The 57671-nt window shown below is 56.4% G+C and carries 42 protein-coding genes and 1 tRNA gene (2 of these 43 cut by a window edge); 23 read left to right on the forward strand and 20 right to left on the reverse strand.

Features of this window, described 5'->3' with window-relative positions; all coding sequences use genetic code 11:
* From addB to trxA, 3 genes are all read left to right on the forward strand, one after another.
* Positions 1-1348, forward strand: the 3' portion of a protein-coding gene (gene addB / locus EUU23_RS02955; RefSeq protein ID WP_160352623.1) for a double-strand break repair protein AddB. Its footprint begins 1628 nt before the window's first position; only the last 1348 of its 2976 coding nucleotides appear in the window; the start codon falls outside the window, past its left edge; its stop codon occupies positions 1346-1348.
* Positions 1345-4776 (forward strand): double-strand break repair helicase AddA, encoded by a 3432-nt coding sequence (addA, locus tag EUU23_RS02960; protein WP_160352624.1) that lies wholly within the window; start codon positions 1345-1347, stop codon positions 4774-4776. Before addB ends, addA begins: the two co-directional genes overlap by 4 nt.
* Positions 4777-4852: 76 nt before the next feature.
* Positions 4853-5173, forward strand: coding sequence for a thioredoxin (trxA, locus tag EUU23_RS02965; protein WP_160352625.1), 321 nt, complete (start codon positions 4853-4855; stop codon positions 5171-5173).
* A 57-nt stretch (positions 5174-5230) separates the two neighbouring features.
* Here trxA and argJ read toward each other — a convergent pair whose 3' ends face one another.
* On the reverse strand, positions 5231-6454 hold the full coding sequence (argJ, locus tag EUU23_RS02970) for a bifunctional glutamate N-acetyltransferase/amino-acid acetyltransferase ArgJ (protein WP_246156051.1): 1224 nt from the start codon (positions 6452-6454) through the stop codon (positions 5231-5233).
* 214 nt (positions 6455-6668) lie between these two features.
* Here argJ and EUU23_RS14025 point away from each other — a divergent pair, with 214 nt between their 5' ends.
* The 4 genes from EUU23_RS14025 to EUU23_RS02990 all read left to right on the forward strand — a co-directional run bounded on the left by EUU23_RS14025 (position 6669) and on the right by EUU23_RS02990 (position 11425).
* The gene (locus tag EUU23_RS14025; RefSeq protein ID WP_218939489.1) at positions 6669-6950 is read left to right on the forward strand and encodes a hypothetical protein; all 282 of its coding nucleotides are present in this window, start codon (positions 6669-6671) and stop codon (positions 6948-6950) included.
* A gap of 101 nt (positions 6951-7051) precedes the next feature.
* Positions 7052-9781 carry a preprotein translocase subunit SecA gene (secA, locus tag EUU23_RS02980; protein ID WP_160352627.1) on the forward strand — a complete coding sequence of 910 codons (2730 nt, stop codon included), beginning with the start codon at positions 7052-7054 and terminating at the stop codon, positions 9779-9781.
* A 32-nt stretch (positions 9782-9813) separates the two neighbouring features.
* Positions 9814-10653, forward strand: coding sequence for a sulfite exporter TauE/SafE family protein (locus tag EUU23_RS02985; protein ID WP_246156053.1), 840 nt, complete (start codon positions 9814-9816; stop codon positions 10651-10653).
* Between the two features lie 331 nt (positions 10654-10984).
* Positions 10985-11425, forward strand: a complete 441-nt coding sequence (locus EUU23_RS02990) for a hypothetical protein (RefSeq protein WP_160352628.1) — start codon at positions 10985-10987, stop codon at positions 11423-11425.
* 208 nt (positions 11426-11633) lie between these two features.
* On the opposite strand, the gene EUU23_RS02995 is transcribed toward EUU23_RS02990, so the two are convergent.
* Both EUU23_RS02995 and tadA read right to left on the reverse strand, forming a co-directional pair.
* Complete coding sequence (locus EUU23_RS02995; RefSeq protein ID WP_160352629.1) at positions 11634-12731, reverse strand: MBL fold metallo-hydrolase; 1098 nt, start codon at positions 12729-12731, stop codon at positions 11634-11636.
* A gap of 465 nt (positions 12732-13196) precedes the next feature.
* Complete coding sequence (gene tadA / locus EUU23_RS03000; protein ID WP_160352630.1) at positions 13197-13652, reverse strand: tRNA adenosine(34) deaminase TadA; 456 nt, start codon at positions 13650-13652, stop codon at positions 13197-13199.
* 132 nt (positions 13653-13784) lie between these two features.
* Between tadA and rpmB the strand changes: the two genes are divergently transcribed.
* Positions 13785-14075 carry a 50S ribosomal protein L28 gene (gene rpmB, locus EUU23_RS03005; RefSeq protein WP_160352631.1) on the forward strand — a complete coding sequence of 97 codons (291 nt, stop codon included), beginning with the start codon at positions 13785-13787 and terminating at the stop codon, positions 14073-14075.
* Between the two features lie 21 nt (positions 14076-14096).
* On the opposite strand, the gene EUU23_RS03010 is transcribed toward rpmB, so the two are convergent.
* Positions 14097-15128, reverse strand: coding sequence for an esterase-like activity of phytase family protein (locus EUU23_RS03010; RefSeq protein WP_160352632.1), 1032 nt, complete (start codon positions 15126-15128; stop codon positions 14097-14099).
* A 163-nt stretch (positions 15129-15291) separates the two neighbouring features.
* On the opposite strand from EUU23_RS03010, the gene EUU23_RS03015 reads away from it, so the two are divergent.
* Together EUU23_RS03015 and EUU23_RS03020 are read left to right on the forward strand one after the other, a co-directional pair.
* Positions 15292-15657: a glycine zipper 2TM domain-containing protein gene (locus EUU23_RS03015; RefSeq protein ID WP_160352633.1), complete on the forward strand. Its 366-nt coding sequence runs from the start codon at positions 15292-15294 to the stop codon at positions 15655-15657.
* A gap of 155 nt (positions 15658-15812) precedes the next feature.
* Positions 15813-18782, forward strand: a complete 2970-nt coding sequence (locus EUU23_RS03020; protein WP_160352634.1) for an L-glutamate gamma-semialdehyde dehydrogenase — start codon at positions 15813-15815, stop codon at positions 18780-18782.
* Positions 18783-19059: 277 nt separating this feature from the next.
* Here EUU23_RS03020 and EUU23_RS03025 read toward each other — a convergent pair whose 3' ends face one another.
* Positions 19060-19269, reverse strand: a complete 210-nt coding sequence (locus EUU23_RS03025) for a hypothetical protein (RefSeq protein ID WP_143776010.1) — start codon at positions 19267-19269, stop codon at positions 19060-19062.
* A gap of 178 nt (positions 19270-19447) precedes the next feature.
* Between EUU23_RS03025 and EUU23_RS03030 the strand changes: the two genes are divergently transcribed.
* Positions 19448-19630, forward strand: a complete 183-nt coding sequence (locus tag EUU23_RS03030) for a glycine zipper domain-containing protein (protein WP_160352635.1) — start codon at positions 19448-19450, stop codon at positions 19628-19630.
* Between the two features lie 13 nt (positions 19631-19643).
* Positions 19644-20966: a PQQ-dependent sugar dehydrogenase gene (locus tag EUU23_RS03035; protein ID WP_160352636.1), complete on the forward strand. Its 1323-nt coding sequence runs from the start codon at positions 19644-19646 to the stop codon at positions 20964-20966.
* A 229-nt stretch (positions 20967-21195) separates the two neighbouring features.
* On the opposite strand, the gene EUU23_RS03040 is transcribed toward EUU23_RS03035, so the two are convergent.
* Positions 21196-22011, reverse strand: coding sequence for an ATP-binding protein (locus EUU23_RS03040; protein ID WP_160352637.1), 816 nt, complete (start codon positions 22009-22011; stop codon positions 21196-21198).
* On the reverse strand, positions 22008-23744 hold the full coding sequence (locus EUU23_RS03045) for an acyl-CoA dehydrogenase (protein WP_160352638.1): 1737 nt from the start codon (positions 23742-23744) through the stop codon (positions 22008-22010). The genes EUU23_RS03040 and EUU23_RS03045 overlap by 4 nt, the downstream gene beginning before the upstream one ends.
* 54 nt (positions 23745-23798) lie before the next feature.
* Here EUU23_RS03045 and EUU23_RS03050 point away from each other — a divergent pair, with 54 nt between their 5' ends.
* From EUU23_RS03050 to galU, 6 genes are all read left to right on the forward strand, one after another.
* Positions 23799-24755, forward strand: coding sequence for an L-threonylcarbamoyladenylate synthase (locus EUU23_RS03050; RefSeq protein WP_160352639.1), 957 nt, complete (start codon positions 23799-23801; stop codon positions 24753-24755).
* A 68-nt stretch (positions 24756-24823) separates the two neighbouring features.
* A complete protein-coding gene (locus tag EUU23_RS03055; protein ID WP_218939490.1) occupies positions 24824-25717 on the forward strand; it encodes a M48 family metalloprotease in 894 nt (297 codons plus the stop codon).
* Positions 25718-25806: 89 nt separating this feature from the next.
* On the forward strand, positions 25807-26859 hold the full coding sequence (locus EUU23_RS03060) for an efflux RND transporter periplasmic adaptor subunit (RefSeq protein ID WP_160352641.1): 1053 nt from the start codon (positions 25807-25809) through the stop codon (positions 26857-26859).
* A gap of 3 nt (positions 26860-26862) precedes the next feature.
* Positions 26863-29949, forward strand: a complete 3087-nt coding sequence (locus EUU23_RS03065; protein ID WP_160352642.1) for an efflux RND transporter permease subunit — start codon at positions 26863-26865, stop codon at positions 29947-29949.
* A complete protein-coding gene (gene msrA, locus EUU23_RS03070) occupies positions 29939-30472 on the forward strand; it encodes a peptide-methionine (S)-S-oxide reductase MsrA (RefSeq protein ID WP_160352643.1) in 534 nt (177 codons plus the stop codon). The genes EUU23_RS03065 and msrA overlap by 11 nt, the downstream gene beginning before the upstream one ends.
* 75 nt (positions 30473-30547) lie before the next feature.
* Entirely contained in the window at positions 30548-31417 is an 870-nt protein-coding gene (gene galU / locus EUU23_RS03075) for a UTP--glucose-1-phosphate uridylyltransferase GalU (RefSeq protein ID WP_179956503.1), read from the forward strand.
* Between the two features lie 85 nt (positions 31418-31502).
* Here the strand turns inward: galU and EUU23_RS14335 are convergent, their stop codons facing one another.
* Positions 31503-31904 carry a hypothetical protein gene (locus EUU23_RS14335; protein WP_160352644.1) on the reverse strand — a complete coding sequence of 134 codons (402 nt, stop codon included), beginning with the start codon at positions 31902-31904 and terminating at the stop codon, positions 31503-31505.
* An 89-nt stretch (positions 31905-31993) separates the two neighbouring features.
* Between EUU23_RS14335 and EUU23_RS03085 the strand changes: the two genes are divergently transcribed.
* Positions 31994-34108: a TonB-dependent receptor gene (locus EUU23_RS03085; protein ID WP_160352645.1), complete on the forward strand. Its 2115-nt coding sequence runs from the start codon at positions 31994-31996 to the stop codon at positions 34106-34108.
* A 46-nt stretch (positions 34109-34154) separates the two neighbouring features.
* Here EUU23_RS03085 and rpoC read toward each other — a convergent pair whose 3' ends face one another.
* The 5 genes from rpoC to moaA all read right to left on the reverse strand — a co-directional run bounded on the left by rpoC (position 34155) and on the right by moaA (position 45114).
* Positions 34155-38441 (reverse strand): DNA-directed RNA polymerase subunit beta', encoded by a 4287-nt coding sequence (rpoC, locus tag EUU23_RS03090; RefSeq protein WP_160352646.1) that lies wholly within the window; start codon positions 38439-38441, stop codon positions 34155-34157.
* Between the two features lie 120 nt (positions 38442-38561).
* Positions 38562-42719, reverse strand: coding sequence for a DNA-directed RNA polymerase subunit beta (gene rpoB, locus EUU23_RS03095; protein ID WP_160352647.1), 4158 nt, complete (start codon positions 42717-42719; stop codon positions 38562-38564).
* A 478-nt stretch (positions 42720-43197) separates the two neighbouring features.
* A tRNA-Asn gene (locus EUU23_RS03100) sits at positions 43198-43272 on the reverse strand.
* Positions 43273-43345: 73 nt separating this feature from the next.
* The gene (locus EUU23_RS03105) at positions 43346-44122 is read right to left on the reverse strand and encodes an NAD kinase (protein WP_160352648.1); all 777 of its coding nucleotides are present in this window, start codon (positions 44120-44122) and stop codon (positions 43346-43348) included.
* Positions 44119-45114 carry a GTP 3',8-cyclase MoaA gene (moaA, locus tag EUU23_RS03110; RefSeq protein WP_160352649.1) on the reverse strand — a complete coding sequence of 332 codons (996 nt, stop codon included), beginning with the start codon at positions 45112-45114 and terminating at the stop codon, positions 44119-44121. The genes EUU23_RS03105 and moaA overlap by 4 nt, the downstream gene beginning before the upstream one ends.
* 81 nt (positions 45115-45195) lie before the next feature.
* Here moaA and EUU23_RS03115 point away from each other — a divergent pair, with 81 nt between their 5' ends.
* A complete protein-coding gene (locus EUU23_RS03115) occupies positions 45196-46476 on the forward strand; it encodes a GGDEF domain-containing phosphodiesterase (protein WP_160352650.1) in 1281 nt (426 codons plus the stop codon).
* 228 nt (positions 46477-46704) lie between these two features.
* On the opposite strand, the gene mfd is transcribed toward EUU23_RS03115, so the two are convergent.
* From mfd to EUU23_RS03130, 3 genes are read right to left on the reverse strand one after another with little or no spacing between them, the layout of a single operon-like run.
* On the reverse strand, positions 46705-50262 hold the full coding sequence (gene mfd / locus EUU23_RS03120) for a transcription-repair coupling factor (protein ID WP_160352651.1): 3558 nt from the start codon (positions 50260-50262) through the stop codon (positions 46705-46707).
* Between the two features lie 6 nt (positions 50263-50268).
* Complete coding sequence (locus EUU23_RS03125) at positions 50269-50535, reverse strand: hypothetical protein (RefSeq protein WP_160352652.1); 267 nt, start codon at positions 50533-50535, stop codon at positions 50269-50271.
* The gene (locus tag EUU23_RS03130; RefSeq protein ID WP_160352653.1) at positions 50532-50810 is read right to left on the reverse strand and encodes an FAD assembly factor SdhE; all 279 of its coding nucleotides are present in this window, start codon (positions 50808-50810) and stop codon (positions 50532-50534) included. Before EUU23_RS03130 ends, EUU23_RS03125 begins: the two co-directional genes overlap by 4 nt.
* A 60-nt stretch (positions 50811-50870) precedes the next feature.
* Here EUU23_RS03130 and recG point away from each other — a divergent pair, with 60 nt between their 5' ends.
* Positions 50871-52931 carry an ATP-dependent DNA helicase RecG gene (gene recG / locus EUU23_RS03135; protein WP_160352654.1) on the forward strand — a complete coding sequence of 687 codons (2061 nt, stop codon included), beginning with the start codon at positions 50871-50873 and terminating at the stop codon, positions 52929-52931.
* A gap of 1 nt (position 52932) precedes the next feature.
* Here recG and EUU23_RS03140 read toward each other — a convergent pair whose 3' ends face one another.
* Together EUU23_RS03140 and tyrS are read right to left on the reverse strand one after the other, a co-directional pair.
* Positions 52933-53256: a PilZ domain-containing protein gene (locus tag EUU23_RS03140; RefSeq protein WP_160352655.1), complete on the reverse strand. Its 324-nt coding sequence runs from the start codon at positions 53254-53256 to the stop codon at positions 52933-52935.
* Positions 53257-53353: 97 nt separating this feature from the next.
* The gene (tyrS, locus tag EUU23_RS03145) at positions 53354-54580 is read right to left on the reverse strand and encodes a tyrosine--tRNA ligase (protein WP_160352656.1); all 1227 of its coding nucleotides are present in this window, start codon (positions 54578-54580) and stop codon (positions 53354-53356) included.
* Between the two features lie 32 nt (positions 54581-54612).
* On the opposite strand from tyrS, the gene EUU23_RS03150 reads away from it, so the two are divergent.
* Together EUU23_RS03150 and EUU23_RS03155 are read left to right on the forward strand one after the other, a co-directional pair.
* The gene (locus EUU23_RS03150; RefSeq protein WP_160352657.1) at positions 54613-55173 is read left to right on the forward strand and encodes a DOMON-like domain-containing protein; all 561 of its coding nucleotides are present in this window, start codon (positions 54613-54615) and stop codon (positions 55171-55173) included.
* Positions 55170-56369 carry an exo-beta-N-acetylmuramidase NamZ family protein gene (locus EUU23_RS03155; protein ID WP_160352658.1) on the forward strand — a complete coding sequence of 400 codons (1200 nt, stop codon included), beginning with the start codon at positions 55170-55172 and terminating at the stop codon, positions 56367-56369. Before EUU23_RS03150 ends, EUU23_RS03155 begins: the two co-directional genes overlap by 4 nt.
* 60 nt (positions 56370-56429) lie before the next feature.
* Here EUU23_RS03155 and EUU23_RS03160 read toward each other — a convergent pair whose 3' ends face one another.
* Together EUU23_RS03160 and EUU23_RS03165 are read right to left on the reverse strand one after the other, a co-directional pair.
* Entirely contained in the window at positions 56430-56816 is a 387-nt protein-coding gene (locus EUU23_RS03160) for a GxxExxY protein (RefSeq protein ID WP_160352659.1), read from the reverse strand.
* Positions 56817-56979: 163 nt separating this feature from the next.
* A protein-coding gene (locus EUU23_RS03165; protein WP_160352660.1) for a VWA domain-containing protein crosses the window boundary here: on the reverse strand, positions 56980-57671 show its 3' portion. The gene runs 493 nt beyond the window's last position; only the last 692 of its 1185 coding nucleotides appear in the window; its start codon lies off the right edge, out of view; its stop codon occupies positions 56980-56982.

The following is a 57671-nucleotide window of genomic DNA, read 5'->3' on the forward strand; positions in this document are numbered from 1 at the left end:
GTCCGCCATTCCCATGGACGACAGCAGCGCGTTGCCCGCAATTATAACCGAACTGCTTTCCGGTGCTGTCGTTCGTCCGCCTTATGGTGGCCATCCACGGGTCGCCATATACGGTTTGCTGGAGGCCCGCTTGCAAAAGGCGGATCTTGTCATCTGTGCAGGCCTCAATGAAACAGTCTGGCCGCAAATTGCGCAGCCGGACCCTTGGCTGGCCCCGGCGATCCGTCGGCATTTGGGTCTGGCGACGCTTGATCGCAATGTCGGTCTTTCGGCGCATGATTTGGCGACGGCGCTCGGCGCAAAAGATGTGGTGCTCACGCGGGCGCGTCGTGATCGTGGCGGGCCAAGTGTGGCTTCGCGCTTTCTGCTGCGGATGCGTGCCTATCTTGGCGATGCGTTGCAGCAGGATGAAACCACGCCGCAACTGGCCGCACTATTGGACGATGTGCGTGAAAAGCTGCAATTCGCACCCCGGCCCAAACCGATGCCGACGGCGGAGCAGCGGCGCGTGGGCATTTCGGTAACCGATTTCGACCAGCTCAAGTCGGACCCTTATTCCTTTTACGCCAAGCGCGTTTTGCGGTTGCGTCCCATGGATCCGGTCGATGCCGAACCCGACCACAAATGGCGCGGCATCCTTGTGCACGACATATTGGAAAAATGGTTCCGCGACGACAAATGCGCCCCGGAAAAGTTGATTGCGCGAGCGGACGCCTTGCTGACCAACGGCGCGCTTGATCCCATTCTTCGGACGCTGTGGCAGCCCCGTATTGCCGAAGGTCTGCGCTGGATTGCCGACCAAACACAAAAGCTGCGGGACGAAGATGGGCGGCAGTTGCTGGTTGCCGAAGAGAAAGGCAAATTTGACTTGTGCGGTATCACCATTACCGGCCGCGCCGACCGTATTGATGCTGCCGCCGATGGCAGTCTGATCATCATGGATTATAAGACCGGCGGATCGCCCAAGCCCAAGCAGATTAATGCGGGTTTTGCGTTGCAGTTGGGGCTGATCGGTTTGATGGCCGAACGCGGCGCGATAAAGGGCGTAAGCGGCGACGCGCTGGGATTTGAATATTGGAGTTTAGGTAAAGACCAGAAGCGAGGTGCTTTTGGATATATCGCCCATGCTACGGCAACAAAGGCCAGCGACAAAAAGAAAGCGGCCGACGAATTTGTGGCCTTCATCACGCGTCAGGCCGAAGACGCGTTGAACCTGTGGATATTGGGTGAAGCTCCTTTTACGGCGAAACTGCACCCCGAATACTCAAACTATGCCGACTATGACCATTTGATGCGCCTGCAGGAATGGGACGGTCGCCAGTCGATTGCCGAGGCGGACGGCGCATGAGCGACGAAAAGGAACCCAAGCCGCTCTATCCGCTCATCCCCGCGCAGTTGGCGGCGGTCCAGCCAGAGGAGAATATCTGGCTCAGCGCCTCGGCTGGCACCGGCAAGACGCAGGTATTGACCGCGCGCGTCATCCGGTTGTTGCTGGAGGAAGGAGTCGAACCCGAAAATCTGTTGTGCATCACCTTTACCAAGGCGGGAGCTGCGGAAATGGCGGAACGTATCAATCAACGGCTCGCATCCTGGGTGCAGTTGGAAGACACCGCGCTGTTCCAAGATATGGAGGCAATCGGGGCCAAGTCGGGCCCGGAATACCGCCAGCGCGCCAGCGAATTGTTCGCCAAAGTGTTGGATGCACCGGGTGGCGGGTTGCAGATTTTGACCATCCACAGTTTCTGCCAGTCGCTTTTGGGAAGCTTTCCCGAAGAGGCAGGTCTGGTCCCGGGATTCAAGCCGATCGAAGGGGCCGAGCAGCAGGCGCTGCTGCGCGAGGCGCTGGCCAGCATGGTCATCGCGGCTGAAGAGGCACATGATCACGACTTGATCCGAAGCCTGCAAAAGCTGAGCCTTGCTATGGGCGAAGAGGCGGCGGCGAAATTCCTCGCCAAATGTGCGGCGGTTCCGGATGTTATGGAGGCTATTCCCGAAGGGGCGGGGGCTATTGTTTGGGCGCGGCGCTTGGCGGGGGTTACATTTGAAGAGCCCCTGGACGATTGGATTGCATTGGCACTGTCCGATGATGCGATAGATCGCAGTGCGCTAGAAACCGTCGCAGCATTGAACAAAGTTTGGGGAACCGCGACCGGTCTGAAGCGTGCTGCTACCATATCGGAATGGCTGGAATCCGATGTGACGCAACGTGGGGCAACCCTCGAAAAGTTGCATTTCTGCTGGTGGAACAAGTCGAAAGACGAACCGCAGACACAAACAAAGGGTCAGGTTCCTCAAGTCGATGAGTATCCTGAATTAGCTCTCGACCTCGCAAACTGGACCAAACCGCTGTTGGAGACTCTGACACGCGCCGACTATGCCGAACGGCTCGCCAGCGCCTTGCTCGTCGGCAAGAGGCTGGCCCAATTTTACACCCACGCCAAGCATGCACGGGGTGTGATCGACTTTGACGATATGATCCGGCGTACCGCCGCGCTGCTCAACAGCGGCGCAATGGCGCAATGGGTGCGCTTCAAGCTGGACAAGCAGATCGACCATATTCTCGTCGACGAAGCGCAAGATACAAATCAGGCGCAATGGGACATTGTGGCCGCGCTCGCGTCCGACTTTTTCAGCGGCTTTGGCCAGAATGCCGATACCATCCGGACCATATTCTCCGTCGGCGATTTCAAGCAGGCCATTTACGGGTTTCAGGGCACCGCACCCGAACGCTACGAAGAGGCAGGAAAGAAATTCGGCGAGGATATTGCGGGGGCAGGGGGAGAACTCGCCCGCCTGACCCTGTCGCAAAGTTTCCGGTCAACGACACCGGTCTTGCAATTCGTCAATGCGCTGATCGATGAAGTGGGGCACGCGAATTTCGGTATCTCGGACGAGGTTCCCGACCATTATAGCCGGATGCCGGCCGAGGTCGGGATGGTCGAACTCCTGACACCTGTATCACCGAAGTCCGCCGACGAAGAGGGGGACGATGACGAGGAAAGCTGGGTCCCCAATCAAAAGCGCGACCTTGCCGAAAGGCTGGCGGATTATGCGAAGGAACTGATCGACCAGAAGCCGTGGCTTGCGACGCAAAAGCGGCCGTTGGAGCCGAAGGATATCATGTTCCTTCTTCGCAATCGGAGCGATGTTGCTTCGCTGCTCGTCGCGCAATTGCATGAGCGTGGTGTTCCGGTGGCCGGTGTCGACCGCCTGCGGCTTGCCCAGCCGCTGGTGGTGCAGGACCTGCTGGCGGTCATCCGCTTCGTGTTGCAGCCGCTCGACGACCTCAGCCTTGCGTGCATCATGGTGTCGCCGATTATCGGTTGGACACAGGAAAAGCTACTCGAATTTTGCTATCGTGGGGAGCGGAAGGTCAGCCTGTGGCAGCATCTGCGCGGGCAGGACGCGATTGCCGATGAGCTGGAGCCGCTGCGCGCCATGCTGGACGCGGCGGATTTTGTGACCGTCTATGATTTCCTCGAACAGATATTGTCCGGACCCATCGGCGCGCGGCGGAAATTCGTGGCGCGGTTGGGGACCGAAGCGTTGGTGCCGATGGAGGAAATGCTGAACACTGCGCTGCTGTTCCAGCAACAGCAAGGCGGCGGGCTGCAGAGCTTTCTGCACTGGTTTGAAAAGGGCGAGAATATCATCAAGCGCGAAGGCGCGGGTGGTGCGAACGAGGTGCGGGTGATGACGGTGCATGGGTCCAAGGGCCTGCAGGCGCCCGTCGTCATTCTCGCCGACGCCACCTCCGATCCGCGCAAGAAACCCGACCGGACGTCGGCGCTCGTCATGGATGAAGGCAAGAATGTGCCGCTGCTCGCCATCCGCAGCGCTGAAAAGTCGGGGCGATTGCAGGAGATTGTAGAGCTGCAGGAGACCCGCGAACTGCAGGAACATCGCCGCCTCCTCTACGTCGCGGTCACGCGCGCCGAGGAGCGGCTGATCATGGGCGGGGCGTTGAGCGGGCAGAATAAGGGCGTTCCTCCAGCGGACAGCTGGTTCGCGATGATGGAAGGCGCGATGCGCGCCCTCGGCCATGAATGGGAGGATGACGTGCGCTGGGGCCAGGTCATGCGGCATGTGGGTGCAGATGGCGTATCGGCCGCGCCGCCCGCCACCCGCGATCAAAGCGCAAAGGACAACCCCGCTCCGTTGGAAGCACCTGCATGGCTCTTTGCCCCCGCACCGCAGGAATCCCGCCCGCCAAGGCCTCTGGTACCATCACGGCTTGAGGATGACGACTATGGCGACGCCCCGCCCAGCCTCGCGATGCAGGCGGCGGCGACGCGGGGGAAATTGTTGCACGCGCTGTTCGAGCGGATCACGGACGAGGCGTCCCTCGATGCCGCCGCCAAATGGCTGGACATTACCGTGCGCGACGCCGCTATCGACAAGCGCCAGATCCTCGACGCCGTAACGGCGGTCGTTCGCAACCCCGAATGGGCGGATTTCTTCAAGGCCGATGCCCGGGCAGAGGTGCCTTTGGCGGCGCTGGTAGGTGAAACGGTGATCACCGGACGGATCGACAGGATGATCGTCGAGCCGGGACGCGTAAGGATCATCGACTTCAAGACCGGCCGCTCCGTCCCCCAAGATGAACAGAGCGTTATCACGCCGTATCTTAGGCAAATGGCGCATTATGTCGCGGCATTCGAGACGATATTCCCAGACTCCGTGGTGGAGGCATCACTGCTCTTCACCCACGCCCCGCGCCTTGTCCGCTTGCCGGATAGCGTTTTGCAGCCCCACAAACCTGCCTCTACCGTTTAAAAGCAATTCTATCGTGTCGCTGCCTTGTCAGTCCGCCCTGCAGCGCATAGATTGCGGGTCAACAAAGGAGATTATTATGGCTACCAAATCCGTAGGCGATAGCGATTTCAGCGCGCAAGTACTGCAATCCGAACGTCCCGTTCTCGTCGATTTCTGGGCAGAATGGTGCGGCCCGTGTAAAATGATCGGCCCCAGCCTCGAAGAAATCAGCGAAGAACTGGGCGGACAGGTCGATATTGTGAAGCTGAATATCGACGACCATCCCGACACCCCCGCCAAATATGGCGTGCGCGGCATTCCGACGATGATCCTGTTCAAGGGCGGCGAAATCGCCGACACCAAGGTTGGTGCCGCACCCAAAGCGCAGATCAAAGGCTGGCTTGAAGCCGCACTTTAAAGAAATTTGCGGCATCGCGGGGTCACCCTTTCGATGCCGTCATATAGGGTTTCGACCCTAACTTCGATAATCGGCGTTGATGCTGATATAGCCGTGGGTGAGGTCGCACGTCCACACGCTCGCCCGGCCAGTGCCGAGTCCCAGATCAACGCCGATTTCGATTTCCTGGCCCTTCAGATGTACCGCAACAGGGGTCTCATCATAACCGTCCACCGGTAAACCGTGCCGCGCGACCTGGGTTGAACCAAAGCTGATCGACAGCAAGTCACGATCCGCAGGTTCCCCCGCTTTTCCGACTGCCATCACGACGCGCCCCCAATTGGCATCCTCACCGGCAATCGCTGTTTTAACGAGCGGCGAATTGGCGATAGCCAAACCCACGCGCCGGGCGCTGTCGTCATTTACGGCACCGCTCACATGAATCGCGATAAATTTCTGCGCGCCTTCGCCATCGCGGACGACCAAATGGGCAAGTTGCAAGCAAGTGTCGCGCAATGCGGCGGCGAAGGCATCTGCACCGGCATCGGCAAAGGAGCCAAGCGTCGCGTTTCCGGCCTTGCCGGTTGCAAAGGCGAGCACCGTGTCGCTGGTCGACGTGTCGCTATCCACCGTGATGCAGCTAAAGCTACCGCTATTTGCTTCGGACAAGAGCTGCTGAAGAAAGGGTGCCTCGACGGAAGCATCGGTAAAGATATAGCCCAGCATGGTAGCCATGTCGGGCGCGATCATGCCCGACCCTTTGATGATCCCCACAAGATTCACCTTGACCCCGTCAATCATGGCGCTGGCCGTGGCACCTTTCGCAAAGGTATCTGTCGTTCCAATGGTGTTGGCCGCATCTTCCCATGAACAGGGTTCGGCGTTGAATATGGCGTCGAGACCGGCTTCGGCTTTATCTTTGGGCAGGGGGACGCCGATGACGCCCGTGGACGACACAAACACAGTGTCTTGGGCACAGCTTAGATGCGCCGCGACTTTGGAGGTAATGGCTTCGACCGCTGCCAGCCCGCGCCGCCCCGTAAAGGCGTTGCTGTTACCTGCATTGACGACAAGCGCGCGAGCCTGTCCGCCTTTGATATTCTGCCGGCATAGTTCGACTTCGGACGAACAGCATATGTTCTGCGTGGTGACTCCAGCGACTGTCGTGCCCTCATCGAGTTCGACAAATGTCAAATCGCACCGCCCCCAATCCTTGTACCCCGCCCGCGCAATGCGCGGCGTTGCCCCTGCAATCGATGGCATGGCAGGAAAGGGCAGGGCGAGGGGCGATTTTGCTGACAAATTGAGAGTCTTTCGTTCAAAAACGGCGATGAGGGTGCGCCGGTACAGAAGTCTTATATCCTTGTGAGGGGCTAGCAGTAAATTTCGTCGAAACAAATGTTGAAACGGTGTCGGCAATGATTGCAACTTCTTCCAAAAAAAGCATTGCTGCGTTCGGGATAGACTTAAGTGGACGGCATGCCTATATGCCCCGAAGCACTAAACAGGGCCTACCATGCGTTTGCTGATTTATCTCTTGGCGATGATGACCGGATTTTCCGCAGCAGAAGCCGCGCGACCAATGTCGGCTACGCCTGCTACTTTGGGTTCTGCCATGTCTTCAGCGGCGAGTGTTGCCGCGTCAGTCGCGCTTGTCCAGCGACGGGATATGCCGCCCTCTATCCTTGTCAGTATCAAGAGGGCTGCGCCTTCGCGCACGATCTCGCCCCGCACATTTGATGCGAAAATTTTTATCGCGCCAACGCCGGTGATGGCGCACGACGTTTCTCTACAATAGAGAATTGTGGCGCGTCTTCGCACGCACCAAATTGTTGAGCCCCTTTTTATCGCCGCCAGCCTATGGCGCTTTCATATATAAATACATCAAAGGAAACCCCCATGCTTGGTGGAGTAGCAAAAGCTATATTCGGTTCTTCGAACGACCGTTACGTCAAATCGATCATGAAGATCGTACAAAAAATCAATGCGTTAGAAGATGAAATATCGGCAATGGCGGATGAACGCCTGACTCAACAGACGCAGATATTTCGCGATCGCCTGAATTCAGGCGAAACTCTTGACGATATACTGCCAGAGGCATTTGCAACGGTGCGCGAAGCGTCCAAGCGCGTGATGGGTATGCGGCATTTCGACGTGCAAATGGTTGGCGGGATCGTGCTTCACCGTGGTGAGATCGCAGAAATGCGGACCGGCGAGGGAAAGACGCTTACAGAAACGCTGGCCTGTTATCTCAACGCTCTTGAGGGCAAAGGCGTCCATGTCGTTACCGTTAATGACTATCTGGCCCGCCGCGATGCCGAGTGGATGGGGCGCATATACGGATTTCTTGGTTTGACGACCGGTGTCGTTGTTCCCAGCGTTTCCGAACATGAACGGCGGGCCGCCTACAATAGCGACATAACCTATGCGACAAATAACGAACTCGGATTTGATTATCTGCGCGATAATATGAAATATGAGCGCGCACAAATGGTCCAGCGGCCATTTAATTTCGCCATAGTTGATGAAGTGGACTCGATCCTCGTTGATGAAGCCCGAACTCCATTGATTATTTCGGGGCCAACCGACGACAAATCGGAACTCTACATGCAAGTCCACGCGGTCGTGCTGCAACTTGACGATGGCGATTATGAAAAGGACGAAAAAAGCCGCAATCTCACTTTGACGGAGGATGGGACCGAAAAAGCGGAGCGGTTGCTGGAAGATGCCGGTTTGTTAACTGGTTCAAATCTTTATGATTATGAAAATACATTGGTCGTGCATCACCTCGACCAGGCGCTCAAAGCAAATGTCATGTTTAAGCGCGATACTGATTACATCGTAAAGGACGGCAAAGTCATCATCATCGACGAATTTACCGGTCGGATGATGGACGGGCGTCGTTGGTCCAATGGTTTGCATCAGGCGGTTGAGGCCAAAGAAGGCGTTCAGATCGAACCCGAAAATCAGACATTGGCAACCATAACTTTCCAAAACTATTTCCGCATGTATCCAAAGCTGTCAGGTATGACCGGAACCGCCGCGACAGAAGCAGGCGAATTTCACGAGATTTACAAGTTGAACGTCGTCGAAATACCAACCAATTTGCCGGTCAAGCGTATCGATGAGGATGATCAATTCTATAAGAATACACAGGACAAATTCGGCGCGATTGCCAAGACAATCAAGGAGGCCAATGATCGGGGTCAGCCGGTTTTGGTGGGAACTGTGTCCATTGAGAAATCTGAATTACTTTCGGAGTTTCTGGAAAAAGAGGGTGTTAAGCATAGCGTTCTGAATGCTCGTTTTCATGAAAGCGAAGCGCATATTGTTGCCCAGGCAGGCCGATTGGGAAGTGTGACGATTGCCACGAACATGGCGGGACGTGGCACCGACATCCAGTTGGGCGGCAACTATGAATTCCGCTTGGAAGATGAAATTGGCGATATGCCCGAAGGTCCAGAGCGCGACGCCGCCGTTGCTGCTTTGAAGGCCGAAATTGCTGCGGAAAAGGCGAAGGTTATTGAAGCTGGTGGCTTATTCGTATTGGCAACCGAGCGCCATGAAAGCCGACGTATCGATAATCAGTTGCGCGGTCGTTCCGGACGTCAAGGTGACCCGGGTCTTTCGCGCTTCTATCTGTCGCTTGACGATGATCTTTTGCGGATATTCGGATCGGAAACATTGTTCTCGCGCATGATGAATTCGAGCCTTGAGGATGGCGAAGCGATTGGGGGCAAATGGCTATCGAAAGCAATTGAAACCGCGCAAAGGAAAGTCGAGGCGCGCAATTATGATATCCGCAAACAGCTGGTGGAATATGACAATGTCATGAACGACCAGCGCAAGGTCATATATGAACAACGCAGCGATATCATGGATGCCGAAGCCGTTGACGAAATTATTGAAGATATGCGGAACGATACCGTCAATATGATGGTCGGCGATCATTGTCCGGTGGGTACATATCCAGAGCAATGGGATATTGACGGACTAAAGCAGAAATGTGCCGAAGTGCTCGGCTTGGCTCCCGATATCGACAGCTGGTTGCAGGAAGATGCGATTGAGCCGGAAATCATTGAATCGCGTCTTGCCGAAATGGCGACGGCGAAATTTGCCGCCAAGGGGGTCGAACTGGATGTGACCGTTTGGCGACAAGTTGAGAAAAGCATATTATTGCAGACGCTTGACCATCACTGGAAAGAGCATCTTTCCACGCTCGATGCCTTGCGGCAGGTAATTTATTTGCGCGCTTATGCACAGAAAAATCCTATCAATGAGTATAAGCAGGAAGCATTCGGTCTCTTTGAAAGGATGCTTGCCGCCATTCGAGAAGGCGTTACCAAAGCCATTGCAACCAATGAATTCAAGGCAGAGCAGGAATTGGTGCCACCTGAATTGCCCGAACTTCCGGATTTTCTGACGACCCACATTGACCCGTTCACAGGTGAAGATGACAGCGCCGATGTTGATCCAGCTTCGCTAGGATTGGTGACAACGCGCGCTGTGCGCCAAGCTTCGGCGATGCAAGGAACCGATCCCTTTGCCGGTAATCCCGATATTCGCAGAAATGACCCATGTCCTTGTGGATCGGGTCAAAAATATAAGCATTGTCACGGAGCCTACTGACCGACACCTAAGAGGACCCGACCAAGAGTATAATGCGAGCCCAACAGCTTGGTTCTCGTAAAACATCCTTGCAGTTCATCGTGAAGGTGGTTCAGGATGACGCTGTACATTTGGGGGAGGCGATGATGGTCTGGCTTACCGGTTTATTCGCTTTGGTGGCGTTGATTTACGCGTCAGTAGGTTTTGGTGGAGGGTCAACTTACACGGCCCTGCTGGGATTGTGGGGCATTGATTACGCGCTCATTCCCATCATTTCACTGTTGTGCAATATCGTCGTTGTGTCCGGTGGCAGCTATCGCTTCGTTCGGGCAGGGTTGGTGAAATGGCCGCAGGTCATGCCCCTGTTGCTTGTTTCGGCACCGCTTGCCTTTATCGGTGGACTTGTACCGCTCAAACAATGGCTGTTTCTCATGATATTGGGCAGCGCATTGTTGATATCGGCGGTGGCGTTGATTGTGCAGCCTGAAAGGATGGCGCCACGGCGTATTTCCAAGCGGATGCTGCTGGTCCTATCGGGCGGCGTGGGCTTGCTGGCCGGCCTGTCCGGCATTGGCGGTGGGATATTCATGGCGCCGGTGTTGCACCTGATCCGATGGTCCAATGCCCGCCGGATTGCGGCCTTTGCGTCATTATATATCCTGATCAACTCGGTCACCGGATTGGCGGGGCAGCTTATCAAGGCGGGGCCGCAATCGCTGGCCGAACCGGCGGGGCAGTATTGGCCGCTGCTGATCGCTGTTTTTGTGGGCGGCCAGATTGGCAGCATGTTGGGGATGAAGATCCTGACACCGCGCCTGCTCAAGACATTGACCGCGCTGTTGGTGGGCTATGCCGCGCTGCGTCTGCTGTGGCAGGGCTGGGGCCTGATGTAGGTAAAAATGGCTCCCCGGGAGGAAAGCCATTAAGTCAATTAAATCAATAAAATATACACTTTTGCGGACCTGTTTCGGACCAGACAGTTCTGCGGTGTCCCGCATGTAATGTCTCACATAAGCAGTATTTGATAATTACAGAAACTACTCAAATCAGTCGTAAAGTTAGAAAGACGCATGCATTTCGATAATGCTATGAATTCTTGAAGGCGGTCCCTGCCATTGGTTCATAGGCTGAACGAACGGCAGCTTTCGGACATTATGCAACAAAAGCGGACTGTCGGCAAACGACAACATTGCGGACGTTCGATTATATCACTAAATCGTCGGCATGAGCACCAGCTTGACCTTCGGTTACCGATTTAGCGATGACCCAAACGACGATTTTGGTTGGCTAAAGGTAGATGTCCTTGGCGACCACTTTTCAGGTCAAGGTGGTTTTTGGGTGCAATGGCAGGATGTGAAAGAGTTCGGTGAAGCTCTGTCCATGTATCCAATTTTGCCAGAGACTCCAATCAAGGCAGCTTGGGGTTACGAGCCTTGGGAGGGCGACTCCCTCGTGGTTAGCATTGAAGTCGCCCCCGCTGACAAGCGAGGGAATTTGTCAGTTCAAGTTTGGTTACGTGATTACATAGAAATGGGTGACGGAGCGCCGTCCAACTGTGTTCGCACGACTTTCAAGACCAACTATCCCGAGCTTGAAAACTTCCGCAATGCGATAGCTCAACTGATGGATGGGAAGGCTAAAGAGGCGGTTCTTGTGGGACAATAGCCGTCCGCTAACCACAACATTCCTGCCGTTCCCCGCCGATGTTTGATGACTTGCAACCTGCCTTTCGTTCATTAGCTATGATCGTTCGGCGCCTTCAAAGCAAGTTCGGGCGCGGTAGGTGTCGTGGACAATAGCCTTCAGCAATCCGCAGCGCGGTAACGCGTGCAGGGCAATCCGCGGCACGGTCCCTCTGACTCGGTTGCCGAACTCAAGCGTCTTCAGAGAAAACGAACTTCGACCCAACATAGGAGCGCACGACCTTTTGCGGCATCACGCGCAAGGCTTCGGCGATAAAAACTTCGCCCGTACAGTGCATTGGCACGATGTACGTCGGATCGATCAAGGCGAACTCGGCAACCGTCCGTCGGGCTTCTTCTTCGGTTCGGGGGCGAACGAGGTGAAAGCCGCCCAGCACGGCATGGACTTTCTTGATACCTGAGATCGCCTGTGCGCGAAGAACGGAGTTGATTACGCCGCGGTGGCTGCACGATGCAATCACAACCAAGCCGAGGCCTTTGACTGCATAGCAGGTGGCGAGCTCATGCTCGGCGTCGTCGGGCAATTCCGTCGCCGATCGCTTGGCCGCATTGAGGCTTGCACGATCACAGCCGATACCTGGTCGCATCCGTGTGGGAATGGCCGAGCGTTCGAAGCTTTCAAGGGGAATGATCCCCGTCGTAAACGCCTGGTCTGCAACAACTGCAGCATCGGGGCGGATCGTCACATCGAAGCCGGCTCTCGAGAGCGCCATGCGATCAAGCGTTCCCATGATCGGCGGTGGATTGCCGATCATCGCCACGCGTTCGCAGAACGCTTCCTCGCCGCCCACGAACAGCGGGACGCGGCGGGCGTTCGATACTGCTTCACCAAACACGCCTGTGAAGCCGCCATAATGGTCGAGATGGCCGTGACTGAGCACCGCGGCATCAATCGTCGTGGGATCGATGCCAAGCAGCTGCATATTGGTCAGCAGTGTCTCTCTGGAATAACCGAAATCGATCAAAACGCGCCGTTTGCTGGTTCCGATCGCCGAGTCTCCGAGGATCGAAAGGCCGAATTCGCCGACGACGGCGCGCGGCAACATGCGCGGTATGTTTGGCTGGCCGCCATTGCCTGCCCGCATGACTTTTAGGCCCGGAAGATCGAGATTTTCAAGGAAGGGACCGAAGGTCGCGGCGTCATCGACGACCTGAAGTGTCAGACGATCGACCTGCGGAACGGCAAAGCTCGGTTTCGCAGCGAATGATCGGGTCGCGAGCGCCAAACCCCCTGCGCCGGCAATTGCGAGCACACCGCGACGTGTCATATTAGACGGCAAGACGTGGGGCATTTCGGTTCTCCTGTCGGGACAGATAGCACAGTCTGCGGAATACCAAGAATCATATAGCCTGGACCGCGGCTTGTGGACGTCAACTGAGGTGCGGCGGACGGGGTGCTATAACAACGACCTGAGCGATCTCGCTAACATTTCGGCCATTCCCGATAATTCTTGGGCACACTAAAGGCCGCCATTCGTTCAGTTCATTGATGCGTACCCGCTGTTTTGGGTTGCAAAGGTGTATGATTGGCAAAGTTTCGTGCCAAAGGATTATCTGGAAGAAAGAAAAGAACGAAGTGAGACGGGCCGGGTGCCGAATGTGTATCGGGCTGCATTCCTTTTTCCTTTTTTCTCGTTTTTCTTCTGACGAAAAAACCGGCACAACCCATCCGCCATCGCCACGCCTAAGTTGAAAAAGAAAAGAGAAGCCCCCGTTATACTTTTGCAGGCGCTCTACCGCCGCTCTGCAAAAAACGCCTTGAGCAACGCTGCCGCTTCGTCAGCCGCGATTCCGGCGTACACTTCGGGCCGGTGATGCACGGTGGGCTGGTCGAAAAGGCGGGGGCCGTGGGTGACGGCACCGCCTTTGGGGTCGTCGGCACCGAAATAGAGGCGGGCGATGCGGGCGTGGGCGATGGCGCCGGCGCACATGGCGCAGGGTTCAAGGGTTACCCATAGCTCGCATCCGGTCAGCCGGTCGTTGCCAAGCGCAGCGGCAGCCTCGCGCAGCGCGATGATTTCGGCATGGGCGGTGGGGTCATGGTTTCCCAATGGACGGTTTGCGCCGCGCCCGATAATCTGCCCGTCCTTGACCACGATGGCACCAACCGGCACTTCACCAGCCGTGGCGGCCAACCGGGCTAGGGTGAGCGCTTCTTCCATCATTTTTCGGGCATTGGGCAATGACATGGGTTTGCGCTACCCGACAATGGCGCAATTGGCTATATCTGCGACTTGACCTTTTTCGCCCGGAAGGTTAGGGGCAGCGACTTTCGCGGGTCAGTGATTCCGCATACACTCATTTTATACAGGATAAATATCATGACGCGCATCTGCGAACTCACCGGTAAGGGCCGTTTGGTCGGCAACAATGTGAGCCACGCCAACAACAAGACAAAGCGCACATTTCTGCCGAATCTGCAGAATGTGACCTTGTTGTCCGACGCGTTGGAACAAGGGTATAAGTTCAAGGTATCGACCCACGGTCTGCGTTCTGTCGAACATGTTGGCGGTCTTGATAACTGGTTGCTGAAGACATCGGATGAAAAACTTTCGACCAATGCACGCAAGGTGAAGAAAGAAATCGCCAAGAAGCAAAAAGTCGCTGCGTAAATTCTGGCGCTCAACCAGCGCCTAGTTCAGAGATTCAAAACCGGGGGCGGCGATCGCTTCCGGTTTTTTATTGCCTCCACGTTCCGATAGCCGGAATTTCATGAGAATCGTGCGTTGCAAGATATTGAAATTACTGTCTGAAATAAGCCAGATAATCGTATCCTTGCCAACCTGTTTTACTGCGATGCCTTCCATATTGTCGACCAGCAAAGGTGCCGACAGGGTTGCAATTATTCTGCTTTTCCAATGCACATTGTCGGCCATATCCGGCGGCGATGCGATGCCGAGCTTTGCGGAAAATCCGCTTGGGAAGCCAACCGCGCGGTGCAGCAGCATGATCCTGCCGTCCGGCATTTGTATCCCGTCTGTTGCCCGATAGCCTGATGGCGGGCGATAGCGGAATCCGGTTTTTACCGACCCGGGTTCAATAGGGTCGCCTGAAAACAAAAGTGCCTGATGCGTACCGTCGTCTTCAAGGCTTTCCGAAACAATGATGAAGCGGCCATCTTTCATGCGGATCAATGTTTCTGCGCCCTTGTTTCGGGGCCATAGCTGCATTTCTTTTGGACGGACCTCGCCATCGAGTCGGGCAAAGGAGCGGGAAAAACGCCGGATGGCGTGTTTGGCTTCGTAGCTAATCCAGAATTGACCGCTCTGTGCGTCGAACGTGATGCCTTCGCTATCCCTGTCGAGATAGCTGCTGCCGGGTTGATTGGTTTCGGGCAAAGGCGAGATAAACGGTCTGTCGATTCGATCATCATTGGTCAGGCCAAAGCCGATCAACGTACCTGCGTCGCTGATACCGATGAAACGATCACCGGGCAATGCGGCTAACCCCGATATACCGCCGAAATCTTCATTCGGGCTATCTAATTGCCAGGCTGACAGGAAAACGAGCTCGCCCAGACGACGTTGGCCATGATGGGCAGGATCCAGTTGTACCGGTTTAATCCCGATAGTCTGGCTGTGGTTCGGCTGGATAATCCTGACCCCGCCGACGGTAAACATCGCGAGCAAAATGATTAAGATCAGACGCGACAATTTCAAAACCATGCAATCTCGACCCTGTTCATCTTAAGAGGCGCAAACATGAACGGAAGATAACAAACGCATTCAGATTACACTCAAACACACTGCTCCATAGCAGCATTGTTGGGAAAACAAATTGCCCCCTGTCCCCGAAACGGGTGGGTACGAAACGAACTGGAGAATTGACATGACGAAATTCCGTAAAAGCGTTGGAACCCTTGTTCTTGCTGCAACTGCCCTGACAGGTTTTGTTGCAGTTCCCGCACAGGCAGATCGCGGATATGATGATGACTATTACAGTGATAATAGCCGTTACGACCGTTATGACCGCAAGAGTGATCGCCGTGGCGATCGTTATTACCGCAACAACGCACGTTGCGACAAGGGCACAGGCGGGACGATTATTGGCGCCGTAGCTGGCGGATTGCTCGGTAATGAAGTCGCCCGCCGTGGCAACAAGACCGAAGGCAGCATTATCGGTTTGGCCGTTGGGGCATTGGCTGGACGCGCCATCGACAAATCCGACAGCAACTGCCGCCGTCGTTATCGCTAATTCAGCCATTTCGCTCTGCGACATCCCTGAACCTTCTCTGCCGCAGAGCGAAAACCTGACCCTTCGAGGGGGAGGCCAGTATCGGAGACGGTACTGGCCTTTTTTCGTTACAACTGAAACTTGTCTGTGTGGCTAATATCCGGCAAAGCGAGAGCATGACCTTATCGCTCGACTCCGCACGCGCCGCCATCCGTCCTTATCATCACAAGCCAGAGCCTGAGGTGCTCGCCCCGTTGGTTGCCGCCGCCCAAGCCGATGCCGGGGAACGTGACGCAATTGTAGCGGTTGCGCGCGACCTGCTCAGGGATTTGCGGACGGCGCAATCGGACGGCTGGGTCAACCAGTTCTTGCAGGAATATCGACTGGGTACCGAGGAAGGGACATCGCTTTTATCGCTCGCTGAGGCGTTTTTGCGCGTTCCGGATCCTGAAACTGCGGATCTGTTGATCGCGGACAAGCTGGTCGATGCCGACTGGCGCGGGCATAAGGGGCAATCGTCGAGCCTGCTCGTCAACGGCGCGACCTGGGGGCTGGTGCTCGGTAAAGCGGTGCTGGGCGACAGCAACAGCAGCCTGAAGCGTCTGATCGCGCGTGCTGGCGAGCCCTTTGTGCGGCAGGCCGTGGGCGCGGCGATGCGGCTGATGGGGCAGGTCTTTGTCATGGGCCGGACCATCGACGAAGCCATGAAGCGCATGGATGCCAAGGAAAACCGCGGCTTTACTGCCAGTTTCGACATGCTGGGCGAGGCCGCCCGGACCCGCGCCGATGCCGAGCGCTATTTCGAAGCCTATGCCAATGCCATCGCCTCGGTCGGGCAGAACGCGGCGCGCGGGCACAGCGTTTCGGTGAAGCTGTCGGCGCTGCACCCCCGCTACGAAACCGCGCAGGCAGCGACTTGTGTGCCCGAACTTGCCGCCATGGTGCGCGAACTCGCGTCCAAGGCCGCCTCGCTCGGCGTTCAGTTGACCATTGATGCCGAAGAGGCCGCGCGGCTGGAGATGAGCCTTGATATCATCGAACGCGTGGCACGCGATCCGGCGCTGAACGGCTGGGACGGGCTGGGCATGGCGGTGCAGGCCTATTCCAAGCGCGCGCGGCCGACCATCGCTTGGGCAAATGCGCTGGGCGCCGATACACGCCGGATCCTTCAGGTGCGCCTCGTGAAGGGCGCCTATTGGGACAGCGAAATCAAGCACGCGCAGGAACGCGGGCTTAGCGATTTCCCGCTCTTCACGCGCAAGCCTGCAACCGACGTGTCCTACCTCGCCTGCGCCCGCGACATGTTCGACGCCGCGCACATCCGCCCCGCGCTGGCGAGCCACAATGCGCTGACCATCGCGACCATCGTGCACTGGGCCGGCAACCGGCGTGATTTTGAATTCCAGCGGCTGCACGGCATGGGCGAAGGGCTGTTCGAGCGGTTGGTGCAGGACGAAGGCTATCACTGCCGCACCTATGCCCCCGTCGGCGGCCACCGCGACCTGCTCGCCTATCTCGTCCGCCGCCTGCTGGAAAATGGCGCGAACAGCAGCTTTGTCCACCAGCTCGCCGACCAGTCGGTCAGCGAAGAGGAACTACTCGCCGATCCGGTTGAAAAGGTCATGGCGGTCGGCGGCACGCGCCACCCCGCCATCGCCTTGCCCGCAGACCTGTTCCAGCCGGAGCGCGTGAACAGCCAGGGCCTCGATCTGGATGACGCCGACATTTTGGCGTCGACCGCAGCCGAAATCGCCAAACCGGCAAATCTTGGCATAGCCGCTGGCCCGAATGCAGCCGATGCCGTCAGCCGGGCCTTGGCCGCTTACCCCGCATGGTCGTCCAGTTCGCTCTACACACGAGCCGAATGCTTGGGCCGCCTCGCCGACCTGCTCGAAGAAAACCGCCTCAAGCTGATGGCGCTTGCGGTGCAGGAGGCGAAGAAAACCATCCCCGATGCGCTATCCGAAGTGCGCGAGGCCATCGATTTCTGCCGCTATTATTCCGCACGCGCCATTGCCGATCTGGTGCCGGTGGAACTGCCCGGGCCGACGGGCGAACGTAATGTGCTGCGTCATGAAGGGCGCGGGGTCTGGGTTGCCATCGCCCCGTGGAACTTCCCGCTCGCCATCTTTTTGGGACAAGTCGCCGCCGCCTTGGTGGCCGGTAATGCGGTCGTTGCAAAGCCCGCGCCGCAAACGCCCGCCATCGCCGCCTTTGCAGTTGCGCTCGCGCATCAGGCCGGTGTCCCTGAGGATGCGTTACAACTGGTGACGGGAGCTGGCGATGTCGGCGCGCAGTTGACGTCCGACACCCGCATTTGCGGCGTTGTCTTCACAGGGTCGGTCCCGACCGCCAAGGCCATTGCCCGCAATCTGTTGCTCGATGACGACAGGCCCTTGGTGCCGTTGATCGCCGAAACAGGTGGTTTGAATGCCATGATCGTCGATTCCACCGCTCTGTCCGAACAGGTCGTCCGCGATGTCATCATCTCGGGGTTCCAATCCGCAGGACAGCGCTGTTCGGCCCTGCGCCTGCTTTTGTTGCAGGAAGATATTGCGGACCATACGCTCGAAATGCTGCGCGGTGCGATGGATTGCCTGAATGTCGGCGATCCGTCCGATCCGGCAACAGACATCGGCCCGGTGATTGACCAGGTATCCTATGACAAGCTGATGGCCTATCGCCAAAGCGTGAAAGACCGCATCTTCCACAGCGTTGCGGTCCCGGCCAAGGGCCTGTTCGTTCCGCCCACGGTCATCCGGCTCGACGATCTCGACCAGTTGCAAAATGAATGGTTCGGCCCGCTCGTCCACGTGGCGACATGGAAGGCCGGAACGCTCGACGCAACGGTGCAGCGCGTAAATGCCAAGGGCTTCGGCCTGACCATGGGCCTGCACAGCCGGATCGCGCGCAGCAGCGAAGCTGTCGAGCAAATGGCGCGTGTCGGCAATCTCTACATCAACCGTTCCATGATCGGCGCAGTCGTGGGCAGTCAGCCCTTTGGCGGGGAGGGTCTATCCGGTACAGGACCCAAAGCGGGCGGCCCGCACTATCTTTACCGTTTCTGTGCCGAACGCACGACCAGCACGGACACGACGAGCGCAGGTGGCAACGCATCGCTGCTGTCGTTGGAGGATGAGGTTTAGGGAAGCAAATTCTCCAGTAAACCCTAACCGTCACCCTGAACTTGTTTCAGGGTCCATTTGTTCGTTCTTCCCTATGGTGTCTGGGCAAGCCAAATGGCTACGTCCGGGTAGGTTTTAACTTAAACCATGGATGCGGCTGCACGATGGACCCTGAAACAAGTTCAGGGTGACGTGTACTTTTATTGTTATTTCTTGAACCCGAGTCTTTGGCGTCTACGCCGCGAGACTGGCCAGAAAATGACTCTAAACCGGCTAAAAGTCCGGCCAGAAACGCCGTTTAGTGAATAGTGCCCAGCGTCGTTTCGATGCTGAGCATGATGATCAGCCGTTCAATCTGGCGCCAGCGGCAATAATGCAGGTGGTTGCCCACATTGCGGCTCGCCTCGGCCCGGTCAGCCGCCTCCAGTCCGGCGGTTTTACCAAATTGGTCGATCAGCGCCTCTGCCTCGACAACATCGCGCGGTTCGACATAGAGCGGTAAAAACATGGGCGGAACGGGCTTTCGCAAGGGCTTCGGGTGGCAGACAGGCCCGGGTGAAACGGCCTGTCTGCATGGTCGGCATTAGCGTCGGGGCGTGGCCGTTTCGTCAAAGCAATTGGTTAGCGGAAATTAAGCACGATGTTCCCGCTTGCCTGTCAGGCGGCATTGGTGGCAAAGGGGCGGCATGTCTGAAACGAACAATAGCCAACCCCGCCTTGCTGGCGGCATTTTCATCGCACTCGGCCTCCTATTCGGCGCCATTGGCGGCATTGCTTTCAATCAACCATCCGCAGGAATGATGATCGGTTTTGCAACAGGTGTCGTGATCGCCTTGGTGGTTTGGCTGTTCGACCGAAAGCGGGCCTGAGAGGATTTAAGCCATGTGGAAACATGTACGTAACATAGTTCTGATTTTCATCGTTCTGGGTCTGATCGGTATATGGTTCCTGACCCGCCCGGACGAGGCAAAGCTTCCGCTTGCGGCTCTTGAAGGTCCCAAACCAGAACTGACCCAGCCCCGGCCGGAAATGTTTCCGACAATCAACGTGGCCGATGTCGACCGCTGGAAAGCCGGTGAAGCGCCGGTGGCGGCGCCGGGCCTTGTTGTCGAACGCTTTGCCGAGGGGCTGGACCATCCCCGCAATATATATGTGCTGCCCAATGGCGATGTGCTGGTGGCCGAATCCAATTCGCCCCCGCGCGACGGCGGCGGTATCGAAGGCATGGTCATGCGCTGGCTGCTGGACAAGGCGGGGGCAGGTGTGCCGTCGGCCAACCGGATCAGCCTGCTGCGCGACGCCGATGGCGATGGCAAGGCGGAACTCAAGACGCCCTATATCACTGGCCTGAACGCGCCATTCGGAATGGTTCTCGTCGGCGACACCCTCTATGTTGCCAATACCGATGCAGTGCTGGCCTTCCCCTATAAGGAAGGCGCGACGAGCATCACCGCCAAAGGCCGTGAGATCACCAAGTTGAACGCCATGGCCCCCAACAACCATTGGACACGCAATCTCGCCGCGTCGCTCGATGGGAACAAACTCTACATCTCGGTCGGATCGAACAGCAATATCGCCGAACGGGGCATGGAAGTCGAACGTGGCCGCGCCATGGTTCTCGAACTCGATCTGGCGACGGGCAAAAAGCTTCCTTATGCAACGGGCCTGCGTAATCCAGTGGGCCTCGATTGGGACAAGTCGGGACGTTTGTGGACCGTGGTCAACGAACGCGACATGCTCGGGTCCGATCTGGTTCCTGATTATCTGGCCCTCGTGGAATTTGGCGCCGATTATGGCTGGCCGCAACATTATTGGGGCGGCTTTACCGACGCCCGCGTGTCGCCGCCCAAGCCCGAAAAGCGCGAATATGAACGCCGCCCGGACTATGCCTTGGGTGTCCACACCGCCCCGCTGGGCCTGGCCTTTGGCTATAATGCAAAGCTCGGCGCGTCCCTGACCGAGGGTGCTTTTGTCGCCCGTCACGGATCGTGGAACCGCAAGCCTGCCTCGGGCTATGACGTGATCTTCGTGCCGTTTCCCAAGGGCGAGCCTGTTGGCAAGCCTGTGCGCGTGTTGACCGGTTTCCTGGACAAGGATGGCAATGCCCAGGGCCGGCCGACGATGCTGACGGTTGCGAAGGACGGTTCCTTGCTGGTGAGCGATGATGTCGGCAATATTGTCTGGCGGGTGAAGGCCAAGGGTTGAGGTGATGGGGAGTGTCCCTTTAGGGACTGTCCCCTTTGTCTCTTTTTTCCCGTCACCCTGAACTTGTTTCAGGGTCCATTTCTCAGCTCAATTCCGATGTGTCCGTGGAAAACCAAATGGTGACGCACGGCTGGTTTACTTTTCAAGCGGTGGGCTTCGCGGTAAAATGGACCCTGAAACAAGTTCAGGGTGACGGCGCTTGATTGAGAAAGAAATCGGAAAAATAATCCTAAATCTTGCGCCCCGCGCGTCCGGCGAGTTCCACCGTATAATGCCACGCCACCCGGCCGGATCGGCCGCCGCGTTGATGGGCGAAGGCGAGGGCGTCGGCTTCGTCCCAGTCAAGGTCGAAATGGCTGGCATAGGCCGCGACCATCGACACAAAGGCTTCCTGATCGGCATATTGAAAACCAAGTTTCAACCCGAATCGGTCGGCGAGCGCGAGGCTGTCGTCGATATTGTCGCGGGCGTTGATGGCATCGGTTTGCTCGGCCATCGTCCGGTCAACGATGTTCCGTCGGTTCGATGTCACATAGAGCCGCACATTGTTTGGGCGGGCCTCTGCCCCGCCTTCCAAAAGCGAGCGGAGCAAGCGCGGTCCGTTGTCGTTCGTATCAAAGGCAATATCATCGACAAACAGAATGTAGCGTCGCCCGGATACGGACAGTTCCTCGAATAACAGATGCAGGGTCGCCACCTGAGCCGAAGACGCCTCCACCAGCGCGACAAACAACCCTTCTTTCTGTAATTCCCCGACGACGGATTTGACCAGCGCCGATTTGCCCATGCCGCGCGCGCCCCAGAGAAGCACATCATGCGCTGCCGCGCCGGAGGCATGGCGGCGGCTGTTTTCCAGCATATCGGCTTTCTGGCGATCAACGCCGACGATCAGATCGATAGGCAACGGCCGGAAATGGTGGACCGGCGCGAGCCGTTTTCCATCCCAATGATAGGCAGGATAAGCCGACAGGTCCATCGGCGGGGCAGGCGGGGGGGACAGTCTTTCGAGCGCTTCGGCGATGCGCTTCAAAATATCCGTGTTCAAGCCGCCATCCCCTCTGCGTCCAGCATATATAGCAATTCGGAACCGGCCATCGCGCCGGTCTTCAGCGAAAGGGCTTCGGCCACCATGACTTCGAGATAATAGCGGCAGGCCACGACCTTGCCATCCAGAAAGGCATTGGTGCCATTGGCGGCCTGTTCCGCCTGAGCGGCCCGCAATTGCCGCAGCATAAGCCAGCCAGACGTCGCAATGGCCATCATCTGCGTATAGGCGTAGCTTCCGGCGAGACGATCATCGACGCTGGCGCCCAGCATCCACTCGGTCACCTCGGCACAGGCCCCGGCAAGCGCGGTCAGGGGGGCGTTGCCGCCCGCGTCGGCGGCGATGGTTTGCAGATGACGGCGAATGACATCGCCGCCCTCCATAGCGAGCTTGCGGCCAACAAGGTCCGCCGCCTGTATGCCGTTCGTGCCTTCGTAAATCGCGGCGATGCGGATGTCGCGATAATATTGGGCTGCGCCTGTTTCCTCGACAAAGCCCATGCCGCCATGCACCTGTATGCCGAGCGAAGCGATTTCGCTGCCGAGGTCAGTGCCATAGGTCTTGGCGAGCGGGGTGAGGAGGTCGACCATCTCACGCGCGCCGTCTTCGCCCAATGCGGCGCGGTCAACATAGCCCGAGGCGAAGTAGAGCAGAGCGCGGATGGCCTGGGTTCCTGCCTTCATCCGCAAAAGCATGCGGCGCACATCAGGGTGCTCGATAATTGCCACCGAATCCCGTGATGCACCACCCGCCTTGGCCGACTGCACCCGTTCGCGCGCGAACCAGATCGCCTTTTGCGTCGCGGCTTCGGCGATTTGCACACCTTGCAACCCGACGTTGAGGCGGGCGTTGTTCATCATCGTGAACATGGCGCGCATCCCGCCAAATTCGGGGCCGATCAATTCACCGACACATTCGCCTTCCTCGCCAAAGGCAAGGACGCAAGTGGGTGAGGCATTGATGCCCATCTTATGTTCGATCGAAACAACCTTGATATCGTTCGCCTTGCCGATGCCTCCGTCAGCGGTCAGCTGGTATTTCGGGACCAGAAACAGCGAAATGCCCTTGGTTCCCGCGGGTGCATCGGGTGTGCGGGCGAGCACGAGGTGGACGATATTCTCCACCATGTCATGGTCACCAAAGCTGATATAGATTTTTTGGCCGCGGATCTGGTATCGGCCATCACCCAAGGGGGTTGCCGTAGCGCGAAGGGCGCCGACGTCCGATCCGGCCTGCGGCTCGGTCAGGTTCATGGTGCCGCTCCACTCCGCCGTGGATAGCTTGGGAAGATAGGCTGCCTTTTGGGATTCCGAGCCATGGTGGTTGATGGCTTCAATCGCGCCGACCGACAAAATGGGGCACAACGCAAAGGCCATGTTGGCAGCGCCAAGGGAATCAAGCGCGACGGTCGCCATGCTGAAGGGCAGGCCCTGTCCGCCAAAGTCGGACGGCGCGTTGATTGATCCCCAACCATTGGCCACATAAGATTGATAGGCGGCGACGAAGCCGTCGGGCATGACCACTTTCCCGTCGATCAACCGGGCCCCGACGACGTCGCCGATGCGGTTCAGCGGGGCGAATTCATTGGCAGCGAATTCGCCGATCCCTTCGACAATTGCCTGCACAACATCGGCGGTTGCGTCGGCGAAACGGCCATGTTGGGCCAGCGCATCAATCCCGGTGATATGCTTCAAAACGAAGAGTTGTTCGGCGATAGGGGCAGCAAAGGTCATGGGACGAAAAATTTCCTGTGAAAGCGGGTTGCACAGCGCCTATAGACCGAACTGATGCTAGGCTCAAATACCTTGGGGAATGGCTGGGTTGTGCCCGCCGATGACGCTGCGATTACGGCGGCTGCCGACCTTTTGCGGGGTGGGCAGATCGTGGCGATTCCCACCGAGACGGTCTATGGCCTTGCCGCCGATGCCAGCAATGCGGATGCCGTGGCGCATATCTATGCGGCGAAGGGACGGCCGGATTTCAATCCGCTGATCGTCCATGTGCCCGATCTGGCGGCTGCCGAGGAACTGGCCGAGTTTGGACCTTTGGCGCGGCAACTGGCGGCGGCGTTCTGGCCGGGGGCGTTGACGTTAGTTCTGCCGTTGCGCGAAGGGGCCAAAGTGGCGGCGGCGGTGACCGCTGGCCTGCCGACGATCGCGCTGCGCTGCCCGGCGCATCCGGTGATGCAGGCGGTATTGGCAAAGAGCGGACTGAACCTTGCGGCACCATCGGCGAACAAAAGCGGAGGGATCAGTCCTACAAGAGCCGAGCATGTGTTGGCGAGCCTGGGCGGGTCGGTTCCGATGATTTTGGACGCTGGACCCTGTAAAGAAGGTTTGGAGTCAACTATTGCCGCTATAAGACTGGAAAATATAGAAATATTGCGCCCAGGACCCGTGGCCGCCGAAACTCTCCAAACCTTCTCGAAGCTTCAGCCGAGTCAACAAACCGGCCAAAAGATCGAAGCCCCCGGCCAACTCGCCAGCCACTATGCCCCCACCAAAGCAGTGCGGTTGAACGCCCGGACAGCTCAGGACGGCGAATGGCTCATCGGTTTTGGAGAGGTAGCGGGGCACGACAACCTGTCCCCCACCGCTGACCTTGCCCAAGCGGCAGCTCATCTGTTCGACGCATTGCATCGCGCCGATGCCAGCCCATATCGTTCGATAGCTGTGGCAGATATTCCAGATAAAGGCATAGGGGTGGCCATAAATGATCGGTTGAAAAGAGCTGCGGCACGATGAAGTGGATCGCATTCTGCGGTGTCTTTGGACTCGCAAATATAGCCAATGCTTCTCCTCACCCCGAAAAGGTGAACGCTTATCAGGAGCTGGCTCAGCAAGATGCCCGTCTGGCGGTGATCGGCTACCGTCTGGCATCCGCCAATGCACCCTTCTGCAAAAAGCTTGAGCGAAATCTGGGGTGGGTACTTCAGGACGAACGGCAATATCCCGACCCGAATGAGGCACGCCGTGCCCTGATATTTCGGGCACCGATCTCGGTCGCGGCGTTGGTTCCGGGCGGACCGGCCGAACGCAGCGGAATTCAAACCGGCGACGGTCTTCTCGGCCTGAATGGCAGGTCTTGGACCGGGCAAGCCGGACCAGCATCCTCGAAAAGCGCCGAGCGTCTGGAGCGGGTGCAAGCGGACGTGCAGAAGGCACTGGCCAGCAGCCGTTCGATCCGGTTGGAGCTGAACACAGTCACGGGTCCCAAAACTTTTCTGATTGAACCAACCCCAATTTGTGTTTCGCGATTTTGGGTCGACACCAAATCAACCCTCGACGCAGGCGCAGATGGCGAAAATGTGCGGATAACAGAAGGATTGATGACATTTGTGGCCAGCGACGACGAACTGGCCGCCGCTGTAGCCCATGAATTTTCGCACAATCTTCTGGATCATAGAAATCAGCTCGAAAAAACTGGCCGCAAAGCCCATCATATTTTGGCGACAGAGATCGAGGCTGACCGGCTTTCGGTGTGGCTGATGGCAAATGCGGGATATGATCCGCTCGCGGCGCTCCGTTTTGCGGAACGATTTGGCCGCAAAACGGATCTCGGAATCTTCTCCGACGCGACGCATCTTCGATGGAAAAACCGGATAAAGACGCTGCGGGCTGAAATTGAGGTGATTGCCAAAACACCGAAACTTCAGGGTTTGTCGCCCCCGCCATTGCTTACGGGTGGCCATTTGGACACGCAGTAGAAAAAAATCAGTTGCATATCAGGATGGTGTTTCATCCCGCCAATGATTGGCCTATCACCGGGTGCTGAGAATATATGGGGAGGGCGAAATTGCTTCGTGCACAGAAAAGTTTAGCGATCTGGCTTCCCGTAATCCTGCTTGCAGCGTGCAGCCAGGAAAAAGCCGTACCCCGCGCCACCATCGATGAAACACATCCAGTTCAGATTATCACCGCACAGCAGGATAGTATGCAACGGGTTATCAATGCTGTCGGAACGGTTCGATTTCGCCGTGAAACCCCGTTGGGTTTTACAACCGCCGGGAAAGTAGCGACTGTCCGCTTTGAAGAGGGCGACACCGTAAATCGGGGCGTATTGCTGGCGGCGCTCGATTCGACAACTGTCGGCGCGGATGTGAGCGTCGCAGTTGCCGAACGTGATCGTGCCAGATCTGAATTTGAACGGGTCAAGTCACTTTATGCCGACGGGTGGATAACAAAGGCGCGCTTTGAAACCGCCGAGGCCAGCTTGAAGGCCGCCGACGCCAGAGTAAGGCAAGCCGGGTTCGCGTCAGGCACTTCGCAGTTATATGCACCATCTGGCGGCGTTATACTGGCCCGAAATGTGCAACCCGGGCAAGTTATCGCTGCGGGGACACCAGCTCTGATCTTGGGAGAGAATGATGGTGGCTTTGTTTTTCGTGTCCCGATAATTGATCGGGATGCAGCCCAGCTGCGGGTTGGGATGACTGCCGATATTTCGATTGAATCATCAGCCGGAGAATTGATTCGAGCGACGATTTCCGAAATCGACGGCCGCGCAAATGAGGCTACTGGCGCGTTTACCGTTCAGTTCCAGTTGCCGCGACAGGCAAAATTAAAGTCAGGACAAATTGGGACGGCGAATATAAAACTGCCTGTATCAGAGGGCGGGGCACTGCAAATTCCTGCAAGTGCCCTTTTCGGAGTTCGCACAGGCGAGGGACTTGTTTACGTTGTGGATTCGAAAAACCGCGTTGAAACCCGTAATGTCGCAATTGAACGGGTCACCGATCAGTTTGTGATGGTGTCAGGAGGGATACGGCCGGGCGATAAGATTGTGACCTCAGGGCTTGAAAAACTGCGAACAGGGTCGAAAGTCCGCATCGTGACGGCGCTTCGTTAAATCATGCATGTCGCCGAAGTAGCAATTCGCAAATGGCAGCTGACGCTGGTCTTGTTTGCGCTCCTGTGCGCCTTGGGGTTTTCGGCCTTTCAAGAAGTACCGCGTGCAGTCGATCCCCATTTTTCGATGCCCGTTGTTTCTATCGTCGCCTTGCAACCGGGTGCTGACCCTGCCGAAATAGAACAGACCATCACCAAACCGATCGAAGAACTTCTGCAAGGTTTGGAAGACGTGCAGAATGTCGCATCAACGAGTACTGACGGCAGCGCCGTTATTCGCGCTGAATTTGATTGGTCAGGCGACCCAGACCAATATTTCAATGATACAGTTCGCGAAGTTACGGCCATCAGAAGCCAGTTACCCTCTGATTTGCAGCGACTAACGTTCGAAAAAATCCGAACTACAAATACATCGATTTTACAAATCGCGTTGCTCAGTGAAACTGCGAGTTGGTATCGGATGGAAAAATATGCCCGCGATATTAGCGAGGCGCTAGGGAGATACAAAGAAGTTCGGCAATCCGAAATTTATGGATTGCCGCAACCTGAAATAAGCGTTTCGATTAACGCTGGACGCCTTGCCGCGTTGCGTGTGCCAGCGAGTTCGGTGGCGGATGCAATTCGTGTTGGCGGTGCCGATGTTCCTGCCGGTGCCGTGACAAGCGGCTCACGGCGCTTCAACGTGGAAGCTGGCGGTGCATTTCGTGATCTAGACACTATCCGCAATCTACCGCTGAGAAGCAATCATGGAACTTTGCTTCGCGTCGGCGATATCGCTGATGTCCAATATGGCGCAGCCGAGCAACGCGTCAAGGTGAGCCATAATGGGCAACGCGCAATTTGGATAACCGCCAACCAGAAGCAAGGAACTGACGCAACCAAGCTCAGAAATTTGTTGGTGAAAGAATTGGCAGTTCAGCAAAAACTTTTGCCGCCTGACATCAAAGCTGTGGTTCAGTTCGACCAGAGCAAGGATATCAGCAAACGGTTAAAAGAATTGGCGCGTGACTTTGGTATTGCGCTGTTTCTTGTCTTGTTCACTTTGTTGCCATTGGGATGGCGGGCGTCGATTATTGTGATGATTTCGATTCCCCTGTCGATAGCGTCGGGATTGTTGGCGATATCGGCCATGGGCTTCAATCTCAGTCAACTGGTGGTCGCAGGTTTTATCTTATCACTCGGCTTGCTGGTGGATGATTCCATCGTAGTGGTAGAGAATATCGCCCGGCATTTGCGGATGGGGAAAGGCCGGGATCAGGCCGCGATTGACGGTACCAAAGAAATCACGATGGCCGTCATCGGCTCAACAGGAGTTCTCGTTTTTGCATTTTTCCCTTTGTTTTTCCTTCCCGAAGGTGCGGGAAAATTCACACAGAGTTTTATCGGTACAATCGTTGCCACAATTACGGCATCGATGATTGTGTCACTTACCATCGTACCATTCCTGGCGAGCCGGATATTGAATCGAGATGAACATGAAGGTGGCAACGCTTTGTTGCGATGGTTGATGAACAAAATCGATCGTTTTTATCATCCCATGCTGCATTGGGCATTGGATCGTCCGCGGCGCACGGTATGGGGCGCATTGGCTATAACATGCGCCGCCTTTTTTCTTGTCCCCATTTTGGGCTTCAGCTTGTTTCCGAATGCCGATACATCCTATTTCAGGGTTACGGTAGAAACAGAACAAGGTTCAAGCATTGCCGAAACCGGGCGTATTGTTCGGGAAGTGTCGAATATACTGAAAACCGAACCCATGATCAAAGTTCGCGCAGAAAACATCGGCGCATATAATCCCCCGGTATTCTATAATGTGTTTCAACGTGGTGAAAACCCGACACATGGCGAAGTTTTGGCGATAATGGATGACTGGAAAGGCGCAGAGGCAAGGGCGATGATAGACCGCTTGCGCCAAAAACTGGACAATATTCCCGGTGCCCGGATAAAGATCGTTCTGTTTCAGAATGGCGCACCAATCAATGCACCAGTCGAGTTCCGTGTCTATGGTCCTGAACAGGATGAACTTCGAAAAATTGCATCAAAGATGGAACAAGTGCTGCGCGATACGCCCGGCGCGCGCGATGTAAATAATCCGGTTGCGTTTGACCGCGTTGACCTGGATGTGCGAATTGATGATGCAAAAGCCGCGTTACTTGATGTACAGTCGGGAGCTGCGCGTAGAGCGATCAGGCTTGCATTGTCGGGCGAACGGTCCGGGACTTTTCGGGACGTGGAAGGGGATAGCTATCCCGTGGTGGTTCGGCTTCCTTTGGCAGAAACGCATCCGATATCCGCATTAGAATCGATCTATGTTCCCAACCGCAGTGGGCAATCGGTTCAACTCGCCGAGATTAGCCGCCCCATATTGGAGAGCACGCCTGCAGCCGTGTATCGCTATAATCTTGAGCGAAATGTGAGTGTTACGGCACAGATCAAAGATGGGGTTGTAGTTTCGAAAGTCAATCGCGACGCCCAAAGTAAGATGGATAAAATTGCGCTAAAACCGGGTTATTCGATCGGAATTGGAGGAGAAGCCGAAAAAATAAACGATACATTCGCAGGGTTCGGGCCAATTGTAATGATCGCGATGTTTAGCATCTTCGCGATCCTAGTTGCCGAATTCGGTCGCTATAAAGAAGCGTTGGTTGTTGCCGGTGTTATCCCCCTTGGAACATTTGGGGGCTTGATTGCCTTAGTTGTTACTGGAAACAACCTCTCTTTTCTCGCCGTCATCGGATTCATTGCATTGGTTGGGATCGAAATTAAAAATTCGATCCTGCTGGTAGACTTTACGAGCCAATTGCGCCAGCGCGGCCTAGGGTTGCGTGAAGCGATTGAACAAGCCGGCGAAGTCCGCTTCCTGCCTGTGCTGCTCACGTCGGTAACTGCAATCGGTGGCCTTATGCCCTTGGCGCTTTTTGGTGGGAGCCTTTATGGGCCATTGGCAATAGTATTGATCGGGGGCTTGATTTCTTCAACGTTGCTATCACGTATTGTCACACCGGCAATGTATTTGCTGGTCGTGCGCGGGGATGATGCCAAAGCGACGGCTAAATCCGAGAAAAATGAAGGACAATTAAATGCCACATGATGAGGCAATTTTTGCTGGCGGATGCTTCTGGTGCACAGAGGCGGTGTTTGGTCAGCTAAACGGCGTGAGTAGCGTCATAAGCGGCTATATCGGCGGTACTGTTGCCGACCCCAGCTACAAGCAGGTATGCAACGGCGATACTGGCCACGCAGAGGCTATTCGAATTGGATTTGATCCTGAAGTCATCAGTTATGCCGATTTGCTCGATATTTTTTTCGCAACGCACGATCCGACGCAATTGAATCGGCAAGGGAATGACATCGGCACGCAATATCGTTCCGCAATTTTTCCGCTAAATGACGAGCAACGTATCGAAGCGCAAGCGGGCATAGTTAGAGCCTCTGTCGATTGGCCAACTCCGATTGTAACGTCTATTGAAGGTCCGGCAATTTGGTATCCTGCTGAAGATTATCATCAGGAATATTGGGACGGTGAAGGGCAGCGTAACCCCTATTGCCTGGCAGTTATTCCGCCTAAATTGGCAAAATTGAAAAAAGCATTCGCACAAAAATTGACGAATTGATCAATCTGCGAAATTTCCATTCGACTATCCTTCAGGGTAATCGACAAATTTACTTACTCGGATAAAGCTGCCCACATGGAAATTAAACCGATACGCAAAGCCGTCTTCCCCGTAGCAGGACTTGGCACCCGTTTTTTACCTGCCACAAAGGCCATACCGAAAGAGATGCTGCCGATTGTTGACCGGCCACTTATTCAATATGCGGTCGATGAAGCTCGTGAGGCTGGCATCGAGCAAATGATATTTGTGACGGGTCGCGGTAAAAGTGCGATCGAAGACCATTTCGATATCGCTTACGAACTTGAAAAAACAATGTCCGAACGTGGAAAAGACCTATCGGTTTTGGAACCGACCAGGCTTGGCCCTGGAAATTGCGCTTATGTCCGTCAGCAAGAGCCATTGGGTCTGGGGCATGCAATCTGGTGCGCGCGGGATATTGTGGGTGACGAGCCTTTTGCCATTTTCTTGCCTGATGAATTTATGCACGGTTCGCCCGGATGTATGAAGCAAATGGTGGAAGAATACCGCACAATTGGCGGTAACATGATCAGCGTTCTGGAAATTCCGCACGACAAGGTTTCAAGCTATGGCGTTATTCGACCCGGTCAAAGCGAAGGCGCTGTAACCGAAGTTCTGGGACTGGTTGAAAAACCTAAGGTTGAAGATGCGCCTTCCAACCTCATAATCTCCGGTCGATACATTCTGCAACCGGAAGTCATGCGTGTCCTTGAAGGGCAGGGCAAAGGCGCAGGTGGAGAAATTCAGCTCACCGATGCGATGGCCCAAATGATCGGGAAGCAAGCGTTTCATGCGGTGACTTTTGACGGTAACCGTTACGATTGCGGATCGAAAGTTGGATATATTGAAGCCAATCTGGCTGTAGCACTTGAACGACCAGACATGGCCGATGAAGTAAGGGCGATTGCGATCAACCTGTTAAAGTAGTGCGCGCGATGTTAAGGTACGTCTCGTCATAGCCAAGGTAGTCCGGTTATGCGAAGAGCGGGAGTTGCGTATGCGTCTGGTTTTGTCATTGGTTTTGGGATTTTTGTTGTCTGGATGTGTCGCATCCGTAGTCGCTGATGTGGTTACTGCGCCCGTCAAGATCGTTTCCAAAACAGCGGACGTGCTCACTACCAGTCAATCTGAAGCAGACGAAAATCGTGGCCGCGAAATACGAAAGCGTGAAGAGGCGTTGGGGAAACTGGCGCGGCAACGAGATAAAGCACGTCAGAAATGCGACGATGGCAATGAGGATGCTTGCGCCACCGCAGCGCAGCTTAACGAGCAAATCGAAATCGAGCAGGGGCGACCAATTTAAGCGGATGCACCGCGCCGTGCAGGCGCATTTATCGGTGAACGTGCATTTTTTGTCGACAAACAACTGATAAATGTAAATTTTTGCATTTTGTCGAACATCTGCATCGTCCATCGAACATCCATGTTTTAACTTTCAAAACTGACATAGACGACTGCCAGCAAGTACTGGCCGCATTCAGCGGCGGACGGCGGGGAGTTGAGATGACATACGCAAGTCGCCCTTTCGCGCTGTTGATAACAGCCGCAGGATATTTGCTTTCAAGCCCGGCTTTGCAAGCTGAAGAGGTCGAAAAATCATCCTCGGTATTGACCCAGGCTGAAGGTAAGCGCCAGTTTCGCGGCGACTTCTTCGCCATGTATTCGCCTGTAACCGCCCTTGATATGGTTCGACGAATTCCCGGATTCTCGATTGACGACGGCAATGGCAGACGCGGTTTCGGCGAAAATGCCGGCAATGTTTTGATTGATGGAGACCGCCCGTCGAGCAAAGCGGATGATATCTTCACGATCCTTGCACGTATCCCGGCCAGCGAAGTTGCGTATATCGAACTGACCGAACAAGCGGGCGCTGACTCAGAAGCGCAGGGCAAGGGACAAATTGTCAATGTAATCCGGAAAGTTTCGGAAAAAATTAGTGGCACATATGAGGGCAATATCGTCGCCGGAACTCGGTACGGTTTTCAGCCATCGATCAACGCCTCGGCAACGCTTCGACGAAACCGGACAACCATCGAACTGAACGTCAGCTCCTACTCCGAACGCATTTATGGGTTTGGACCGGAGGATTTCAGGACGGGGTCGGGGGCATTTGTTGAACGGCGGCATTATCAGGGGAATGGTGGTTTCGATGAAGCCGCGATCGGAGGATCAATAAAGACGCGTTTAGGGGCGGCGAAAGTAAACCTGAACGGCCAGGTGCGTTTTGAAGATAGTTTTGATCGACGCGAAGGAAGCTATTTTTCCTCCGCTGGCCTCGATATCGGCAGCGAGTTATTGCTTCGCGACGGGCCGATAAACGACCTTGGATATGAATTTGGCGGTGATGTAGAATTTGGATTGGGTCCCCAATTTAACACGAAGATTATCGGGCTTTACCGTAATGCCAGAGAGAGCAATGACAGCAGTATTGCCGTCGACAGGCGTGGTCAGCCGTTGACACGGTTTGAAACACGCAGTCGTAACCAACCGAGCGAAGCCGTTGCTCGTATTCAAAATGACGTAAATGCAGTCAAAGGCCACGCAATCCAATTTGGCGGCGAAGTTGCTTATAATCGGCTGGATGCCAAATTTTCTGCCGCGAGTTCGGTTGCAGGGGCAGTAACGTCATTTCCCGCATCGAATGTTCTGGTTGAAGAAGTTCGGATAGAACCGTTTGTGACTGACATCTGGGCGGTCGGCCCTTCCTGGAAAATCGAGGTTGGTGCAATTGCAGAATTTTCCAAGCTGACGCTATCGGGTGACAGCTTGGCGTCGCGCCAATTCAAATTTCTGAAGCCGCGTGCGGCGGCAACTTGGACAGTTGATTCACAGACGACCTTTGAATTTCGTGCCGAGCGGCAGGTGGAGCAACTGGATTTTGAGGAGTTTGCGACGTCGCTGGATGTCGGGTTGGGCAACCAGGTGGACGCCGGAAACGCTGATCTGGTGCCCGAGAAAACGACGACTTTTTCGGCGTTGGTTAGGCACAAGTTTCTTGACCGTGGCAGTATCCAGTTTCGCGGAGATTATCAGCTTGTTAGCGATACGCAGGATCTGGTCCCCATTACTTTGCGTGACGCCGCAGGTAATATTACCGCCCAGTTTGATGGGGCAGGGAACATTGGCGATAGCAAGCGTTGGAATGGCGAACTTGAAATTACGCTTCCATTTGATTGGCTGACAAAACCCTTTGGTGTGAGTGGGATCGAAGTCAAATATGTTGGCCATTACCACGACAGTCGTGTCACAGACCCGGTGACTGGACAAAAGCGGCGAAGGTCCAATCGGTCATTATGGCATCAGCAGTGGGATTTGCGCTATGATGTGTCGCAACTTGGGATTGTATATGGGGCTTCGTTCTATGTTGAGGGCGCCAATAACAGTTTCTTCCTTGATGAATTTAGACGGCAGAGCGAGGGCATCAAAACCAACATATTCATTGAATATACTAAATTAAAATTGGGCACATTGCGACTGCAAGTAATTGATTTATCAGATTTTCGGCGGGATCGATTTATTTTCAATGACACCCGTGCTTCAGGTGTACTGCGCGAGATAATCAACCGAAAACGGTCGCTTGACCCATTGATCCAGCTTACCCTGTCGGGCAAATTCTGAATAACAAACCCGCCGGAAATCGATTCCGGCGGGTTTGTTTTTAAGCTTACTCTTCTTCGTCGCTGTCGATTTCAATGACATCGTCGATTGCGGCATCTTCTGTGGTCAGGTCATCGGCAATTACCTTGGCCAGAACATCGTCGCCAATCGCGGCTTCGGGTCCTTGTGCTAGTTCTGCAGCGTGTTCCTCGGCAGCGGTTTCCGGCGCGATCAGGCTTTCCTGAAGCGCGCGGTAGCTGGCACGCAAAGCGGCATCGCGGCTGGTTGCCGTTACGCGCATACGGTTCATCGCTGAACCTGTACCCGCCGGGATCAGGCGACCCACAATGACGTTTTCCTTCAAGCCGGTCAGAATGTCCTTCTTGCCCTCAACCGCCGCCTGCGTCAGCACGCGGGTGGTTTCCTGGAACGAAGCGGCCGAGATGAACGAACGCGTTTGCAACGAAGCCTTGGTAATGCCCAGCAAGACCGGGTTCCCCGTGGCTGGAGCCTGACCCTTGGTCAGCTTTGCGTTGATCGCATCCATTTCCTCACGGTCAACCTGTTCGCCAGGAAGCAGGGTGGTGTCACCGCCAAAGGTGATTTCAACTTTTTGCAGCATCTGGCGAACAATCGTTTCGATGTGCTTGTCGTTGATCTTCACGCCTTGCAGACGATAAACTTCCTGAATTTCGGCAACCAGATATTCGGCCAGTGCCTCGATGCCCATGACTTCGAGGATGTCATGCGGGTTCGGTGAACCGGCAATCAGATTGTCACCCTTACGGACGAAATCGCCTTCCTGCACGTCGAGAACCTTCGACTTCTGGATCAGATATTCGATACGATCGCCTTCTTCCGGGACAATCGCGATCTTGCGTTTCGCCTTATAGTCACGAACGAATTCGACGCGGCCCGAAATCTTCGCGATAATTGCGTTGTCCTTCGGAATACGTGCTTCGAACAGTTCGGCAACGCGCGGCAAACCGCCGGTGATGTCGCGGGTCTTGGCGGATTCGCGGGTCACACGAGCGAGAACATCGCCTGCCTGAACCTCTGCACCATCTTCGACCGAGAGCATCGTGCCGACACCAAGAAGATAACGTGCCGCTTCACCGCTATCGTCATCCAATAGCGTCAGGCGCGGACGCAGGTCTTCCTTCTTGCTGCGGCTGCCCGCACGATCTTCGGTAACGACACGCTGGGCGATGCCCGTCGCTTCGTCCGTTTGTTCGGTCAGCGTCTTGCCGTCGATCAGGTCCTGATATTTCACAATACCCGATTTTTCGGTGATGATCGGCATGGTGAATGGATCCCATTCTGCCAGGCGGTCACCGACATTGACTTCAGCGCCGTCGGGGAATGCCAGCGTCGCACCATAAGGCAGACGGTGGATTTCCATTTCACGGCCATCCTTGTCGACGATAACCAGTTCGCCGTTACGTGCCATCGCCAGGCGCTTCTTACGCTTGTCGACAATACTAGGCAGGTCGCGGTACATGACCTTACCCGATGCAGTCGCATCAAGGTTTGACTGTTCGTTCAACTGTGCCGCGCCACCAATGTGGAAGGTACGCATTGTCAACTGGGTACCGGGCTCACCGATAGACTGGGCAGCAATAACGCCGACCGCTTCACCGATGTTCACCGGAGTACCACGCGCAAGGTCACGGCCATAGCAGGTGCCACAGACGCCGACCTTGGATTCGCAGACCAGAGGGCTGCGGATTTTCAGGGCTTGCAGGCCGGTTTCTTCCATCGCGGCAACCATAGGTTCGTCCAGCAATGTCCCTGACGGGATCAGAACCTTGCCATCTAGGCCCATGATATCTTCCGCCGTGGTCCGTCCAAGGACGCGCTCACCGAGCGACGCGATGGTGGAGCCACCCTGTACAATCGAACGCATTTCCAGTGCACGTTCGGTGCCGCAGTCAACTTCGACGATAGTGCAATCTTGCGATACGTCCACAAGACGACGGGTCAGATAACCCGAGTTTGCCGTCTTGAGTGCGGTATCGGCCAGACCCTTACGGGCACCGTGGGTCGAGTTGAAATACTCAAGAACGGTCAGACCTTCCTTAAAGTTCGAAATGATCGGCGTTTCGATGATTTCGCCCGACGGCTTGGCCATCAGACCACGCATACCGGCAAGCTGCTTCATCTGCGCGGGCGAACCACGCGCACCGGAGTGGCTCATCATATACACCGAGTTGACAGGCAATTCGCGGCCATGTTCGTCCAAAGGCGATGCCTTCAGCTTGTCCATCATGGCGTTGGCAACCTTGTCGCCACAGGTCGACCACGCGTCGATGACCTTGTTGTATTTTTCCTGCTGCGTGATCAGACCATCCTGATATTGCTGTTCGAAATCGGCAACAATCGCCTTGGTTTCGGCAACCATCTCGGTCTTTTCTTCCGGAATGATCATATCGTCCTTGCCGAACGAAATGCCGGCCTTGAACGCATATTTGAAACCAAGTGACATGATCGCATCGGCGAACAATACCGTGTCTTTCTGGCCAGTGTGGCGATAGACCTGATCGATAACGTCGCCGATTTCCTTCTTCGTCAGAAGACGGTTGACGGTTTCGAAAGGAACGCGGTGGCTCTTCGGCAGGGTCTCGGCGAGAAGCATACGGCCAGGGGTCGTGTCGAAACGCACCATGCGCTCAACACCATCTTCGCCAGTCTGTGGCACGCGGGCGATGATCTTGGAGTGGAGCGTTACCGCGCCAACTTCAATCGCCTGATGCACTTCGGCCATATCCGAGAGCATCATGCCTTCGCCCGGTTCGCCTTTGCGGTCCATCGACAGATAATACAGACCAAGCACCATGTCCTGTGAAGGCACGATGATTGGCTTACCATTGGCTGGCGACAGGATGTTGTTGGTCGACATCATCAATACGCGTGCTTCCAACTGCGCCTCAAGGCTCAGCGGAACGTGGACAGCCATCTGGTCACCGTCAAAGTCGGCGTTGAATGCCGAACAAACGAGCGGGTGAAGCTGGATAGCCTTACCTTCGATCAGGACAGGTTCGAACGCCTGAATGCCCAAGCGGTGAAGCGTCGGGGCGCGGTTCAAAAGCACCGGATGCTCGCGGATAACCTCATCGAGGATGTCCCAAACTTCCTTGCGTTCCTTTTCGACCCACTTCTTCGCCTGCTTCAGGGTCATGGACAGACCCTTGGCATCGAGGCGCGAATAGATGAACGGCTTGAACAGTTCGAGCGCCATCTTCTTCGGCAGACCGCACTGATGCAATTTCAGTTCAGGTCCGGTCACAATAACCGAACGGCCCGAATAATCGACGCGCTTGCCGAGCAAGTTCTGGCGGAAGCGGCCCTGCTTGCCCTTGAGCATGTCGGACAACGACTTCAGCGGACGCTTGTTGGCTCCGGTGATGGTGCGGCCACGACGGCCATTGTCGAACAGCGCATCAACAGCTTCCTGCAACATACGCTTTTCGTTGCGGACGATGATGTCCGGCGCACGCAACTCGATCAGGCGCTTCAAACGGTTGTTACGGTTGATAACACGGCGGTAAAGATCGTTCAGATCGGATGTAGCAAAACGGCCACCATCCAGTGGAACCAAAGGACGCAATTCTGGCGGAATGACCGGAATGACATCAAGGATCATCCACTCAGGCTTGTTACCTGAATCGATGAAGCTTTCGACGACCTTCAAACGCTTGATGATCTTCTTGGGCTTCAGCTCCGACTTGGTAACAGCTAGCTCGTCGAGCAGGTCAGTGCGTTCCTGTTCAAGGTCAAGATCCATCAGCATGGTCTTGACGGCTTCGGCACCGATGGATGCGGTGAATGCGTCTTCGCCATATTCGTCTTGCGCGTCGAGCAACTCGTCTTCTGAAAGAAGCTGGAATTTCTCAAGCGCCGTTAGGCCCGGTTCGGTGACGATATAGTTCTCAAAATAGAGAACACGTTCAAGCTGCTTCAACTGCATGTCGAGAAGCAGGCCGATGCGCGATGGCAGCGATTTCAGGAACCAGATGTGTGCGACCGGAGCAGCAAGCTCGATATGGCCCATACGCTCACGACGCACCTTGGTGACGGTGACTTCAACGCCGCACTTTTCGCAGACAACGCCCTTATATTTCATACGCTTATACTTGCCGCACAAGCATTCATAATCCTTCACCGGACCAAAGATACGGGCGCAGAAAAGGCCATCACGCTCCGGCTTGAACGTGCGGTAGTTGATGGTTTCGGGCTTTTTGATTTCGCCGAATGACCAGCTGCGGATTTTTTCCGGTGACGCGATGCCGATCTGGATCTGGTCGAATGTTTCGACCTTGGCGACGGGATTGTTGAATTTGGACAGTTCGTTCATTTTGTTATCCTTAAATCCTCCTCCCGCTTGCGGGAGGGGTTAGGGGAGGGTGATACCGAGGGGGGAAGGACTGACCCTCCCCCGACCCCTCCCGCATGCAGGAGGGGAGTAGGTCACCCCTTATTCCGCGGCCTCGGCAAAGCCCTCATCGCCTTCGACAAGATCATGCGCTTTCAGGTCTACGTTGAGACCTAATGAACGCATTTCCTTGACCAGAACGTTGAAGCTTTCGGGAATACCGGCTTCGAAGGTGTCGTCACCCTTGACGATGGCCTCGTAGACCTTGGTACGACCGATCACGTCATCCGACTTGACCGTCAGCATTTCCTGCAGGGTGTAGGCGGCACCATAGGCTTGCAGAGCCCAGACCTCCATTTCCCCGAAGCGCTGGCCGCCGAACTGCGCCTTACCGCCCAGCGGCTGCTGGGTAACAAGGCTGTAAGGTCCGATGGAGCGGGCGTGGATCTTGTCATCAACCAAGTGATGCAATTTGAGCATGTAGATAATGCCCACAGTTACCTTGCGGTCAAACTTGTCGCCGGTGCGTCCATCGAACAAATCGGACTGACCTGATCCATCAAGTCCAGCCAGCTGAAGCATCGTCGTCACATCGGCTTCGCGTGCGCCGTCAAACACAGGGGTGCCCATGGGGACGCCGGTGATGACATTGCCAGCCAGCTCAATGATATCGGCATCGCTGCGGCCATTGATTTCCTTGGCATAATCTTCGCCATAGGCATGGACAAGACGCTCGCGCACCGCTTCCGGTGGTGCGGCGGCTTCTGGATTTGGGTTGGCATGGCGCCAATCTTCGAGAGCTTCACCTATCTGCTTGCCCAGGCCGCGCGCAGCCCAGCCCAGATGGGTTTCGAAAATCTGACCAACATTCATGCGCGACGGCACGCCGAGCGGGTTGAGCACGATGTCGACGGGTGTACCATCAGCAAGGAAAGGCATGTCTTCTTGCGGAAGGATCCGCGAGATAACCCCCTTGTTCCCGTGACGACCGGCCATCTTGTCCCCTGGCTGAAGCTTGCGCTTCACTGCGACGAAGACCTTGACCATCTTGAGCACGCCAGGTGCCAGTTCATCGCCGCGCTCCAGCTTCTCGCGACGATCTTCGAATTTCTCGACGATCAGTTTGACGGCGTCGTCATACTGAACTTTGACGGCTTCAAGGTCGCCTTGAATTTTGTCGTCGACAACGGCGATCTTCCACCATTCGTGACGCTCAACTTCAGCGAGGTTTTCCTCGTTGATCGTGTCGCCTTTTTTGAGCGCCTTTGGAGCGGCCGCAACGGTTTGACCGATCAGCATGTCCCGCAGACGATTGTAAGTAGCACGGTTCAAAATCGAGCGTTCGTCCTCACGGTCCTTGGCAAGACGTTCGATTTCTTCGCGTTCGATGGCCATCGCACGCTCGTCCTTGTCGATACCATGACGGTTGAACACGCGCACTTCGACAACCGTACCGGCAACGCCGGGGGGCAGTTTCAGCGAGGTATCGCGAACGTCGCTGGCCTTTTCGCCAAAGATAGCACGCAGAAGCTTTTCTTCCGGCGTCATCGGGCTTTCGCCCTTTGGCGTGATCTTGCCGACCAAGATATCACCGGGATGCACTTCGGCACCGATGTAGACGATACCCGCTTCGTCGAGGCTGCGAAGAGCTTCTTCGCCGACGTTCGGAATATCGCGGGTAATGTCTTCGGGGCCAAGCTTGGTATCGCGGGCCATAACTTCGAACTCTTCGATATGGATCGACGTAAAGACGTCATCCTTCACGATGCGTTCCGAAATCAGGATCGAGTCTTCGTAGTTATAACCATTCCAGGGCATGAATGCGACGAGGCTGTTCTTGCCCAATGCCAGTTCGCCCAGCTCGGTCGAAGGACCGTCGGCGATGATATCACCGGCTTCGATCACGTCGCCAACCTTAACCAACGGCTTCTGGTTGATGCAGGTGTTCTGGTTGGAACGCTGGAATTTTTGCAGCGTGTAGATGTCCACGCCGGATTGTCCAGCTTCGACTTCGCCAGTTACCCGAACCACAATGCGGGTTGCGTCCACCTGATCGACGATGCCGGTGCGGCGTGCGCCGATGGCAGCGCCGGAATCGCGAGCTACGGTTTCTTCCATGCCGGTGCCGACAAACGGTGCCTCTGCGCGCAGCAGGGGAACGGCCTGACGTTGCATGTTCGATCCCATCAGAGCGCGGTTGGCGTCATCATTTTCCAGGAACGGGATCAGCGACGCTGCGACCGAAACCAGCTGTTTTGGGCTAACGTCCATCAAGGTGACCTGATCGCGAGGTGCCATCAGGAATTCGCCGGCTTCGCGGGCCGAGATCAGTTCTTCGGCGAAGCTGCCGTCTTCGGTCAGTTCTGCGTTGGCCTGAGCAATCGTGTTTTTCTGCTCTTCCATTGCCGACAGATAGACCACATCGTCGGTGACCTTGTGGTCGATGACTTTGCGGTATGGAGTTTCGATGAAACCATATTTGTTAACTCGGCTGAAGCTTGCGAGGCTGTTGATCAGACCGATGTTCGGGCCTTCCGGCGTTTCAATCGGGCAGATGCGTCCATAATGGGTCGGATGGACGTCGCGAACTTCGAAGCCGGCGCGTTCGCGGGTCAGACCGCCTGGTCCAAGGGCCGAAACACGGCGCTTGTGCGTCACTTCGGAGAGCGGATTGGTCTGGTCCATGAACTGCGACAATTGCGACGAACCAAAGAATTCGCGCACCGCAGCCACCGCCGGTTTGGCGTTGATCAGGTCATTTGGCATCACAGTGGAGACATCTACGCTTGACATGCGTTCCTTGACCGCACGCTCCATCCGCAAAAGGCCAACGCGATACTGGTTTTCGAGCAGCTCACCGACCGAACGCACCCGGCGGTTGCCAAGGTTGTCGATATCGTCGATTTCGCCCTTGCCATCCTTCAGGTTGACCAGTTCCTTGACCACCGCAAGAATATCTTCATTCCGCAAAGTGGTGTGGTCATCAGCGGCATCGAGGCCCAACCGCATGTTCAGCTTGACGCGGCCCACTGCCGACAAGTCATAGCGATCCGCATCGAAGAACAGCCCGGCAAACAAAGCCTCCGCCGTTTCGCGCGTGGGCGGCTCGCCAGGGCGCATCACGCGATAGATCGCATCAAGGCCCATGTCGCGGTTCTCGGCCTTGTCGGCCTTCAGCGTGTTGCGGATCCATGCACCGGTGATGACATGGTCGATGTCGAGCAATTCGATCGCATCAATCCCCGCCTTGTCCAGCATTTCAAGGTTTTCGGCAGTGATTTCATCGCCCGCCTCGACATAGATCCGTCCGGTCTTCTCATCGATCAGTTCGAACGCGGAATAGCGGCCAAAGATTTCTTCGGTCGGGATCAGCAACTGGGTCAGCCCATCCTTCACCGCCTTGTTGGCAGCGCGCGGCGTGATCTTGGTGCCAGCAGGGAAGATAACCTCACCCGATTTGGCATCGACAATGTCGAACATCGGCTTCGACGCGCGCCATTGTTCCGCATTGAAGGGGATGATCCATCCACCCTTCCCACGCTGGAACGTCACGCGGTCATAGAAATGGTTGAGGATTTCCTCATCATTCATGCCCAGACCATAAAGCAGGGTCGATACCGGCAGCTTGCGCTTACGGTCGATCCGCACGTTGACAATATCCTTGGCATCAAATTCAAAGTCGAGCCACGACCCGCGATAGGGAATGACGCGCGCGGCAAACAGATATTTGCCCGAAGAGTGCGTCTTGCCACGGTCATGGTCGAACAGGACGCCCGGCGAACGGTGCATCTGCGACACGATAACGCGCTCTGTCCCGTTGATGAAGAAGGTGCCGTTATGCGTCATGAGCGGCATATCGCCCATATAGACGTCCTGTTCCTTGATATCGAGAACCGAGCGCGCTTCGGTATCGGGGTCAACCTCGAACACGATCAGGCGCAGCGTCACCTTCATCTGCGCGGCATAAGTGATTCCGCGCTGACGGCATTCTTCCACGTCATATTTCGGGTCTTCCAGTTCGTAATGGACAAAGTCCAGTTCCGACGTTCCGGCAAAATCCTTGACCGGAAAAACGCTCCGCAAAGTTTTTTCTAGTCCGGATACATAACCGATCGACGGGTCAGAGCGCAGGAACTGCTCATAGCTTTCGCGCTGGACCTCGATCAAATTGGGCATGTCGATGACTTCATGAATGTCACCAAAAATTTTACGGATACGCTTTTGACGCGAGAGTGTCGCAGGAGCGGTACGAGATGCCATAAGGTGCTTTGCCTTCGTTCAGAATGTCAGGCGCGTGAAGGGTGTTTCACAAGACAGGAAAAGGCCGCATGGCAACAGCCCCGGATTCGGGTCCTGCCGTGCAGCCGTTTCGCGATGTGAAAACCATATCCGCCAATGCCTTAGCCACGTCCACGCGAAGACGCAGCTGTTCCCGACGGTGTAGGTGTTGGATTTCGTATAGAGGGGGAGGGGGTTGGGGTCAAGGGTGTGTGGAGCTTGTTGAAGGAGGCGCTATCTACCACAACATACCATTGGATTTTAATCTTCAACGTATCGAGCTGACCCGATGTGTTGAGCTTACAGCGAATGTTAATGGACAACAGACATATGGCTCCCCCGAAAAGGGAGCACAAAGTTAGTAAAATCAATATGTTGCATGTGAGACAAAAAAGCTATCTTCTAGTTCAACTTGTCTCACAGACAAATTGAACATTAAAATCAATGCGTTAGATAAATTTGGCTCCCCGGGAGGGATTCGAACCCCCGACCAATTGATTAACAGTCAACTGCTCTACCACTGAGCTACCAGGGAGCAGCCCGATTGCTCGGGCAGAGGCGCGCCTATAGCAGCGCTTTTTAAACTTTGGCAAGCGCCCTTTGCCAATTCAGACAATAAATTGTTCCATTGCAATCCGGTCGTCCAAAGCATGTTCCGGATCGAATAAAAGCGTGAGCGCGCGGTTGCGGTCGAGGGCCACTTCAACGTGGGAAATGTCTCGGATTTCCCGCTGGTCGGCGACGGCGCTGACGGGGCGTTTGCCGGCCTCCAATATCTTCAGCTTGATGACATAGCGGTCCGGCAAGATCGCGCCCTTCCATCGGCGGGGGCGGAACGGGCTGATGGGGGTGAGGGCGAGCAGCGACGAATCAAGCGGCAGGATCGGGCCATTGGCGGACAGATTGTAAGCGGTCGACCCGGCGGGCGTGGACACCAATATGCCGTCGCAAATCAGCTCGGGTATCACCGCCCGGCCATTCACCGAAATCTCCAGCTTCGCCGCCTGCCGGGTCTCGCGCAGAAGGGATACTTCGTTGATCGCGGGCAGGGTGAAACTCTGTCCACCGACGGTTGTAATCGTCGCGACCAGCGGCCGGACCTGAAAAGCCTTGGCGCGGGATAGGCGGTTCAGCAGCTCGCCCGGCTGCCATCCGTTCATCAGAAAGCCGATGGTCCCACGGTTCATGCCATAAGCGGGAATGTCGCGGCGATCCTCGTGCAGCCGGTGCAAAACCTGCAGCATATGGCCGTCGCCGCCCAAAACGATTACCGCCTCGGCATCGTCCAGCGATACAAAATCGATCTGTTCGCGCAAAATGGCCTCCGCCTCCCGCGCGGTCGGGGTGGCGGACGCGAGCACCGCGAGACGGGTATAGTCGGTCATCCGCCGGTTGCATTCATATGGCGTGACAGGCGCAGTTCGGGATCGGCCATCTGCCGTTCGAAGTCATGCCGCGCCGGCTTCAGACGCAGCGCCTTTTGTAGCAATGTGTCGACCGCCGCCATGCCATCCTCGCGAAGCGCCTTGCGGAAATCGACATGCATGGTGGACCCAAGGCACATATAAATCTTGCCATCGGTCGTCAGGCGCAGTCGGTTGCAATCGTCGCAGAAATTATGGCTGAGCGGCGTAATCAGCCCCAGTCGCAGGCCCAGCGGGGCGACATTCCAGTATCGGGCAGGGCCAGAACTGCGATGCGCCAGCGGCGACAACGCATAGCGTTCGCGCAAGGGTGCGATGAAGTCATCCATGGCGATATAGCGGTCTTGCCGGTCTGCGACGCCTTCGCCCAAGGGCATAGTTTCGATAAGCGACAGGTCATAGCCATTTGCCGCGCAAAATTCGGCCATGGCGACCAATTCGGCCTCATTCTCGTCCTTCAGCGCCACCATGTTGATTTTAATGCCTATTCCCTGCGCTGCCGCCGCCGCGATTCCTGACAAAACCTGAGTCAAATCGCCACCGCGGGTGATGGTGCGGAAGGTTTCGGGGTTCAGGCTGTCGAGGCTTATGTTAATTCGGCTGAAGCTTGCGTTGGCCAATATAGGGGCAAATTGAGTCAACCGGCTGCCATTGGTGGTCAGGGTCAGTTCGTCCAGACGGCCTGCCTCGACATGGCCGCCAAGTTCCTTCAGCAGTACCTCAATATCCCGCCGGACCAGCGGTTCGCCGCCTGTCAGGCGGATTTTGCGGATGCCGTGCGCGATGAAGCGGTTCGCGAGAAGCGCGATTTCGCTATAATCCAACAGATCGCCATGGGGCAGAAAAGTCTGCTTTTCAGGCATGCAATAATGGCACCGGAAATTGCACCGGTCGGTCACCGAGATACGGAGATAATCGATATGGCGCCCTTGTCCGTCAATCATATTGGTCATGTAAGCAGAAATTTCCGGCTTACAAAGCCGAAATGCGAAAATCGCAAGAGTTGCTAAAGATATTCGCGCTAAAGCCGCAGGATGCAATCATTGCGCGACACATCCAGCAACAATTTGACCATGCGCCGCGCCCGCCATGTGCGCGAATGGCTGGCCGAAGCGTCGCAGGAGCCGGTGACGGTGCTGCTGCTCGGCATCAAGGACCTGAAGCAGATTAACGACCGCTTGGGCCGCGCTATGGGCGATGCGGTTATCCGGCGTGTGGGCCAGCAAATCCGCGCCTTTGCCGAACAACAGCTATCGCCGATCCGCCTGATGGCCAAGATGCCGGGGCGGGAATTCATGCTGGTGGTCGATGGCAATGCGGGCGGAAAGCAGCTTGAACTCGCCGCACAAAAACTGCTCGAAATGGTCTCGGTCGATCTGGGCGAGGGCGCAGCCCCGCTGCATATCAATGCACGTTTGGGAATCGCCTTGTCGCGGCCCACCGAAAGCCGCCCAAATTTGGCCGCCCGTGCTGCGGACGCGCTTGCCAAAGCCTATGGCCGCAAGGGCAAACGCTATGTCGTTGCCGAGGCGCAGGCCCCGTTCAACCCCGCCATGGAGCAGGTCGATGTAGCGCTGCGTTCGGCGCTTGCGGCGCGAGAGATTGTGATATTGCTGCAACCGCAGTTCGAAGTGTCGTCCGGACGGCTAGTTGGTGCCGAGGCACTTGCCCGGCTGAACCATCCCCAATTGGGCGAGATTGGCGCAGGCGACCTGTTCGCGTCGGCGGACCGGTGCGATTTGCGCGAGGAATTGTCGCACCTGATTCAGGACAAGGCGATCAACATCGCCGCCGCTTGGCCTGCCGCGCTCAGCGACCTGCGCCTTGCGGTCAATCTGGGTGCGGAGGAACTGACCGAATATTATGGGGCGCATCTACTGGAATTGGTGGCGCAGGCCGGTTTTGCACCCGAACGATTGACGCTGGAGCTGACCGAGGAAAGCCTGATCCGCGATCTGGAGCGGACGGCGGGACAGCTCGAATTGCTGCGCGCCAAGGGTATGCGGATCGCGGTTGATGATTTCGGAACCGGCTATTCCAGTCTGGCCTATCTCAAATCCTTGCCGCTTGATTATCTCAAAATCGACAAGGGCATGACGCCGGATATTGTAGGCACCGGCAAAGACCGGATCATCATGCGCGCGATCATCGCGATGGCCAAGGCATTGGGAATGGCGATAATCGCCGAGGGCGTGGAGAAGGCCGAAGAGCTGGAGATGTTGCGGGCCGAAGGGTGCGATTATTTTCAGGGATTCCTGCGGTCGCCTCCGCTGGCGCCGGCCGAGTTTGAGCGGTTTGCACTAAGGGCGAATTGAGGGTGGGGGTTTAAGGGAACAGTCCCAAACGACATTCCCTCTCTCCTTTAGGGGAGAGGTGCGAGACTTGGTGGCTTGCCGCCTAGTCGCAGCGGAGAGGGGCTGGACGGTGAGGTTTGTGCGCGAACTCCCCCTCTCCACTGCGCCTAATTGCTAAAGCAATAAGGCTTCGTACCTCTCCCCTGAAGGGGAGAGGGTGGGCACTTGACCCTGTCCCCAACAGCCCGGCTACCCCGCCTTCCGCGCAAGATTGGCCAGACCCTTCGACAATTGCAAACATCCGTTCAACCGCGACGCCGGGTCGCCCCAGACGCGGTTTATGACCAGCTTGCTGTCGGGGCGCAGCTTTGCCGTTTCGCCCAATTTGGCGACATAGGCGAGCAGGCCCGGGACATTGGGCGGGGTGTCGTCGTGGAAGCTGACCAGCGTTCCGCGCGCACCGACCTCGATCTTGGCGACTTGCGCGACAAGTGCATTTTGCTTGATCTGGATAAGCTTGAGCAGATTTTGCGTCGGTTCCGGAATGGTGCCGAAACGGTCGGTAATTTCTGCGGCAAAGCCTTCTATGTCCTGACCTTCCTCCAGTTCGTTCAGGCGGCGGTACAGCGCCATGCGGACCGACAGGTCGGGGACATAATCGTCGGGAATCAGGATCGGCGCATCGATGGTGATCTGCGGCGAGAAGCTGCCGCGCGGTTTGGCAAAGCCGCTGGCATCCGCCCGCGCTTCTAAAATCGCATCCTCCAGCATCGACTGGTACAGTTCGAACCCGACTTCCTTGATATGCCCCGATTGTTCGTCGCCGACCAGATTGCCCGCACCGCGAATGTCGAGGTCATGGCTGGCAAGCTGGAACCCGGCGCCAAGGCTGTCGAGATCGCCCAGCACCTTGAGCCGTTTTTCCGCAGTTTCGGTCAGCACGCGGTTTGCCTCGTGAGTCATATAGGCATAGGCACGCGTCTTTGACCGGCCCACACGGCCGCGTAACTGGTAAAGCTGTGCAAGACCAAAGCGGTCGGCGCGGTGGATGATGAGCGTGTTGGCGCTCGGGATATCGAGACCGCTTTCGACGATTGTCGTCGACAGAAGGACGTCATAGCGCTTTTCGTAAAAGGCGCTCATCCGCTCTTCGACCTGAGTTGCCGACATCTGGCCGTGCGCGGTGACATGTTTGATTTCGGGCACTTCGGTTCGCAGGAATTCCTCGATTTCGGTGAGGTCGGCGATACGCGGCACCACGAAAAAGCTTTGCCCGCCGCGATAATGTTCGCGTAGCAATGCCTCGCGCAACACAACCGGGTCCCATGGCATGACGTAGGTCCGCACCGCGAGGCGGTCGACCGGCGGGGTCTGGATAACCGACAATTCGCGCAATCCCGACATCGCCATCTGCAAGGTGCGGGGAATGGGGGTCGCGGTCAGGGTCAGCATATGGACGTCGGTCTTCAGCGCTTTCAACTGCTCCTTGTGGTTGACGCCAAAACGCTGTTCTTCATCCACGATGACGAGACCCAGCCGCCTGAATTGCAGCGATTTTGCAAGGACCGCATGGGTTCCGATCACGATGTCGACCGTGCCATCGGCCAGACCTTCGCGCGTGGCGGTGGCTTCTGCGGCAGGCACGAGCCGCGACAGGCGCCCGAGTTTCAGCGGAAGGTCCCGGAAACGGTCCAGGAAATTGGTATAATGCTGCCGCGCCAATAAGGTTGTCGGCGCAATAACGGCAACCTGATACCCGGCCAGTGCCACGGCAAAGGCGGCGCGCATCGCGACCTCGGTTTTTCCGAAGCCCACATCGCCGCAGACCAGACGGTCCATGGGCTTGCCCGCCGACAGGTCATCCAGCACTTCTTCGATAACCCGCAACTGGTCTTCGGTTTCCTCATAGGGGAAACGGTCGACAAAGCTGGCATAGGCCTGATCATCGACTTCGATGACCGCGCCGGGACGAAGGGCCCGTTCAGCAGCGGTTTTCAGCAGTTCGTGCGCGATGGCGCGAATGCGTTCTTTCAGCTTTGACTTGCGCCGTTGCCATGCTTCGCCGCCCAATTTGTCGAGGCTTACATTTTCGCTGTCCGAGCCATAGCGCGACAGGACGTCGATATTTTCAACAGGGACATAAAGCTTGTCGCCGCCCGAATAGCTCAACGCCACACAGTCGTGCGGGCTGTTACCGACGGGGATGGAAATCAGCCCTTCATAACGGCCGATACCGTGATCCTGATGCACCACCAGATCACCGGGGCTGAGCGCGGCGAGTTCAGCAAGGAAAGCGTCGGCTGATTTGCGTTTCTTGTGACGGCGGACAAGCCGGTCGCCAAGCATATCCTGCTCGCTGATCAGCGCGATATCGCTCGACGTGAAGCCGTGATCGATGGGCAGGACGACCATGGCAACGGTACCCCTCCCGCCTGCGGGAGGGGTTAGGGGAGGGCGCCCCGGGCCTGACTTGACTGACCCTCCCCAAGCCCCTCCCGCTTGCGGGAGGGGGGAAGTCATGCCGAGCGCTTCCTGCCAACCGTCGGCATCGGCGAGGGGCGGGGCACCATGATCTTTCAACAGACCCTTCAGCCGTTCGCGTGCGCCGTTGGAATAGCTGGCGATGATGGGGCGGCTGCCGCCTTTTATCAGCGATTTAAGATGACCGGCCACGGCCTCGTATACATTCGCTTTTTGCGTGCGTTCGGGCGCAAAATCACGGGCGGTGGCGATGGCAAAATCGATGGTCCGGTCGGAATCCGGCTGCGCGAACGGGGTCAGAAGATGTGCGGCATTGTCGGCAAGCACCTTTTCCACCCCGTCCCCTGAAAGATAGAGCATTTCAGGTGGCAAGGGACGGTAGCTGCCGGGTTCGGCGACCTGCGCCTTGACGCGGTTGTCGTAATAATCGGCTATGGCGTCCAGCCGTGATTGCCCCGCGGCGATAGCACCCGCATCGCGGATAACCAGTGCATCTGCGCCGACATGGTCGAAGATCGTCGCCATGCGTTCTTCGAATAGCGGCAACCAATGGTCCATACCGGACAGGCGGCGGCCTTCGGACACGGCCTGATAAAGAGGATCGCCAGTGGCGGTGACGCCGAAGCGTTCACGGTAGCCGACGCGGAACCGCTTGATCGCTTCTTCGTCCATCAACGCTTCGACAGCGGGCAGGATATCGAAATGCTCGACCCAGTCGATACTGCGTTGATCCGACGGGTTGAAACGGCGGATGCTTTCAATCTCGTCGCCAAAAAAATCGAGGCGCAGGCCAAATTCGCTGCCCGCCGGAAACAGGTCGACGATGCTGCCGCGAATGGCAAATTCGCCCGCTTCGGCAACGGTATCGACGCGGAAATAACCATTGGATTGCAGAAGCGAGGCGAGCCGTTCGCGAGTGATCTCCCGTCCTGCCGTCAACCGCTCTCCCGTTTGCCGGATACGGAAGGGCGTCACATATTTCTGGATGACTGCACCGATGGTGGTCAGCACCAACTGCTTTTTGGATGTCGGTTGCTGCAAGGCTTGCAGGGTGGACATACGTTGCGATGTGACCGCGACGGAGGGCGAGGCGCGGTCATAGGGCAGGCAATCCCACGCCGGAAGTTGCAAGATTTCGACTTCGGGCGCAAAAAAGGGAACCGCATCGGCAATGGCGCGCATCGCGCTATCGTCGGGCGCGATGTACAGGGTCCGCGCCTTTGCCGCACGTGTCAGATCGGCAAGCAGCAGCGGCGCGAAGCCCGACGGCACCGACGACAGGGTAAGAGGTGACTTGGCAGTTATGATTTTTTGGATATCGGGCATGAAAACCTATCGAACCGCATCAATCTGCAAATCAAGCCAGTCGCACATCAGTACGTCACCCTGAACTTGTTTCAGGGTCTTAGTTTCTTGCCACGTTGCAAAATAAGATGCTGAAACAAGTTCAGCATGACAGCGTAAAGCGGAGGAAATCTCAAGCCGGTCGTTTATCACCACGTCACCCTGAACTTGTTTCAGGGTCTTAGTTTCATGCCACGTGGCAAAATAAGATGCTGAAACAAGTTCAGCATGACGGCGAAAAGCGGGCGACATCATTTCCCAAGCCCTTCCGGCAAGGAGATGAAATCGAGCTGTTGGAGCAGGTCCATCATCGGCCCTGCCAAGCCGGGGTCGGGTGCTGCGGTTTGCAGGGCCCAGGCCATGATGTCGACATCCTGTTCTTCCAACAACTGTTCGAACCAGGCGAAATCCGCCTCGCTCCACTGGGCGTGGTAAGTGTCGAAAAAGCCGCCGACCATGGCGTCCGCCTCTCGCGTGCCACGGTGGTGCGCGCGAAAGTGCAATTTGCGAAGATAGGGGTCGGCGTCCATCGGGCGCATCCTTTATGCTTGTGCTTTTATGAGAGTTTCCGGTTATAGATGGCCCTAGCCATGCGTCCAGATATTCTCAATCCGTTATTTGCAGAAGTGCGCGCGATGAAAGGCGTTGGACCGGGGCTGGCCAAACCGCTTGAGAGACTGGCTTTGGTGCGGATCAAGGATGTGCTGTACCATTTTCCCGCAAGCTGGACCTACCGCAAGGCTGTCCAGCGGCTCGATGTTGCGGATGTCGGGTGCAACATCATTCTCGCCGTCACGGTCATGGACCACCGCAGCAGCGGCAGCGCACGGGCGCCGCTGCGAATCTATGCCGCGGATGCGGAGGGCAATTATATCACATTGACCTTCTTTGGCCGCAATGGAGGATGGGCGCGCAAGCAGTTGCCGGTGGGGGAGGCGCGGATCATCTCCGGCAAGCTCGACCGTTATGGCGATGAATTGCAGATGGTGCATCCCGACCATATCGTTGCCGTGGGAGAGGCTGGCGCCCCCGGCCTCGCCGAACCGGTCTATCCGCTGTCGGAAGGGTTGACGAACAGGCGGATGGGGCAGCTTGCGTCGGCGGCGCTTGAGCATTTGCCGGACCTGCCCGAATGGATCGAGCCGAGCTTGCTGACGGCGCGCAATTGGGCGGGGTGGAACGCCGCATTGCATCAGGTCCACCACAAGGATGATGCGGCAAACCGGGACCGGCTGGCCTATGATGAGCTGTTTTCCAACCAGCTCGCCATGCGGTTGGTGCGGGCGGCGATGGACCAGCGCAAGGCGGTGCCGATTTCGGGCACCGGGGCGTTGGTGGACAGGCTGCAACTGCCCTTTGCACTGACCGGCGCGCAGCAGCGGGTGATTGCAGAGATTGAGGGCGATATTGCCCAATCGCGCCCGATGCTGCGGCTGTTGCAGGGCGATGTCGGCGCGGGCAAGACGATGGTCGCGCTGCGTGCGTTGCTGCGTGCGGTGGAAGCCGGGATGCAGGGCGCGATGCTTGCCCCGACCGAAATATTGGCGCGGCAGCATTTTGCGGGCTTGCAGAAATTGCTGGCGGGGCTACCCGTTAATATCGCCATCCTGACCGGCCGCGAGAAGGGCAAGCTGCGTGAGGCGACGTTGATGGGGCTGGCCGATGGCAGCATCCATATTTTGGTCGGCACCCATGCGATATTCCAAGAGGCGGTGACCTATAAGGCGCTCGCCCTCGCGGTGATTGATGAACAGCACCGCTTTGGCGTGTCGCAGCGGCTGATGCTGTCGCGCAAGGGCAGGGGGGTGCCGCATCTGCTGGTGATGACCGCGACGCCGATCCCGCGCAGCCTTGCACTTGCGGCTTATGGCGAAATGGATTCCTCGCAAATTGACGAGCTGCCACCGGGGCGGACGCCGGTGGAGACACGGGTGATCTCGCAAGAGCGTCTGCCCGAGATTGTCGACGGCGTGGCGCGGCATCTTTCGGCGGGCAAGCAGGCTTTCTGGGTCTGTCCGCTGGTCGAGGAAAGCGAGAATAGCGACCTTGCCGCCGCCGAACAGCGTGCCGAAATGCTCCGGCTGCGCTTTGGCGAGCAGGTGGCGGTCGTGCATGGGCGGATGAAGGGGGCGGAAAAGGATGCTGTCATGGAACGCTTCATCCGTGGCGAAACCCGGCTGCTGGTGGCGACCACGGTAATCGAGGTCGGGGTCGATGTGCCCAATGCCAGCCTGATGATCGTCGAAGCCGCCGACCGCTTCGGCCTTGCCCAGTTGCACCAGTTGCGCGGGCGGGTCGGTCGCGGGGCCGAGAAGTCGGTCTGCCTGCTGATCCGCAGCGCCCAGATTGGCGAGACGGCGCGGGCGCGGCTGGCGTTGATGCGCGAGACAAACGACGGCTTCCGCATCGCCGAGGAGGATTTGAAACTGCGCGGGGCAGGCGAGTTGCTGGGGACGCGGCAGTCGGGCGACAGTCCGTTCCGCGTCGCAACGCCCGAACAGGTGCGCGCATTGATCAGCGTGGCGGCCGATGACGCGCGGCTTTTGCTGGACCGCGACGGCGGACTGGCGGGCCCACGCGGGGAGGCGGCGCGTCTATGTCTTTATCTGTTTGAACGGGACGCCGGTATCGCGACCCTGCGCGGCGGATAGCTTAGCGCAATTTGGGGCTTACATGCTCCAGCAATGCAAGGAAATCGGGCAGGCGAACCACGCGCTCGAACTGGAATCCGGCACGGTTTTCCACGGTCCAGATCACCAACGCTTCCAACCGGCCAACGACGGGCAAGCGCAATTCCACGCGGTCACCACGTTCGAACACCATATTGTCGTCGATCATGAAGCCATGCGCCGACACGTTGACGATGTGGATCGTCTGGTCGCCATGAAACTTGCTTTCCGCAATCACCTTGTGGTTCGCCCGATGGCGAGCCGCCCGGCGTAAATCCATTTCGGTATTCGGTGCGGGTTGCGCCATAAATTACGACCTTTGTTTTGCCATCAATGGCTTGGTTATGGTGGTAATTTACAAATAAATGGTAAAATAATCCTTTAACGGTGTTTACCGAGAAAACTTAGGAAAAGCGCAAAATTCCGTGCTTTTTCTTTCCTGCCGACAATTTGATTTCATCCGAACCGGATGGAATCATTATGTTTTCGTCCGAAACGGCCTCACCATTGATCCGCGCGCCGCCGCCCTCGATCAACCGCCGGGCTTCCTTTTTGGACGTGACAAAGTTCAATCCGACCAACGCATCAAGGATCGAGATCGCGCCTTCGGCCTCAAACACCGGCAGATTTCCGCCGGTCGCACCCTCTTCAAAGGTCTTGCGCGCCGTCTCTTCCGCCAGCTTTGCAGCATCTGCGCCACGGCACATTTCGGTCGCCGCATTGGCCAGTGCAATCTTCGCCGCGTTGATTTCCGCGCCTTCCAGTTGCTCCAGCCGTTCGATTTCATCAAGCGGCACATCGGTGAACAACCGCAGAAAGCGGCCCACATCGCGGTCATCGGTGTTGCGCCAGAATTGCCAATAATCATAGGCAGTCAACTGGTCTTCGTGCAGCCAAACGGCGCCCGACATCGTCTTACCCATCTTGCCACCGTCCGCCGTAGTAATCAGCGGGGTCGTGACACCATAAACCTCGGTACCGTCCATGCGGCGGGCAAGTTCGATGCCGTTGACGATATTGCCCCATTGATCGGACCCGCCCATTTGCAGGCGGCACGCGGCACGGCGTGACAATTCCATAAAGTCATAGGCCTGCAAAATCATATAGTTGAATTCAAGGAAAGAGAGCGACTGTTCGCGATCCAGACGCAGCTTGACCGAATCAAAGCTGAGCATCCGATTGATCGAAAAATGCTGCCCGACTTCACGCAGGAAGGGGATATATTCGAGGGCGTCGAGCCACTCGCTGTTATCGAGCATAACCGCATCCGTCGGTCCGTTCCCGAAGGTCAGGAAGCGTTCGAAAATCCGCCTAATCGAAGCGCAATTTTCCTGAATAACCTCATTGGTCAGCAATTTGCGGGCTTCATCCTTGAAACTGGGGTCGCCAATCTTGCCGGTGCCACCGCCCATCAGGACGATCGGTTTGTGCCCCGCCTGTTGCAGACGGCGCAGTAGCATGATCTGCACAAGACTGCCGACATGAAGCGATGGCGCAGTCGGATCGAAGCCGATATAGCCCGGTACGACTTCTTTGGTCGCCAAGGCATCAAGCCCTGCGGCATCGGTTGCCTGGTGAATGTAGCCACGCTCATCAAGCAGGCGGAGGAGGTCGGATTTGTAAGCAGTCATAACGCGGCAGCGCCTAGCATGGAGTTTCGAGATTGGCCAATATTTCGATAGAGGATATCGCGCTACGCTGTCACCCGGCAACCCCGCCCTTCATGGCCGACAATATCCAAGTTGCGATGACGCGGCAGGGCTCAGGTGCGCTATGGCTGCGTTATCATATCGATTGCGATCTGAATTCATTGGAAATTCCGGACACATTGGCCCCGATGCGGACCGATGAATTATGGAAAACCACCTGTTGCGAATTGTTCGTGCGACGGGAAACCGGCGATGCGTATCTGGAGTATAATTTTTCGCCGTCCAGCCAATGGGCGGCTTATCATTTTGGTGGATATCGTTCGGGCATGACCGAATTGATGACCTATCGTCCGCAAATTTATGGCGATGCCAGCGAAACCCATTTCGCGTTGGAGGCGGAACTCCAATTGCCGGATGAATGGCGCGAAGGGCCGTTGTGGATCGGCCTGACCGCAGTGATTGCGGAAACCGGCGATACCACATCCTATTGGGCCTTGACGCATCCCGATGGAAAGCCTGATTTTCATCATAGGGATTGCTTTGCGCTTTATCTGGAGGCACCAAGCGCGGCATGAAATTTGGAATAGATCGCCTGCTCACCGAGCCTTCGCTGCGTGCACCGTTACAGGGCAAGCGCATCGCGCTACTCGCCCATCCCGCCTCAGTCACATCGGACCTGACACATAGCTTCGATGCGCTTGCGGCGTTGGATGATATTAACATTACTGCCGCGTTCGGGCCGCAGCATGGTCTGCGCGGCGACAAGCAGGACAATATGATGGAATCGCCCGATTTCACCGATCCTGTACACGGCGTGCCGGTGTTCAGTCTCTACGGCGAAGTGCGCCGTCCCACCGCACAATCGATGGGCACATTCGATGTCATATTGATCGACATGCAGGATCTGGGCTGCCGTATCTATACCTTCATCACGACGCTGCTTTATATGCTGGAAGCTGCGGCCGAGCATGGCAAATCGGTCTGGGTTCTCGACCGCCCCAATCCGGCCGGACGGCCCGTTGAAGGGCTGACGCTTTTGCCCGGATGGGAAAGTTTCGTCGGTGCGGGGCCAATCCCGATGCGCCACGGCCTGACCTTGGGCGAGCTGGGCCGATGGTTTATCGATCATTATAAAATCGATGTCGATTATCATGTCGTCCCGATGGAGGGGTATCATCCCGATGACGCCCCCGGCTTTGGCTGGCCAGCCGACAGGCTCTGGATCAACCCGAGCCCCAATGCGCCCAATATCAACATGGCGCGCGCCTATGCAGGGACCGTGATGCTGGAGGGCACGACTTTGTCGGAGGGACGCGGCACCACGCGGCCCCTGGAAATATTCGGCGCACCCGACATCGACGCCCGCGCTGTCATCGCCGAAATGCGCCGCTTTGCGCCGCAATGGCTGACCGGCTGCACGTTACGCGAAATATGGTTTGAACCGACTTTCCACAAACATGTCCACAGCCTGTGCCACGGCGTGCACATCCATGCCGAAGGGGCGTCGTATGATCATCAGGCGTTTCAGCCTTGGCGCATACAGGCGCTGGCGTTCAAGGCGATCCGGGGGTTGTATCCCAATTATGACCTGTGGCGGGATTTTCCCTATGAATATGAATTGGGGAAGCTGGCGATTGATGTGATCAACGGCGGGACCGGTTTGCGGGAGTGGGTCGATCTTGAAGGTTCTACTGCGGACGATCTGGATGCGGTTTGCGGGTCGGATGAGGCGGCTTGGGTTGAGGATCGGGCTGGGTGTTTGATTTACTGAGGTGGGATTTTTTTCGCTAGAAGGAAGAAGGCGAAAAGGAAGAAGGCGGCGGCAATTGCATTATCTGCTGCTGTAAACTCGCCGTACGCCATGCCGATACATTTCAGAGCCGAAATTTATAACAAGTCCCATGGGCTGATTTAGGAGTTTAACATATGTTTGCGTTTGGCGAATGTGAACGCCCAACAATTTCTCCAAAGCCTTTAATTCCAGGACGAGCCAGTCATTGACGAAGAGATCAACCCGATCAGCGTTGGCAAAATCCAAACCATCAATTCTAACATCAACTGGCATTTGCCGGACAACTTTCAAGCCTTGGCGTTTCAATCGCGCTGCCAAAACAGTTTCATAAACGGATTCAAGCAATCCCGGTCCGATTTCCTTATGCAGATGATAGCCCGCATCAATTACGGCTGCCAAGTGATCCTCTTGCGATTTCTTTAACAAAACAAATCTCGTGTAAAACGTCGCATGTACGGACTCGCACAAAACCGACCGCCAATCAACACAATGATTTGTAAGTATTAAACTGCCGTCTTCTTCCTTTTTGTCTTTTTCCTTCTAGCGAAAAATAAAAGCAGCGAAAAAAACTGTCAGCAGCAAAGCCCGCTCAATGCCCATGCTTCCGGCTCAACTCCCGCATAGCATCATCCAGCCCCTCCAGCGTCAGCGGATACATCCGGTCGTTGATCACTTCCTTGATGATCTTGGTCGATTGCGAATAGCCCCACTGCTTTTCGGGCACGGGGTTCAGCCACACAGTGGCGGGGTAGGTGTTGCTGATCCGGTGGAGCCAGACCGCGCCCGATTCCTCGTTGAAATGTTCGACCGAGCCTCCCGGATGCGTGATTTCATAAGGGCTCATCGATGCATCGCCGACCAAGACGACTTTATAATCATGCGGGAATTTGTGCAGAACGTCCCAGGTCGGTGTGCGCTCCGCGAAACGGCGCTTATTGTCTTTCCACAGTCCTTCATAGGGGCAGTTGTGGAAGTAGAAAAATTCCAAATTTTTGAACTCGCTCGTGGCCGCACTGAATAATTCTTCACATAATTTGATGAAGGGGTCCATGGACCCGCCGACATCCAGCAACAGGAGCACCTTGATCGCATTGCGCCGTTCGGGCCGCATCTGGATATCCAGCCAGCCTTTACGTGCCGTGCCATTGATGGTGCCGTCGATATCCAGCTCTTCGGCTGCGCCATCGCGCGCAAAGCGGCGCAGGCGGCGCATGGCAATCTTGATGTTACGGGTGCCGAGTTCACGGGTGTGGTCGAGATTCTGGAATTCGCGCTTTTCCC

It is taken from the genome of Sphingorhabdus profundilacus, from assembly GCF_009769755.1.
Classification (GTDB): domain Bacteria; phylum Pseudomonadota; class Alphaproteobacteria; order Sphingomonadales; family Sphingomonadaceae; genus Sphingorhabdus_B; species Sphingorhabdus_B profundilacus.

Coding starts and splice junctions, on each gene's coding strand:
- EUU23_RS03115 (WP_160352650.1), top strand. CDS start 45,196: ATGCAATCATTGCGCGACACATCCAGCAACAATTTGACCATGCGCCGC.
- EUU23_RS02995 (WP_160352629.1), bottom strand. CDS start 12,731: ATGACACGTCGCGGTGTGCTCGCAATTGCCGGCGCAGGGGGTTTGGCG.
- trxA (WP_160352625.1), top strand. CDS start 4,853: ATGGCTACCAAATCCGTAGGCGATAGCGATTTCAGCGCGCAAGTACTG.
- EUU23_RS03130 (WP_160352653.1), bottom strand. CDS start 50,810: ATGGACGCCGACCCCTATCTTCGCAAATTGCACTTTCGCGCGCACCAC.
- EUU23_RS03155 (WP_160352658.1), top strand. CDS start 55,170: ATGAAATTTGGAATAGATCGCCTGCTCACCGAGCCTTCGCTGCGTGCA.
- galU (WP_179956503.1), top strand. CDS start 30,548: ATGGAAATTAAACCGATACGCAAAGCCGTCTTCCCCGTAGCAGGACTT.
- addA (WP_160352624.1), top strand. CDS start 1,345: ATGAGCGACGAAAAGGAACCCAAGCCGCTCTATCCGCTCATCCCCGCG.
- recG (WP_160352654.1), top strand. CDS start 50,871: ATGCGTCCAGATATTCTCAATCCGTTATTTGCAGAAGTGCGCGCGATG.
- moaA (WP_160352649.1), bottom strand. CDS start 45,114: ATGACCAATATGATTGACGGACAAGGGCGCCATATCGATTATCTCCGT.
- rpoC (WP_160352646.1), bottom strand. CDS start 38,441: ATGAACGAACTGTCCAAATTCAACAATCCCGTCGCCAAGGTCGAAACA.
- EUU23_RS03035 (WP_160352636.1), top strand. CDS start 19,644: ATGTGGAAACATGTACGTAACATAGTTCTGATTTTCATCGTTCTGGGT.
- tadA (WP_160352630.1), bottom strand. CDS start 13,652: ATGTCATTGCCCAATGCCCGAAAAATGATGGAAGAAGCGCTCACCCTA.
- EUU23_RS03140 (WP_160352655.1), bottom strand. CDS start 53,256: ATGGCGCAACCCGCACCGAATACCGAAATGGATTTACGCCGGGCGGCT.
- EUU23_RS03085 (WP_160352645.1), top strand. CDS start 31,994: ATGACATACGCAAGTCGCCCTTTCGCGCTGTTGATAACAGCCGCAGGA.
- EUU23_RS03065 (WP_160352642.1), top strand. CDS start 26,863: ATGCATGTCGCCGAAGTAGCAATTCGCAAATGGCAGCTGACGCTGGTC.
- EUU23_RS03045 (WP_160352638.1), bottom strand. CDS start 23,744: ATGACCTTTGCTGCCCCTATCGCCGAACAACTCTTCGTTTTGAAGCAT.
- rpoB (WP_160352647.1), bottom strand. CDS start 42,719: ATGGCATCTCGTACCGCTCCTGCGACACTCTCGCGTCAAAAGCGTATC.
- EUU23_RS03015 (WP_160352633.1), top strand. CDS start 15,292: ATGACGAAATTCCGTAAAAGCGTTGGAACCCTTGTTCTTGCTGCAACT.
- secA (WP_160352627.1), top strand. CDS start 7,052: ATGCTTGGTGGAGTAGCAAAAGCTATATTCGGTTCTTCGAACGACCGT.
- msrA (WP_160352643.1), top strand. CDS start 29,939: ATGCCACATGATGAGGCAATTTTTGCTGGCGGATGCTTCTGGTGCACA.
- EUU23_RS03030 (WP_160352635.1), top strand. CDS start 19,448: ATGTCTGAAACGAACAATAGCCAACCCCGCCTTGCTGGCGGCATTTTC.
- EUU23_RS03050 (WP_160352639.1), top strand. CDS start 23,799: ATGCTAGGCTCAAATACCTTGGGGAATGGCTGGGTTGTGCCCGCCGAT.
- EUU23_RS14335 (WP_160352644.1), bottom strand. CDS start 31,904: ATGGACGATGCAGATGTTCGACAAAATGCAAAAATTTACATTTATCAG.
- mfd (WP_160352651.1), bottom strand. CDS start 50,262: ATGCCCGATATCCAAAAAATCATAACTGCCAAGTCACCTCTTACCCTG.
- EUU23_RS03105 (WP_160352648.1), bottom strand. CDS start 44,122: ATGACCGACTATACCCGTCTCGCGGTGCTCGCGTCCGCCACCCCGACC.
- EUU23_RS03025 (WP_143776010.1), bottom strand. CDS start 19,269: ATGTTTTTACCGCTCTATGTCGAACCGCGCGATGTTGTCGAGGCAGAG.
- EUU23_RS03010 (WP_160352632.1), bottom strand. CDS start 15,128: ATGGTTTTGAAATTGTCGCGTCTGATCTTAATCATTTTGCTCGCGATG.
- EUU23_RS02985 (WP_246156053.1), top strand. CDS start 9,814: ATGCGAGCCCAACAGCTTGGTTCTCGTAAAACATCCTTGCAGTTCATC.
- EUU23_RS03020 (WP_160352634.1), top strand. CDS start 15,813: ATGACCTTATCGCTCGACTCCGCACGCGCCGCCATCCGTCCTTATCAT.
- tyrS (WP_160352656.1), bottom strand. CDS start 54,580: ATGACTGCTTACAAATCCGACCTCCTCCGCCTGCTTGATGAGCGTGGC.
- EUU23_RS14025 (WP_218939489.1), top strand. CDS start 6,669: ATGCGTTTGCTGATTTATCTCTTGGCGATGATGACCGGATTTTCCGCA.
- EUU23_RS03125 (WP_160352652.1), bottom strand. CDS start 50,535: ATGATGTCGCCCGCTTTTCGCCGTCATGCTGAACTTGTTTCAGCATCT.
- rpmB (WP_160352631.1), top strand. CDS start 13,785: ATGACGCGCATCTGCGAACTCACCGGTAAGGGCCGTTTGGTCGGCAAC.
- EUU23_RS02990 (WP_160352628.1), top strand. CDS start 10,985: ATGAGCACCAGCTTGACCTTCGGTTACCGATTTAGCGATGACCCAAAC.